This window comes from Caulobacter sp. GW821-FHT12F03 (assembly GCF_058806855.1).
Genome location: NZ_JBXAQC010000001.1, coordinates 164,754 through 219,091, shown reverse-complemented (window position 1 = coordinate 219,091; position 54,338 = coordinate 164,754). Strand labels below are relative to the sequence as shown.

Annotated in this window: 60 protein-coding genes (2 of these 60 cut by a window edge); 27 read left to right on the top strand and 33 right to left on the bottom strand. The window is 70.1% G+C overall.

Features of this window, described 5'->3' with window-relative positions; genetic code table 11:
* The 3 genes from AC1RN0_RS01085 to AC1RN0_RS01075 form a co-directional block, all read right to left on the bottom strand.
* A protein-coding gene (locus AC1RN0_RS01085; RefSeq protein ID WP_492785576.1) for a TonB-dependent receptor crosses the window boundary here: on the bottom strand, window positions 1-1,935 show its 5' portion. The gene continues 486 nt to the left of window position 1, outside the view; only the first 1,935 of its 2,421 coding nucleotides appear in the window; the start codon lies at window positions 1,933-1,935; the stop codon falls past the left edge of the window.
* Between the two features lie 17 nt (window positions 1,936-1,952).
* Window positions 1,953-2,948: a FecR family protein gene (locus AC1RN0_RS01080; protein ID WP_492785575.1), complete on the bottom strand. Its 996-nt coding sequence runs from the start codon at window positions 2,946-2,948 to the stop codon at window positions 1,953-1,955.
* Window positions 2,949-3,048: 100 nt separating this feature from the next.
* On the bottom strand, window positions 3,049-3,570 hold the full coding sequence (locus tag AC1RN0_RS01075) for an RNA polymerase sigma factor (protein ID WP_492785574.1): 522 nt from the start codon (window positions 3,568-3,570) through the stop codon (window positions 3,049-3,051).
* Window positions 3,571-3,763: 193 nt separating this feature from the next.
* On the opposite strand from AC1RN0_RS01075, the gene AC1RN0_RS01070 reads away from it, so the two are divergent.
* The 10 genes from AC1RN0_RS01070 (at window position 3,764) to AC1RN0_RS01025 (ending at window position 11,781) form a co-directional block, all read left to right on the top strand.
* The gene (locus tag AC1RN0_RS01070) at window positions 3,764-4,480 is read left to right on the top strand and encodes a thermostable hemolysin (RefSeq protein WP_492786407.1); all 717 of its coding nucleotides are present in this window, start codon (window positions 3,764-3,766) and stop codon (window positions 4,478-4,480) included.
* Window positions 4,477-5,943 (top strand): AMP-binding protein, encoded by a 1,467-nt coding sequence (locus AC1RN0_RS01065; RefSeq protein WP_492785573.1) that lies wholly within the window; start codon window positions 4,477-4,479, stop codon window positions 5,941-5,943. The genes AC1RN0_RS01070 and AC1RN0_RS01065 overlap by 4 nt, the downstream gene beginning before the upstream one ends.
* Window positions 5,940-6,611 carry an iron-containing redox enzyme family protein gene (locus tag AC1RN0_RS01060; RefSeq protein WP_492785572.1) on the top strand — a complete coding sequence of 224 codons (672 nt, stop codon included), beginning with the start codon at window positions 5,940-5,942 and terminating at the stop codon, window positions 6,609-6,611. The genes AC1RN0_RS01065 and AC1RN0_RS01060 overlap by 4 nt, the downstream gene beginning before the upstream one ends.
* Window positions 6,601-7,356 carry an SDR family oxidoreductase gene (locus AC1RN0_RS01055; RefSeq protein WP_492785571.1) on the top strand — a complete coding sequence of 252 codons (756 nt, stop codon included), beginning with the start codon at window positions 6,601-6,603 and terminating at the stop codon, window positions 7,354-7,356. Before AC1RN0_RS01060 ends, AC1RN0_RS01055 begins: the two co-directional genes overlap by 11 nt.
* A gap of 17 nt (window positions 7,357-7,373) precedes the next feature.
* Window positions 7,374-8,030 carry a tetratricopeptide repeat protein gene (locus AC1RN0_RS01050; RefSeq protein ID WP_492785570.1) on the top strand — a complete coding sequence of 219 codons (657 nt, stop codon included), beginning with the start codon at window positions 7,374-7,376 and terminating at the stop codon, window positions 8,028-8,030.
* 241 nt (window positions 8,031-8,271) lie between these two features.
* Window positions 8,272-9,084: an MlaA family lipoprotein gene (locus AC1RN0_RS01045; RefSeq protein ID WP_492785569.1), complete on the top strand. Its 813-nt coding sequence runs from the start codon at window positions 8,272-8,274 to the stop codon at window positions 9,082-9,084.
* Window positions 9,081-9,707: an MlaC/ttg2D family ABC transporter substrate-binding protein gene (locus AC1RN0_RS01040; protein WP_492785568.1), complete on the top strand. Its 627-nt coding sequence runs from the start codon at window positions 9,081-9,083 to the stop codon at window positions 9,705-9,707. Before AC1RN0_RS01045 ends, AC1RN0_RS01040 begins: the two co-directional genes overlap by 4 nt.
* A 19-nt stretch (window positions 9,708-9,726) precedes the next feature.
* Window positions 9,727-10,209: an outer membrane lipid asymmetry maintenance protein MlaD gene (mlaD, locus tag AC1RN0_RS01035; RefSeq protein ID WP_492786406.1), complete on the top strand. Its 483-nt coding sequence runs from the start codon at window positions 9,727-9,729 to the stop codon at window positions 10,207-10,209.
* Window position 10,210: 1 nt separating this feature from the next.
* Entirely contained in the window at window positions 10,211-11,011 is an 801-nt protein-coding gene (locus AC1RN0_RS01030; protein WP_492785567.1) for an MlaE family ABC transporter permease, read from the top strand.
* Entirely contained in the window at window positions 11,008-11,781 is a 774-nt protein-coding gene (locus tag AC1RN0_RS01025; protein WP_492785566.1) for an ABC transporter ATP-binding protein, read from the top strand. The genes AC1RN0_RS01030 and AC1RN0_RS01025 overlap by 4 nt, the downstream gene beginning before the upstream one ends.
* On the opposite strand, the gene AC1RN0_RS01020 is transcribed toward AC1RN0_RS01025, so the two are convergent.
* The 16 genes from AC1RN0_RS01020 to selD all read right to left on the bottom strand — a co-directional run bounded on the left by AC1RN0_RS01020 (window position 11,778) and on the right by selD (window position 26,111).
* Entirely contained in the window at window positions 11,778-12,260 is a 483-nt protein-coding gene (locus AC1RN0_RS01020; RefSeq protein ID WP_492785565.1) for a chemotaxis protein CheE, read from the bottom strand. The genes AC1RN0_RS01025 and AC1RN0_RS01020 overlap by 4 nt on opposite strands.
* Window positions 12,257-12,865: a response regulator gene (locus tag AC1RN0_RS01015; RefSeq protein WP_492785564.1), complete on the bottom strand. Its 609-nt coding sequence runs from the start codon at window positions 12,863-12,865 to the stop codon at window positions 12,257-12,259. Before AC1RN0_RS01015 ends, AC1RN0_RS01020 begins: the two co-directional genes overlap by 4 nt.
* A gap of 4 nt (window positions 12,866-12,869) precedes the next feature.
* Entirely contained in the window at window positions 12,870-13,226 is a 357-nt protein-coding gene (locus tag AC1RN0_RS01010; RefSeq protein WP_492785563.1) for a DUF8776 family protein, read from the bottom strand.
* A 1-nt stretch (window position 13,227) separates the two neighbouring features.
* On the bottom strand, window positions 13,228-13,767 hold the full coding sequence (locus AC1RN0_RS01005; RefSeq protein ID WP_492785562.1) for a chemotaxis protein CheD: 540 nt from the start codon (window positions 13,765-13,767) through the stop codon (window positions 13,228-13,230).
* Window positions 13,764-14,153, bottom strand: a complete 390-nt coding sequence (locus AC1RN0_RS01000) for a response regulator (RefSeq protein ID WP_492785561.1) — start codon at window positions 14,151-14,153, stop codon at window positions 13,764-13,766. Before AC1RN0_RS01000 ends, AC1RN0_RS01005 begins: the two co-directional genes overlap by 4 nt.
* Window position 14,154: 1 nt before the next feature.
* Window positions 14,155-15,183 (bottom strand): protein-glutamate methylesterase/protein-glutamine glutaminase, encoded by a 1,029-nt coding sequence (locus AC1RN0_RS00995; protein ID WP_492785560.1) that lies wholly within the window; start codon window positions 15,181-15,183, stop codon window positions 14,155-14,157.
* The gene (locus tag AC1RN0_RS00990) at window positions 15,180-16,055 is read right to left on the bottom strand and encodes a CheR family methyltransferase (protein ID WP_492785559.1); all 876 of its coding nucleotides are present in this window, start codon (window positions 16,053-16,055) and stop codon (window positions 15,180-15,182) included. The genes AC1RN0_RS00995 and AC1RN0_RS00990 overlap by 4 nt, the downstream gene beginning before the upstream one ends.
* Window positions 16,052-16,519, bottom strand: a complete 468-nt coding sequence (locus AC1RN0_RS00985) for a chemotaxis protein CheW (protein ID WP_492785558.1) — start codon at window positions 16,517-16,519, stop codon at window positions 16,052-16,054. Before AC1RN0_RS00985 ends, AC1RN0_RS00990 begins: the two co-directional genes overlap by 4 nt.
* Window positions 16,520-16,524: 5 nt before the next feature.
* Complete coding sequence (locus AC1RN0_RS00980) at window positions 16,525-18,753, bottom strand: chemotaxis protein CheA (protein ID WP_492785557.1); 2,229 nt, start codon at window positions 18,751-18,753, stop codon at window positions 16,525-16,527.
* Between the two features lie 12 nt (window positions 18,754-18,765).
* On the bottom strand, window positions 18,766-19,131 hold the full coding sequence (locus AC1RN0_RS00975) for a response regulator (protein WP_492785556.1): 366 nt from the start codon (window positions 19,129-19,131) through the stop codon (window positions 18,766-18,768).
* Window positions 19,128-19,415 (bottom strand): STAS domain-containing protein, encoded by a 288-nt coding sequence (locus AC1RN0_RS00970; protein WP_492785555.1) that lies wholly within the window; start codon window positions 19,413-19,415, stop codon window positions 19,128-19,130. Before AC1RN0_RS00970 ends, AC1RN0_RS00975 begins: the two co-directional genes overlap by 4 nt.
* Window positions 19,415-21,109, bottom strand: a complete 1,695-nt coding sequence (locus AC1RN0_RS00965; RefSeq protein WP_492785554.1) for a globin-coupled sensor protein — start codon at window positions 21,107-21,109, stop codon at window positions 19,415-19,417. Before AC1RN0_RS00965 ends, AC1RN0_RS00970 begins: the two co-directional genes overlap by 1 nt.
* A 389-nt stretch (window positions 21,110-21,498) precedes the next feature.
* Window positions 21,499-21,993: a hypothetical protein gene (locus AC1RN0_RS00960; protein ID WP_492785553.1), complete on the bottom strand. Its 495-nt coding sequence runs from the start codon at window positions 21,991-21,993 to the stop codon at window positions 21,499-21,501.
* Between the two features lie 363 nt (window positions 21,994-22,356).
* Window positions 22,357-22,878 carry a hypothetical protein gene (locus AC1RN0_RS00955; protein ID WP_492785552.1) on the bottom strand — a complete coding sequence of 174 codons (522 nt, stop codon included), beginning with the start codon at window positions 22,876-22,878 and terminating at the stop codon, window positions 22,357-22,359.
* A 277-nt stretch (window positions 22,879-23,155) separates the two neighbouring features.
* On the bottom strand, window positions 23,156-24,985 hold the full coding sequence (locus AC1RN0_RS00950) for a DUF885 domain-containing protein (protein WP_492785551.1): 1,830 nt from the start codon (window positions 24,983-24,985) through the stop codon (window positions 23,156-23,158).
* Between the two features lie 76 nt (window positions 24,986-25,061).
* On the bottom strand, window positions 25,062-26,111 hold the full coding sequence (selD, locus tag AC1RN0_RS00945; protein ID WP_492785550.1) for a selenide, water dikinase SelD: 1,050 nt from the start codon (window positions 26,109-26,111) through the stop codon (window positions 25,062-25,064).
* 93 nt (window positions 26,112-26,204) lie between these two features.
* On the opposite strand from selD, the gene mnmH reads away from it, so the two are divergent.
* Entirely contained in the window at window positions 26,205-27,278 is a 1,074-nt protein-coding gene (gene mnmH, locus AC1RN0_RS00940) for a tRNA 2-selenouridine(34) synthase MnmH (protein ID WP_492785549.1), read from the top strand.
* Here mnmH and AC1RN0_RS00935 read toward each other — a convergent pair.
* The 3 genes from AC1RN0_RS00935 to AC1RN0_RS00925 form a co-directional block, all read right to left on the bottom strand.
* Window positions 27,275-28,510, bottom strand: a complete 1,236-nt coding sequence (locus tag AC1RN0_RS00935; RefSeq protein ID WP_492785548.1) for an acyl-CoA dehydrogenase family protein — start codon at window positions 28,508-28,510, stop codon at window positions 27,275-27,277. The two genes, mnmH and AC1RN0_RS00935, sit on opposite strands and share 4 nt — an antisense overlap.
* A gap of 36 nt (window positions 28,511-28,546) precedes the next feature.
* Window positions 28,547-29,353 (bottom strand): SDR family oxidoreductase, encoded by an 807-nt coding sequence (locus AC1RN0_RS00930; RefSeq protein ID WP_492785547.1) that lies wholly within the window; start codon window positions 29,351-29,353, stop codon window positions 28,547-28,549.
* 162 nt (window positions 29,354-29,515) lie between these two features.
* Window positions 29,516-30,664 carry a glutathione S-transferase family protein gene (locus AC1RN0_RS00925; RefSeq protein ID WP_492785546.1) on the bottom strand — a complete coding sequence of 383 codons (1,149 nt, stop codon included), beginning with the start codon at window positions 30,662-30,664 and terminating at the stop codon, window positions 29,516-29,518.
* 136 nt (window positions 30,665-30,800) lie between these two features.
* On the opposite strand from AC1RN0_RS00925, the gene AC1RN0_RS00920 reads away from it, so the two are divergent.
* Complete coding sequence (locus AC1RN0_RS00920) at window positions 30,801-32,228, top strand: aldehyde dehydrogenase family protein (protein ID WP_492785545.1); 1,428 nt, start codon at window positions 30,801-30,803, stop codon at window positions 32,226-32,228.
* On the top strand, window positions 32,228-32,977 hold the full coding sequence (locus AC1RN0_RS00915) for an enoyl-CoA hydratase/isomerase family protein (RefSeq protein WP_492785544.1): 750 nt from the start codon (window positions 32,228-32,230) through the stop codon (window positions 32,975-32,977). Before AC1RN0_RS00920 ends, AC1RN0_RS00915 begins: the two co-directional genes overlap by 1 nt.
* Window positions 32,978-32,979: 2 nt before the next feature.
* Here AC1RN0_RS00915 and AC1RN0_RS00910 read toward each other — a convergent pair whose 3' ends face one another.
* On the bottom strand, window positions 32,980-33,393 hold the full coding sequence (locus AC1RN0_RS00910) for a DUF1801 domain-containing protein (RefSeq protein ID WP_492785543.1): 414 nt from the start codon (window positions 33,391-33,393) through the stop codon (window positions 32,980-32,982).
* 62 nt (window positions 33,394-33,455) lie between these two features.
* On the opposite strand from AC1RN0_RS00910, the gene AC1RN0_RS00905 reads away from it, so the two are divergent.
* Entirely contained in the window at window positions 33,456-33,854 is a 399-nt protein-coding gene (locus AC1RN0_RS00905) for a DUF1801 domain-containing protein (RefSeq protein ID WP_492785542.1), read from the top strand.
* A gap of 17 nt (window positions 33,855-33,871) precedes the next feature.
* Here AC1RN0_RS00905 and AC1RN0_RS00900 read toward each other — a convergent pair whose 3' ends face one another.
* The 7 genes from AC1RN0_RS00900 to AC1RN0_RS00870 form a co-directional block, all read right to left on the bottom strand.
* The gene (locus AC1RN0_RS00900) at window positions 33,872-34,279 is read right to left on the bottom strand and encodes a DUF1801 domain-containing protein (protein ID WP_492785541.1); all 408 of its coding nucleotides are present in this window, start codon (window positions 34,277-34,279) and stop codon (window positions 33,872-33,874) included.
* Complete coding sequence (locus tag AC1RN0_RS00895; RefSeq protein WP_492785540.1) at window positions 34,276-34,494, bottom strand: hypothetical protein; 219 nt, start codon at window positions 34,492-34,494, stop codon at window positions 34,276-34,278. Before AC1RN0_RS00895 ends, AC1RN0_RS00900 begins: the two co-directional genes overlap by 4 nt.
* Window positions 34,495-34,506: 12 nt before the next feature.
* Window positions 34,507-34,935 (bottom strand): SRPBCC family protein, encoded by a 429-nt coding sequence (locus tag AC1RN0_RS00890; protein WP_492785539.1) that lies wholly within the window; start codon window positions 34,933-34,935, stop codon window positions 34,507-34,509.
* Window positions 34,932-35,255, bottom strand: coding sequence for an ArsR/SmtB family transcription factor (locus tag AC1RN0_RS00885; protein ID WP_492785538.1), 324 nt, complete (start codon window positions 35,253-35,255; stop codon window positions 34,932-34,934). Before AC1RN0_RS00885 ends, AC1RN0_RS00890 begins: the two co-directional genes overlap by 4 nt.
* Window positions 35,256-35,325: 70 nt before the next feature.
* Complete coding sequence (locus AC1RN0_RS00880) at window positions 35,326-36,663, bottom strand: MFS transporter (protein ID WP_492785537.1); 1,338 nt, start codon at window positions 36,661-36,663, stop codon at window positions 35,326-35,328.
* Between the two features lie 89 nt (window positions 36,664-36,752).
* Window positions 36,753-39,122, bottom strand: coding sequence for a TonB-dependent receptor (locus AC1RN0_RS00875; protein ID WP_492785536.1), 2,370 nt, complete (start codon window positions 39,120-39,122; stop codon window positions 36,753-36,755).
* 133 nt (window positions 39,123-39,255) lie between these two features.
* The gene (locus tag AC1RN0_RS00870; RefSeq protein ID WP_492785535.1) at window positions 39,256-41,265 is read right to left on the bottom strand and encodes a tetratricopeptide repeat-containing sulfotransferase family protein; all 2,010 of its coding nucleotides are present in this window, start codon (window positions 41,263-41,265) and stop codon (window positions 39,256-39,258) included.
* Window positions 41,266-41,401: 136 nt separating this feature from the next.
* Here AC1RN0_RS00870 and AC1RN0_RS00865 point away from each other — a divergent pair, with 136 nt between their 5' ends.
* The 9 genes from AC1RN0_RS00865 to AC1RN0_RS00825 all read left to right on the top strand — a co-directional run bounded on the left by AC1RN0_RS00865 (window position 41,402) and on the right by AC1RN0_RS00825 (window position 46,974).
* A complete protein-coding gene (locus tag AC1RN0_RS00865) occupies window positions 41,402-42,250 on the top strand; it encodes an urease accessory protein UreD (RefSeq protein ID WP_492785534.1) in 849 nt (282 codons plus the stop codon).
* Window positions 42,250-42,552: an urease subunit gamma gene (locus tag AC1RN0_RS00860; RefSeq protein WP_488899418.1), complete on the top strand. Its 303-nt coding sequence runs from the start codon at window positions 42,250-42,252 to the stop codon at window positions 42,550-42,552. The genes AC1RN0_RS00865 and AC1RN0_RS00860 overlap by 1 nt, the downstream gene beginning before the upstream one ends.
* Before the next feature lie 8 nt (window positions 42,553-42,560).
* Complete coding sequence (locus AC1RN0_RS00855) at window positions 42,561-42,776, top strand: hypothetical protein (RefSeq protein ID WP_492785533.1); 216 nt, start codon at window positions 42,561-42,563, stop codon at window positions 42,774-42,776.
* Window positions 42,773-43,078, top strand: a complete 306-nt coding sequence (locus AC1RN0_RS00850) for an urease subunit beta (RefSeq protein WP_492785532.1) — start codon at window positions 42,773-42,775, stop codon at window positions 43,076-43,078. Before AC1RN0_RS00855 ends, AC1RN0_RS00850 begins: the two co-directional genes overlap by 4 nt.
* On the top strand, window positions 43,078-44,784 hold the full coding sequence (gene ureC, locus AC1RN0_RS00845; RefSeq protein ID WP_492785531.1) for an urease subunit alpha: 1,707 nt from the start codon (window positions 43,078-43,080) through the stop codon (window positions 44,782-44,784). Before AC1RN0_RS00850 ends, ureC begins: the two co-directional genes overlap by 1 nt.
* Before the next feature lie 10 nt (window positions 44,785-44,794).
* Window positions 44,795-45,286 carry an urease accessory protein UreE gene (locus AC1RN0_RS00840; protein ID WP_492785530.1) on the top strand — a complete coding sequence of 164 codons (492 nt, stop codon included), beginning with the start codon at window positions 44,795-44,797 and terminating at the stop codon, window positions 45,284-45,286.
* Window positions 45,252-45,935 (top strand): urease accessory protein UreF, encoded by a 684-nt coding sequence (locus AC1RN0_RS00835; RefSeq protein ID WP_492785529.1) that lies wholly within the window; start codon window positions 45,252-45,254, stop codon window positions 45,933-45,935. Before AC1RN0_RS00840 ends, AC1RN0_RS00835 begins: the two co-directional genes overlap by 35 nt.
* Window positions 45,932-46,555, top strand: coding sequence for an urease accessory protein UreG (ureG, locus tag AC1RN0_RS00830; RefSeq protein ID WP_492785528.1), 624 nt, complete (start codon window positions 45,932-45,934; stop codon window positions 46,553-46,555). The genes AC1RN0_RS00835 and ureG overlap by 4 nt, the downstream gene beginning before the upstream one ends.
* 74 nt (window positions 46,556-46,629) lie before the next feature.
* Window positions 46,630-46,974: a hypothetical protein gene (locus AC1RN0_RS00825; protein ID WP_492785527.1), complete on the top strand. Its 345-nt coding sequence runs from the start codon at window positions 46,630-46,632 to the stop codon at window positions 46,972-46,974.
* A 175-nt stretch (window positions 46,975-47,149) separates the two neighbouring features.
* On the opposite strand, the gene alc is transcribed toward AC1RN0_RS00825, so the two are convergent.
* Genes alc through puuE form a run of 3 tightly spaced genes read right to left on the bottom strand, consistent with a single transcriptional unit; the run spans window position 47,150 to window position 49,516 of the window.
* A complete protein-coding gene (gene alc, locus AC1RN0_RS00820) occupies window positions 47,150-48,139 on the bottom strand; it encodes an allantoicase (RefSeq protein WP_492785526.1) in 990 nt (329 codons plus the stop codon).
* Entirely contained in the window at window positions 48,136-48,618 is a 483-nt protein-coding gene (uraD, locus tag AC1RN0_RS00815) for a 2-oxo-4-hydroxy-4-carboxy-5-ureidoimidazoline decarboxylase (RefSeq protein ID WP_492785525.1), read from the bottom strand. The genes alc and uraD overlap by 4 nt, the downstream gene beginning before the upstream one ends.
* Window positions 48,608-49,516: an allantoinase PuuE gene (gene puuE, locus AC1RN0_RS00810; protein WP_492785524.1), complete on the bottom strand. Its 909-nt coding sequence runs from the start codon at window positions 49,514-49,516 to the stop codon at window positions 48,608-48,610. Before puuE ends, uraD begins: the two co-directional genes overlap by 11 nt.
* Window positions 49,517-49,651: 135 nt before the next feature.
* Here puuE and uraH point away from each other — a divergent pair, with 135 nt between their 5' ends.
* The 4 genes in view from uraH to AC1RN0_RS00790 are tightly spaced (at most 2 nt apart) and all read left to right on the top strand, a layout consistent with a single transcriptional unit that may run on beyond the window.
* On the top strand, window positions 49,652-49,993 hold the full coding sequence (gene uraH / locus AC1RN0_RS00805; protein ID WP_492785523.1) for a hydroxyisourate hydrolase: 342 nt from the start codon (window positions 49,652-49,654) through the stop codon (window positions 49,991-49,993).
* 2 nt (window positions 49,994-49,995) lie between these two features.
* Complete coding sequence (gene xdhA, locus AC1RN0_RS00800; RefSeq protein WP_492785522.1) at window positions 49,996-51,408, top strand: xanthine dehydrogenase small subunit; 1,413 nt, start codon at window positions 49,996-49,998, stop codon at window positions 51,406-51,408.
* Window positions 51,401-53,704 carry a xanthine dehydrogenase molybdopterin binding subunit gene (gene xdhB / locus AC1RN0_RS00795; RefSeq protein ID WP_492785521.1) on the top strand — a complete coding sequence of 768 codons (2,304 nt, stop codon included), beginning with the start codon at window positions 51,401-51,403 and terminating at the stop codon, window positions 53,702-53,704. The genes xdhA and xdhB overlap by 8 nt, the downstream gene beginning before the upstream one ends.
* Window positions 53,701-54,338: the 5' portion of an XdhC family protein gene (locus AC1RN0_RS00790; protein ID WP_492785520.1), read on the top strand. Its footprint extends 487 nt past the window's final position; 638 of the gene's 1,125 nt are visible here — the first part of the coding sequence; it begins with the start codon at window positions 53,701-53,703; its stop codon lies off the right edge, out of view. Before xdhB ends, AC1RN0_RS00790 begins: the two co-directional genes overlap by 4 nt.

The following is a 54,338-nucleotide window of genomic DNA, read 5'->3' as shown; positions in this document are numbered from 1 at the left end:
GGCCGTGAACGGCAGGCCGTTGGGCAGCAGCTGGTCGCTCTGGATATTGGACCAGTGGGCCTCGAAGGCCGCGAGGCGCAGCTGCAGCCGGCCGTCCAGCCCCTGCCAGCGGCCGCCGGCCTCCAGGCTCCACAGCTCGTCGCCGCCGTAGCGACGCCAGGGCTGCGCCCCGCCGGTCGCCGTGAACGTCTGTCCGGGAACGCCGGTGGTGTTGATGCCGCCCGCCCGATAGCCCTCCGCCGCCTCGACATAGACCATGGTGGTCGACGAGCGGCGCCAGGCCAGCAGCAGCTTCGGCGCGAAGCCGTTCTGGCGGTCCGACCCGTCGTAGGCCGACGCGGTTCCCGCCAGCGGCGCGGTGATCCGGCTGGACACCGAGCCGGTGACGCTGAACAGCCGACCGCCCAGGGTCAGGTCGAGCCGCTCGGCCAGCGGCAGCGTCAGCTCGCCGAACAGGGCCGTCTCGTCGAGCCGGTCATGGCGGTCCTCGCTGAAGCCGACAACGGCGGCCGGGCCCGGACGGGACAGCTCCAGGGCGATGTCCTGCCGCGAGCGGGCGTAGAAGGCCCCGACCAGCCAGCGGATCCTCGCCGCGTCCGGGGAGGTCAGGGTCGCTTCGGTGACCAGGCTGCTGATATCGTTCTCGTCGTCGAACGCGACCGGCCCGGCCGGCATGGCGACGGGCGGCGCCGCGGTCGCGTCGTAACGGCTCGCCACCTGGTGTTCGACAAAGGCGGTCGACCAGCGCAGCCGCGCCCAGCCGAGATCTCCGGCCAGGCCGAGGTTGGCCTCGGCGAAGTCATTGTCGTGCGGCTCGCGCAGGCTGTTGTCGCGGGTGTAGGGCGCGGCGTCGGCGAAGGCGTACTGGGTGTCGGATGCGTCGATGGCCTGGGCGATCAGGCCGGTCGACAGCGTCCAGCGGTCGCCGAGCGACAACGACGCGGCCAGCCGTCCGCCGAAGCGGATGGTCCGGTTGACGTTGCTCAGCCCCAGGCCCGCATCGTCAATGTAGCCGCCGGTCTGCTCGCGCCAGCCGACCGCGCGCACCGCGCCGCGTCCGCCGAGCACCGGCAGGTTGACCATGCCCTCGACCGTCGCGGACGGATCGCCGCCGCGCGTCGCCGCGACGCCCCCCGAGACCCAGCCGCTGAAGCCGGACGGATCGGGTTTCGCGGTGACGAGGTGCAGTACGCCGCCGAGCGAACCGGCCCCGTAGAGCGCGCCCTGCGGCCCGCGCAGCACCACCGCCTGGTCCATGTCGGTCAGCCGCAGGTCGGGATCGGGCGCGTTGTAGGTGACCCGCACATCGTCGACATAGATGCCGACCATCGACTGGGTGCGTCCGGTCAACGGTCCGTCGGACAGGCCCCGCAGCAGGATCTTGTTGCGGCCGGCGCCGAGGTTGGTGACCGTCATCGACGGCGAGAGACGGGCGATGTCGCCGGCGTCATTGACGCCCTGGCTGGTCAGGGTCGCGGCTCCGAGCGCCGTCACCGGATAGGCCAGCTGGTCGATGGCGGTCGGCCGACGGGTGGCGACGACCACCACGGCCTCCAGGTCGGTCGAGGTCGGGGCCGTCGCGGGGGGCGGCGGACGCGGCGGGGCGGCGGGCGGCCTGGGCAGCGGCGACACCTCGACCGCGCGGCCGTCGACGAAGCGGAAGCCGCAGCCCGTGCCGGCCAGGATCCGTGTCAGTCCCGCCCGCACGGTATAGCGCCCGACCAGGGCCCGGCCGGTCGGGGCGCAGGCCGCGAGGTTGCGGGTGCTGATCGAGATGTCGGCCTGGACGGCGAAGTCGACGAGCTCGGCGCCCAGCCCCCGGGCGGGAACGTTGAACGCCACCGTCGCCGGCGCGGCCACGGCGGCGCCCGCGCTGGTCGCGGCCAGGGCCAGGCCGGTCAGGAGCGCCCTGTACGGGCGTGGGGCGTTGGACAAGGACGGCGTCTCGCGGTTCAGCGCAGGAGAACAGTCCCTTCCCTACGCTCGACAGTGAGCGAAAGGTAGTCCGCCAGACGCCGGACGACTTGATCCTGATCATCCAGCGTCAGGACGCCGGAAAATCGCTTGCGACCCGCCGCCGCCGAGACCTCGATCCGGCCGCCGTAGCGCCGGTTGAGGTCGCCGACGATCTCCGACAGCGGACGGTCCTCGCAGATCAGCCGCCCCTCGGTCCAGGCGAAGGCCACGGCCGGATCGACCCGCGTCTGGCGCGAGGTCGGCGCGCCGACCCGGTGGCTGAGTTGCTGGCCGACCGTCAGCCGGGCGACCGGCGCGGCGCCGAGGGCGGGCTGGCGCACCTCGACGATGCCGCGCCGCACGGTGACGACCACCTGGTCGTCGTAGTGGCGGATGTTGAACTCCGTGCCGACGACCTTCACCTGCTGGTCGCCGACGGAGATGAGGAAAGGCTTCTTCGGATCGTGGGCGACGTCGAAGGTCGCCTCGGCGCTGTCCATCGAGACCCGCCGGGCGCGCCAGCCGATCCGGGCGGTCAGCGCCGAGGCGGCGGCCAGGCGGATATGGCTGCCGTCGGACAGGGTGACATCGCGGGTCTCGCCGGGCGCGGTGCTGTAGGTGACGGGCGTCCCGAGCGCGCTCTGCCAGACCACCGGGCCGGCCATCAGCACGAGGCTGGCGGCGATCAGCCCGCCCCAGACCTGGCGCGGGATGCGCCGGGACGGCGGCCGGGCCCGGCGCGGCTCGAACGCGATCACCTGGCCCATCGGCTCGGCGGTCCAGCGCGCGAGGTCGGCGGCGTCCCGTTCGATCCGGTCGGACAGCGCCTCGACGGCGTCGAAGGCCTCCTGCCGTTCCTCCGAGCCTTCCAGCCAGTCGGCCAGCGCGATCCAGTCCTCGGCGGTCGAGGCGTCGGACTGGACGCGCACGAGCCAGGCGACCGCTTCGTCGCGCAAGGCTTCCGCATGGGATTCCGGGGGCTGGCCGCTCATCGCGGAAGAGGTCTCCTGTTCGTCAGGTCTTCGGGTCCTGCCCAAATGACGCCACAAACGCCCAGGCGCCTCCAACATTTCTTTGGGGGGGTCCGGACGATCATCGACCGACCTTCGCGAGAATGCGTTTGAGGCTGGCCATGATGTGCTTTTCAACGCTCGACCTGGAGATTCCCATCGCCTGCGCCGTCTCGGCGTGGGTCAGGCCTTCCAGCTTGTGCAGACGGAACGCCTCCTGGACCTGCGGCGGCAGGTCGCCGACGGTCGCGATGATCTGGTCCAGACGCTGGCGGGCGGCCAGGGCTTCGTCGGCCGGCGGGGCCTGGGCGACGTCCTCGCCGCCGGCGGTGACCGTCTCCGCGTCGCGCCAGTCGGCGTCGCGGCGCTCCGACCGCCTCTGCTGCTTGATGCGGTCGAGCATCAGGTTGGTGCCCAGCCGGTAGAGGTAGGCGGCCGGGTTGCCGATATCCTCCGCCGGCAGGCCCGCGATCTTCAAATAGATGTCCTGCACCAGATCCTCGGCGGCGGCTTCAGAGCGCAGGCGGATGCGGAAATAGCGCACCAGCTCGGCGCGGCGCGCGAGATAGACGGCGATCAGGGGATGGCTGTCGCGCTCGTCCAAGGCCGGGACCGGACCTCCCGCGGCTGACGCGCCGCCGACCGCTCCGGCGATCCGGAGACCTCCCGATTTCCCCCATGCCGGCCGGTCGCGCAATCGCCAATGTCGATTCCTGTGAGGGGGTCTCCCGACGACGTCGTCATTCCGGTCAGAGGGCGCCGGTGGGACGCGAGAACGGAGACGAGCCTTGCTGGAAGTGATGATGGTCGATGACGGCGCCGTCCGGGGAAGTCTCCGGTTCGACGCCGACCGCGTGCGCCGGTTCACGGCGGTGGAGCCTGGACGGATCAGCATCCACCACAGCGGGCGGCCCGACCGCCTGCGGGTGGAGGCCTATCTTGAAGCCGCCTACGCCCGGGCCTTCGACGGCCACATCCGCAGCCACTTCCCGACCCTGATCAGCGTCCAGGACAACGACGGCGTGATCCACGCCGCCGCCGGCTTCCGCTTCGCCGCCGACGCGCCGCTGTATCTCGAGCACTATCTCGACGGCCCCGTCGAGACCGCCATCGCCGACGGCCTGGGCGACCGGCCCCGCCGCGACCAGATCGCCGAGATCGGCAACCTGGCCTCGGAGAGCCCCGGCGCCTCGCTGTTCCTGTTCCTCGCCCTCGCCGCCCACCTCGACCGGCAGGGCTGCACGCACGCCGTCGCGACGGCCACGAAGCAGCTGCGCCGCAGCTTCGCCCGGGTCGGGTTCGCCACCCGGGGCCTGACCCGCGCGCAGGCCGAGCGCCTGCCCGACGGCGGGGCGGACTGGGGCGCCTACTACGCCCGTGACCCGGAAGTGCTGGTCGGCGCCATCGCCCCGGCCCTGCCGGCGCTGGCCAGCCTGCTGCTGGCCGATCCGATCCTCGACACCGACGTCACCCCCCGCCTGCATCCGGCCCTGCCGGGGAGCGGCGTCCAGTGAGCCGCGTCCTCGACGCGCTGACGCGCCACGCCGCCGCCACGCCCGCCGCCATCGCCCTGAGCGACGCAAAACGGACCTGGACCTACGCCGAGCTGGCAGAGGCGGTGGATGAAACGGCCGGCCAGCTGGAACGATTGACCTCGCGCTTCCGGGCCGGGGCGCCCGTGGCCGTGGTGCTGGACAACAGCCCGGCCTGGGTCGTGCTCGACCTCGCCCTGGTCAGGCTGGGCTGGCCCAGCCTGCCGATCCCGGCCTTCTTCACGCAGGCCCAGCGCAGCCATGTGCTGGCCGACGCGGGCGCGGGCCTGCTGATCGCGCCGGGCGAGGATGACGCCTGGATCGACGCCGCCGGCGCCCGGCTGGGCGTCGCCCTGCTGGCCACCGCCCCGACGGGGCTTCCCGAGGGCACGGCCAAGATCACCTACACCTCCGGCTCGACCGGCCAGCCCAAGGGCGTCTGCCTGTCGCAGGACCAGATGGAGGCGGTCGCCGCCTCGCTGGTCGAGGTGATCGGCGCCGACTACGCCGGCAAGCACCTGCCGCTGCTGCCGCTGTCGATCCTGCTGGAGAACGTCGCCGGCCTCTACACCACCCTGCTCGCGGGCGGCCGTTATCATGTGCTGCCAGCGGCCGACCTCGGCCTCGACAACCCCTTCCGGCCGGACCTCGCCAAACTGGCGGCCACCATCGCCGGCGAGAAGGCCACGAGCCTGATCCTCGTGCCTGAACTGCTGCGGGCGCTGCTGATGGTCATGTCGTTCGCGGGCGCGCGCTTCCCGGACCTCAGCCTCGTCGCCGTCGGCGGCGCCAAGGTGTCGCCCAAGCTGCTCGACCATGCCGCCGCGCTCGGCCTGCCGGTCTACGAGGGGTACGGCCTCAGCGAGTGCGCCTCGGTGGTCGCGTTGAACACGCCGGGCGCGCACCGCGCCGGCAGCGTCGGCAGGCCGCTGCCGCACCTGGACGTGACCCTGTCGGCCGACGGCGAGATCCTCGTCGGACCCCGTCCCTTCCTCGGCTACGCCGGCGGCGCGCTCAACACGGGCGTGGTCGCCACCGGCGACATCGGCGGGCAGGACGCCGACGGCTTCCTGTCGATCGCCGGCCGGCGCGGCAACACCATCATCAACGCCTACGGCCGCAACATCGCGCCCGAATGGGTCGAGAGCGAACTGCTGGCCCAGCCCGAGATCCGCCAGGCGATCGTCTTTGGCGAGGCCCAGCCCGAGCTCGGCGCCCTGATCGTGCCGCTGATGCCCGACCTCGACGCGGCGACGCTCGCGCGGGCGGTTGAGCGGGCCAACGCCAACCTGCCGCCCTACGCCCGGGTCGCGCGCTGGCGGATTCGCCCGCCGCTCGACCCCGAGGCCGGGGAACTGACCGGCAACGGCCGTCCGCGCCGCGCCGTCATCCTCGCCAACCACCGCCCCTTCATCGAAGCCACCGAACAGGAGACCCAGCCGTGACCTTCTTTCAGCGACTGATCACCGAAACCGCCCCCGGCCAGCAGACCCTGGCCTCCGTGCCGCAGATCCAGGACGGCCTGACCGGCGCGATCTCGCTTGAGACCTACATCGCCTACCTGACCGAGGCCTATCACCACGTGAAGCACACCGTGCCGCTGATGCAGGCGGCCAAGGCCGGGCTGGACGACGCCCACCAGCGCTTCCGCGACGCCCTCGACGAGTACATCGCCGAGGAGACGGGCCACGAGGAATGGATCCTCAACGACATCCGCAACTGCGGCGGCGACCCGGAGGCCGTGCGCAACGGCACGCCCCGCGCCGCGACCCAGGCGATGGTCGACTACGCCTACGACTACATCCGGCGGGTCAATCCGATGGGCTTCTTCGGCATGGTGCTGGTGCTCGAGGGGACCAGCGTGCGGCTGGCGACCCAGGGCGCGGAGGCGGTGGCGAAGAACCTCGGCCTCGGCCCGCAGTGCTTCAGCTACCTGACCTCGCACGGCGCGCTCGACAAGGAGCATCTGGTGTTCTTCCAGAACCTGATGGGCGAGGTCGACGACCCCGCCGACCAGGCCGCGATCATCGAGGTCGCCGGCGGGGTGTTCAACCTGTTCGCCGGCGTGTTTGCCGCCATCCCCCACAATCGCGAGGCGGCCCATGTCGTTTAAGGACAAGGACATCCTAATCACCGGCGGCTCCGGCGGCCTCGGCGCCCTGATCTGCCGGCAGCTGGCGGCAGAGGGCGCGCGGGTCACGGTGCTCGATCGCATCGACTCCGACGTCGCCGGCCAGACTTTGAAGCACGACCTCGGCTCCGCGGCCGGGCTCGAGGCGGCGGCGGCCGACATCGGCCGGCGTCACTGGGACATTCTGATCAACCTGGCCGGCATCCAGCACTTCGGGCCGTTCGAGCGCCAGTCGCCGGAGCATCTGGTGACCAGCTACATGGTCAACCTGGTCGCGCCGGTGCGGCTGACCCAGGCGGTGCTGCCGCGGATGAAGGCCGAGGGACGGGGCCAGATCGTCAACATCGGCTCGATCTTCGGCTCGATCAACTTCGCTCATTTCGTCAGCTATTCCAGCGCCAAGGCCGGCCTGCGCGGCTTCAGCCAGGCCCTGCGACGCGAGCTGACGGGAACCGGCATCGACGTGACCTATGTCGCGCCGCGCGCCGTGCGGACACCGCTCAACACCCCGGCGGTGATGGAGTTCGCAAAGCTCACCCACATGAACATGGACGAGCCCCAGGCCATCGCCCGGCGCATCGTCGCCGCCGTCCGCGCGCGCCGCCGGGACGTCTACTTCGGCTTCCCCGAAAGCCTGTTCGTCCGCATCAACGCCCTGCTTCCGGGCCTCGTCGACCGCGCCCTGTCGGCCAACGACCGCAAGGCCGTGGCGATGTTCGCCCGCTGATCCCAAGGATAGATCCCATGAAACTCGCCCCGATCCTGCTCGCCCTGGCGCTGGGCTTCGGCGCCGCCGCGCCGACCCTCGCCCGTGACGCCGCCTTTGACGCCCGTGTCGACGGCCTGGCCCACGGCTGGGACCACGTGAACTTCGAGATTCACGACAAGCCGGCCCAGGCCGCCGCCGCCGCGAAGCTGGCCGCGCAGGCCGACGCCCTGGCCCACCAGTTCCCCGCCCGCGCCGAACCCCTGGTCTGGGAGGCCATCGCCCTGTCGACGGAGGCGGGCGCCAAGGGCGGCCTTGGCGGTCTCGCCCTGGCCAGGGAGGCCAAGGCCCTGCTTGAGCGCGCCGAACACATCAACCCGGCCGCCCTCGGCGACGGCTCGGTCTACACCAGCCTCGGCTCGCTCTACGCCCAGGTGCCCGGCTTCCCGGTCGGCTTCGGCGACCCGGCCCGGGCCCGCGCCTATCTGCTCAAGGGCGTCGCCGCCAACCCGAACGGCCTCGACAGCAACTACTTCTACGCCGACTACCTGGTCCGCCAGGGACAGTACGCCGGCGCGGTCAAGGCGCTGGAGAAGGCCCTCGCCGCCCCGGCCCGTCCCGGACGCGAGATCGCCGATCGCGGGCGTCGCGCGGAAGTCCAGGCGCTGCTGGCCCGGGCGAGGCAGAAGTTGTAGCCGAACCCCGCCTCCAGGGTGGCCAGAACGCCACAGCCGTCGATTGAAATCCGGTCATCCCCCCCCAAACTGGGGATAGAGATATCACTGGTATCGGTTGAATCGGATTGTCTCCTGTCAACGGCCCGCTAGGGGTCGAGGGGGGAGAGGCGGAACACACCACAGCATGGCTGACGTGCGACCCTTGAGTGCGGGCCGGTCAAACCGGTCGGGACGCCGAAAGGCTGCCCGCGCGGGGCTCGTGGGCTTCGCCGCCCTGGTCGGTTGCGGCCTGGTCGCGGCGACGCCGGGCGTCAGCCGCTCGGGCGACCCGGAGAGCCTGACGCTGGCCGGCGCGCCGGCCGGCCGCGAGGACCCGCTGCGCCGCTTCAACCGGCGCAGCTTCGCCTTCAACACGGTCCTCGACAGGGTCCTGATCGGTCCGGCGGCGCGGGGCTACCGGCGCGTCGTGCCGGCCCCCGTGCGGCGCGGACTGGGCAATGTCGTCGGCAACCTGCGCGAACCGGCCACGGTGGTGAACGCGCTGCTGCAAGGACGGCCAAAGGTCGCGACGCGCGCCACGGCGCGTTTCGTCGGCAACTCCACGGTCGGCCTGCTCGGGGTGTTCGACGTGGCCGGCCGCAGCGGCCTGGAACGCCAGCCGGCGGACTTCGGCCAGACGCTCGGCCGCTACGGCGTCAAGCCGGGCCCCTACATCTATCTGCCGGTCATCGGTCCGACGACGGCGCGGGACGGGGCCGGGTCCATCGTCACCCTGCTCGGCGACCCGGTCAGCCAGGCGACGGGCGGCCCGCGCACCGACTTCGCGCTTGGCCGGACGGTCGTCCGCGGCCTCGAGGCGCGGTCCGAGGGCGACGCCACCCTGAAGGCCGTCATGGAGGACTCCACCGACCCCTACGCCACGATCCGCTCCGCCTATCTCCAGTCCCGCGCCGCCGCGGTCCGCGAGGCGGCCGGCGAGGAGGAAGCCCTGCCCGAGTTCGACGCCCCGGCGCCCGAGGCGGACACCGCCGCGCCGGCTCCGACCCCAGACCCCGCAAGCCCCCCCTCATGATCACAGCTCCCTTCAACCGACGGCGCGCGCTCGCCGCCTTCGCCGCCGCCGTGTTCGCGCCCGCCGTCGCCCTGGCCCGCGTCGCCCGCAACGCCGCGGCCGAGCAGTTCGTGCTCAGCGAAGGGCAGAAAGTCCTCTCGGTGGTCACCAACCGGGGCCTGTCGGCGACCGCCCGCGACGCGGCCTTCCGCGACATGATCGACCAGCTGGCCGACTTCCAGCGCATCTCCGGCTTCGTGCTGGGCAAGTACGCGCGGGTCATCACGCCGGCGCAGCGGCAGCGCTTCAACGCGGTGTTCAAGGGCTACGCCCAGCGGCTGTTCCAGACCCACCTGACGGGCTTCAAGGGCAACCAGCTGCAGATCACAGGCTCGGTCGTGCGCGGCCCGACGGACACGGTGGTCAACACCGTGGTCAGCGGCGATCCCAAGGCCGGGCCCCTGCCCGTGTCATGGCGTGTGCTCGGCGGCCCGGGGTCGTTCAAGGCCGTCGACGTGCAGACGCGCGGCGTCTGGCTGGCCATCACCCTGCAACAGGACTTCGTGTCCACCATCGACAACGCGGGCGGCAACGTGGACGCGCTGATCACCCGGCTCGAAGCCGACAGCGCCCGCCACGGATGACCGCCATGCCCGGGAGACCCTGACGATGCGCGAGAACTGGGCCGAGACGATCGTCGGCGCCCTGGTGCTGATCGGCGCCGGCGGCTTTCTCGGCTACCTGATGCTCACCGGCGACGTCGGGGCCCCGTCCGGCGGCTATCCGGTCAAGGCCCGCTTCGGGCAGGTCGGTTCGCTCAAGGAGGGCGACGACGTGCGCGTGGCCGGGGTGAAAGTCGGCCAGGTCAGCCGCGTGACGCTGGATTCGAAGACCTATTTCGCGGCCACCGAGCTGACCATCGACCACGGCGTCAACCTGCCGTCCGACTCGACCGCCAAGGTGACCAGCGACGGCCTGCTGGGCGGGGCGCACATCTCGATCGAGCCGGGCGCCGCCGAGGACATGCTCAAGCCCGGCGGCGAGATCGAGAACACCCAGGGCGCGGTCGACCTGTTCGGCCTGATCGGCCAGGTCATCAAGCCCCAGCCGGCCGCGGCGCCCGCTCCGGCGACGGAGCCGCAATAGCATGGCCGCCGCCGCGCGCCTGACGCCGCTGGCGCCGGTGGCCGCCGTGGGTCGCCTGACCCTCGGCCTGACGCGGCTGACCGGCGCCCTGACCCTGTTCGCGTTGCGCGGCCTGCTGGCCTGCCTGTCGCTGCCGTTCTACGGCCGGCAGCTGCTGCAGCAGGGCGTGGCCATCGGTTTCATGTCCCTGCCGGTCATCGGGCTGACGGCGATCTTCACCGGCGCGGCCCTGGCGCTGAACATCTACACCGGCGGCGGACGGTTCAACGCCGAGCAGATCGTGCCGCAGATCGTCGCCCTGGGCATCACGCGCGAGCTGGCCCCGGTGCTGGCCGCCCTGATGCTCGCCGGCCGCGTCGCCGCGACCATCGCCGCCGAGATCGGAGCGATGCGGGCGACCGAGCAGATCGACGCCATGCGCACCCTGTCGACCGATCCGTTCCGCTATCTCGTCGCGCCGCGCCTGCTGGCCGGGATCGTCACCCTGCCGATCCTGACCGGCGTGGCGGACATCATCGGCATCGCCGGCGGCTGGCTCGTCTCGACCCTGACGCTGGACTTCAGCCCGGCCGTCTATGCCCGCGCCACGGTCGACTTCGTCGAGGCCTGGGACGTGCAGTCAGGCCTGATCAAGGCCGCCGTGTTCGGCTTCATCGTCACCCTGATGGGCTGCTACCACGGCTACACGGCCATCGGCGGCGCGCGCGGCGTCGGCCGGGCGGCGACCCGCGCGATGGTCTGGTCGGGCGTGCTGATCTTCGCCACCGACTATGTCCTGACAACCCTGTTCACCCGGGGATGACCGTGACGACGCCGATCCTCGAATGGCGCGCGGTCCGCAAGCGCTTCGGCGGCAAGACGGTGCTGGACGGACTCGACCTGGCGGTCGACGCCGGCCGCTCGCTGGTCATCATGGGCGGCTCGGGCCAGGGCAAGTCGGTGACGCTGAAGCTGGCGCTGGGGCTGATGCAGGCCGACGCCGGCGAGGTGCTGTTCGAGGGCCGCGCCCTGCCCGGCGGCCTGGGGCGACATCAGCAGCGGCTGTACCGGGCGTCCGGCGTGCTGTTCCAGGGCGCGGCGCTGTTCGACAGCCTGACCGTCTGGGAGAACGTCGCCTTCCGCCTGATCAACGCCGACGGCCGGGGCCGCAAGCCCGCCCGCGCGGCGGCCCTGGAGGCGCTGGAGCAGGTCCGGCTGGAGACCTCGGTCGCCGACCTCTATCCCTCGGAGCTGTCCGGCGGCATGCAGAAACGCGTCGGCCTGGCCCGCGCCATCGTCGGCAAGCCCCGCATCCTGTTCTTCGACGAGCCGACCACGGGCCTGGACCCGATGACCGCCGAGGCCATCAACCTCCTCATCGTCGATCTGGTGAAGCGGCTGGGCTGCACGGCCGTGTCGATCACCCACGACATGGTTTCCGCGCGCACCATCGCCGACGACATCGCCATGCTCGACAGGGGCAAGGTGGTCTGGCGCGGCCCGGTGAAGGACCTGGACCAGGCGCGCGACGCGGTCGTTCAGCGCTTCATCAGCAGCAGCGCCGGTCCGCCGCCGGACGCGAAGGCGGTCTAGGAGGGGTCGGAGGCCTGCGTGCTGCGGTGGTTGCGTAACCGCGCCAGCCCCGACACCAGCTTCAGCCGGTCGGCCTCACTCAGGGTGGTGTCGACGCTGAGGCACTGCAGGGCGGCGATGTGGACGTCCACGGCGGGCCAGTCCCAGGCGCCCGTATCGGTGCAGTAGTCCAGCAGGTCGCAGAAGCTGGAGCAGGCCTCCGGCAGGCCGCGCAGGGCCGAACTATCGGAGACATCGATGATCTTCAGCACCAGGGCGTACAGATCCATCGGCACGGTGGCGTCACGGTCGGCCGCTCCGGGGCCCCAGGTCTTGCTGATCGTGGCGACTGTCTCGCGGATCGTCGCCTCGCAGGCCGGCGCCAGCGCGCTCAGTTCGGCCTGGGCGTCGGCGATCGCGTGGCCGACGAGCTTTCCGCCGCCGTCGAACAGGGCCGCCTGAAGGCGGTTGCGGACCTTGAACTTGCGGGCGGCCGTCACAGGGCCACCTTGGTCGGCTTCATCATTGCGTTGATCTGGTCCTGGGACAGATTGGGCGACGTCGCCTCGCCGAGATGGGCGGAAAGGTCTTCGGCCCGACGACCGTCGATCCCCGCGGGAGGGCCCTCGCGCCGGAAACGGCGATCAGGGCCCGCATAGCTGTCGACCTCGATGAACATGCGGTCTTCCCTGGCGATCCAGTAGATGCGCTCCAGCACGGTCTTGGGGCGGATCGGCTTGGTGATCGCGTAGTTGGCGCCGCAATCGCGAGCCTTTGTCACGTGGGACTTCCGCGTATGCGACGTGATCAGGATGACGGGCACAAAGCGGTTCTGCCCCGGCGCTTCACGACGGATCCAGCTGGTCAGGGCGTAGCCGTCCAGATCGGGCATCTGCGCGTCGGTGATCACAAGGTCATACTGGCCCTTGGTCAGCTGGGTGCGGGCGTCCTCGCCGCCGGGGCTGCGAACGATGCTGCGCACGCCGAAGCCGGTGACCACCTGCGCCATGATGTCGAGCGCCTGCGGATTGTCGTCGACCAGCAGGACGACGAGCTTTTCCAGGTTGATCCTGGCGGTTGGGAGCATGGTGGCGCGGGGCGACATCTGGCTAGAACATCTCAAGGTCGCCGGCGGGCTGCGACTGCACCGAGTCAACACCCGCCAGGGTGCAGGCCAGCGCTCGCAGTCCGACGGACGAGAGGACGGAGTCGAGATCAACGGTCACGTCCGGCGATACGCGCGCGGCGGTCTTGCCGAGCACACAGGTCAGGTCGTGCAGGGTCTGGCTGAGCAGATCGAGCTGCTGCAGCCGGTGATGGTCATGGGTGATCGGCGCGCCGCCATCGACCAGCTCGCCGACGTAGCGCTGGCAGTCGTCGGACAGCACCGCGGCGGCGCTGACGGCGTTGCCAATGCGGGTGAGCAGATGGCGCAGGGGCGCGTCGGCGTTAACGGGCAGATGCATCTCAGAACAACTCCACATCGCCGATCGGCGCGGCCTTGGGACGGGGGAGAACGGCGGGTTCGACGGGCGTCGCCGCGGCGTGGCGCACCCTCGCCCGGCCGGTGGCGGGCCAGAACTCGACGCGGCGCGCGGTGACCCCGCCGAGACTTTCGCTGAGCAGCGGGATGCCTTCGACCTCGAGAAAGCGGCGGATGAAGCGGGCGTTGTCGGCGCCGACGTCCGACAGCCCGTCGAACATGCGCGCGCCGCCGAACACCTTGGCCTGCAGACGGCCGCGCGCGGCGCCCTTCTTCAGCAGGCTGTTGATCAGCACTTCCATCGCATAGGCGCCGTAGCGCACCGCTTCGGCGTCGCCGCGTTCTCCGGCGTCGGCCAGCAGGAAGTGGTTCATGCCGCCGAGGCCGGCGACCGGGTCGTGCAGGCAGGCCGAAACGCAGGATCCCAGCACGGTGGTGAACATCGCGTCGGGATGATCCGAGACGTAGTGCTCGCCCTGGATGACATGGGTCTTGCTGCCCGCGCGCATGAGGACTTCGCTCATGTCAGCGCCCCGAAGACCTGTTCGATCTTGTCCTTGAGGGTCGCGACGGTGAACGGCTTGACGAGGTAGTTGTTGACCCCGAACTGCGCCGCGCGGCGCACCAGCTCGTCGTCGGCGCGGCCGGTCAGCATGATGAAGGCCACCTGCCGGGTCGGCTCGTGCGACCGCAGCGCCCGCAGAAGGCTCAGCCCGTCCAGCTTGGGCATGTTGAAGTCAGAGATGATCAGGTTCACGGGACGCTGCAGCACCTTGCGAAACGCGTCCTCGCCGTCGACGGCTTCCTCGATCTGGGAAAAGCCGATCTGGTTCAGTCCGGCGCGGACGAGGGACCGCATTGTCAGCTGGTCGTCGACGACAAGGGTCTTGATGGCGGAGGCGGCCGGCATGTCAGCCTCCCGCCCGGCAGAGGTCGAGCACCGCGTCGCCGATGCGACCGAGACTCAACTGTCGCTCGACGGCGCCCATTTCGAAGGCGACGCGCGGCATGCCGTAGACCACGCTGCTGTCAGCGTCCTGGCCGAGCGTGCGGGCGCCGGCTTCGCGCATCTGGCGCAGGCCGACGGCGCCGTCCTTGCCCATGCCGGTGAGGATCACCCCCACGGCCCGTGCGCCCGCGGTCGCCGCCACCGAGGAGAACAGCACGTCGACAGAGGGGCGGTGGCCGTTGACCAGGTCGGCCTGGCGAAGGCGGCAGCGAAGCGTGCTGGACCCGGTGACCTCGAGATGGGTGGCTCCGCCGGGCGCCAACCAGATGTGGCCGGGTTCGAGCGGGGCGCCGTCCCGGGCTTCGGCGACGCTGGCCTCGGTGCAGCGGTCGAGCCGCGCGGCGAAACTGGGGGTGAAGGTCGGCGGCATGTGCTGTGTGATGACGGTGGGCGGACAGGTCTTCGGAAAGGCCGAGATCACCGTGAGCAGGGCCTCGACCCCGCCAGTCGATGATCCGATGGCGACGATGTCGCCGTTGGGCCGGTAGCTCTGCGACGGCGGCCGCGTGGCCGCGGGCTGGCCGACAGGCCGGACCCGGGCGCCGGCGGCGGCCTTGACCCGCATCGCCAGCTCGCCGAGGGCGTCGCCGCCCTGCGCCGGACCGGCCGGCTTGGCGATGCAGTCGACGGCGCCCAGTTCGAGCGCGCGCAGGGTCGCGTCGGCGCCCGCCAGCGTCAGGGTCGACAGCATGACCACCGGCATCGGCCGCAGGCGCATGATCTTCTCGAGAAATTCGAGGCCGTTCATGTTCGGCATCTCGATATCGAGGGTGATGACGTCGGGATTCAGCGCCTTGATCGCGGCGCGGGCCTCGTGCGGGTCGGCGGCGAAGCCGACCACCTCGATGCCGGGGTCGCGCCGCAGGGTGGCCCCGATCAGACCCCGCATGGTCGCGGAATCGTCGACGACAAGAACGCGAACGGCGGTCATGACAGCGTCCCCGGGGCCTTGTAGGTGGTCAGGCCGTCGGTGGTGAGGCTCGAGCCGGGGTAGCTGGCCCGCTCCGAGTGCCCGACGTAGAGCCGGCCGCCGGGCGCCAGCAGCGGCGCGAACCGGCTCCACATGCGCTCCTGGGTCGGTTCGTCGAAGTAGATCACCACGTTGCGGCAGAAGATGGCGTCGAACGGCCCCTTCATCGGCCACGGCTGCATCAGGTTCAGCACCTTGGCCGTGACCAGGCCGCGGACCGTGTCATTGACCGCCCACTCGCCGCCCGGACGGCGGTCCAGCCAGCGGTTGCGCAGCGCCGTCGGCACGCCCTCGATCAAGTCGTCGGCATAGACGCCCTCGCGCGCGGTGGCGATGACGTTGGGATCAATGTCGGTGGCGAGGATCTTCACGTCGAGCCGCGCGGCCTCGGGCAGCACGTCGAGCAGGGTCAGGGCGATGGTGTAGGGCTCCTGGCCCGTCGAACAGCCGGCTGACCAGATGCGGACACGCCGGCCCGCCCTGGCGGCGGCGGCCAGCGGCTGCAACACGTTGGTGCGCAGATGGTCGAAGTGATGCGGCTCACGGAAGAAGCGCGTGACGTTGGTCGTCAGCGCGGCGAGCATCGCCTGCTTTTCGTCGGCGCCCCGGTCGCTGGCGACCAGATCGCAGTAGTCCTTGAAGCTCTCGAGATGCAGGGCGCGGAGCCGCTTCGCCAGCCGCGAATAGACCAGCGTCGCCTTGCTGTCGGGCAAGGTGATCCCGGCCATGCCGTGGAGCAGGGCGGCGACCGTCCTGAAGTCGGTCTGGGTGAACGGGAACTCCCCGGTGACCAGGACTTCGCTGCGGTCCGCACGGGCGACGGCGGCGTTCATGCGGCGATCGCCTCCACATCCGGCAGGATGCGCTCGACGGCGATCTGGCTGATCATCCGGCCGTCGAGCGACATCAGGCCGCGGACGAAGTTGCGGACGCGGTCGCAGGCCACGTCGGGCGTCGGCTGGATGGCGTCGCGCGACACGCTGAGGATGTCCGACACGGCGTCGACCAGCAGCCCGACCAGGCGATTGTCGGCGGCGATGACGATGATCACGCTGCGCGCCGAAGGTTCAGTGGCCGGAAGCTCGAGCCGAACGGCCAGATCGAGGATCGGCAGCACCGCGCCGCGCAGGTTGATGACTCCGCGCATGTAGGGCGGCGTCTGCGGCAGCGGGGTGGCCGGGGCCCAGCCGCGGATCTCGCGCACGGCCATGATGTCCACGCAGAACTCCTGCTCGCCGATGCGGAAGGAGACCAGTTCGATCTGGTCATGGCTGGTCTGGGCGACGAGGTCGGTCATGGCGGTCACTCCGCGGCGATAAGGGTGGGGTCGAGGGGCCGACCGGCCGCGGCTCGACGCATGGAGACGACGGCGTCGACATCCAGGATCAGGGCCACGCGGCCGTCGCCGAGAATGGTCGCCGCCGCGATGCCCGGCACCTGCCGGTAGTTGGCTTCCAGGCTCTTGATGACGACCTGGCGCTGACCCTGGATGGCGTCGGCGACGAGGGCCGCACGGGCGCCGTCCTCGGTCTCGATCAGCAGCACGACGCGTTCATGCGGCGGCGGCGGCATGGTGCGGAAGCCGAGCACGCAGCCGATGTCGATCAGCGGCACATGGTCGTCGCGCACCGCCAGCACCGTGCCCGTTGGTCCCAGCGGGCGGACCTCCTCGGCCCGGGGCCGCAGGCTTTCAACGATCGCCGTCAGCGGCACGACCAGCGTGTGACCGGCGACGTCGACGACCATGCCGTCGAGCACGGCGAGGGTCAGCGGCAGACTGAGGGTGAAGGTCGAGCCTTCGCCGGGGCGCGAGGTGATCGAGATGCGGCCGCCGAGCGCCTGGATGCTGCGCCGGACCACGTCCATGCCGACGCCGCGGCCGGACACGTCGGACACCTTGTCGGCCGTCGAGAAGCCCGGCAGGAAGATCAGGTTGTCGATCTCCTCGTCGGTCAGCTGGGCGTCGGCAGCGACCAGTTCCTTCTGCATGGCGATGGCCAGAACGCGCTTGCGGTTGATGCCGGCCCCGTCGTCGCTGACCTCGATGACGATACGCCCGCCGCGGTGCAGGGCCGCCAGCCGCACATGCCCCTCGGCCGGCTTGCCGGCGGCGATCCGCGCCTCGGGCATCTCCAGGCCATGGTCGATGGCGTTGCGGATCATGTGGGTGATCGGATCGGCGAGCCGCTCGATGACCGTCTTGTCGACCTCGGTGTTTTCGCCGTCGGTGGTCAGGCGGACCTGCTTGCCGGTCATGGTCGCCGTCTCGCGGACCAGGCGGGGCATGCGCTGGAACACCGACTTCACGGGCTGGGCCCGGATGGCCATGACGCTTTCCTGGATTTCCCGGGTCAGCTGCTCAAGGTCGTCGAGGCCGACCGACACGGCGCTGGACGGCGGCAGGCCGCATTCCGAGACCCGCTGGGCCAGCATCGCCTGGTTGATCACCAGCTCGCCGACCAGGTCGATCAGGCGGTCGATGCGTTCGGGGTCGACCCGGATGGTGGCCTGCGGCGCGAACCCGTGGGCGTCGCCGCGATCGGCCGGCGGCGCCGCGGGCGCGGCGGCGGGCGAGGCAGGGGCCGGGGGCGCGGAGGCCGGCGCGACGACCGCCTGCACGACGATCGGAGCGGGAGCGGGCGCGCGCGCGGGATCGGGCGGCGAGACCGGAACGGGCTCGGACTGGATCGCCGCCAGCAGGGCGGCCACGTCAAAAGCCGGCTCAGCCTCCGGCGCATCGGCGGAAATGATCAGCTCGCAGTCGCCGTCGACGAATTCGAAGACCTCGCGAATGGCCGCCTCGTCCTGGTCGGTCGTCAGCGCGATGCGCCAGGTCAGGAAGGAGTCGTCCGGGTTCAGCGCCTCAAGGTCGGGCAGGGCCGAGTCGTCGAGGGTCACGCTCATGTCGCCCAGCCGGCCAAGCTCGCGCAGCAGCAGCGCCGGCTCGTTGGCGTTGGCGTAGAGCCCGGCGCGCGGACTGAAGGTGACGGTCCAGACCGTCGCGGCGGGCGGCGGCGGCGTCTCGTCGAAGACCACCGCGGCGAGCGGGCGGAAGCCGAAATCGGGTTCGTCGGCGACGACCGGCCCGGGCTCGGCGACGGCGACCGGCGCGGCGGCGATCGCCGCCGGCGCGGGCGCGCCCTGGCCGGCGATCAGCTGCTCGAGTTCGGCGGCCATGTCGTGGGTTCGGGGGTCCTCGCCCTCGCCTCCGCCGCTGCGCGCGGCCTCGACGAGATCGGCCAGGATGTCGGCGGCCCGCAACAGAGCCGAGATCAGGGTCGGGGTCTGGACGATTTTCGACGAGCGGACGCCATCCAGCAGCGTCTCGAAGACATGCGCGAAGCGCACCAGCCCCTCGAACCCGAAGGCGCCGGCGCCCCCCTTGATCGAGTGCACGGCGCGGAACACGGCATTGACCGTATCCTCGCCTGGCGTGCCGCCCTGCAGGGCCAGCAGACCGTTCTCCAGATCGGCGAGAAGTTCCTCGCACTCCTGGAAGAAGGTCGCCTTGATGGCTTCCATCTCGTCCACGCCGAAGGTCCCCTAGGCGGCGACGCGACGGATCGCGTGCACCAGTTTGTCGGGGCTGAACGGCTTGACGATCCAGCCGGTCGCTCCGGCCTCGCGGGCCCGCAGCTTCTTCTCCGGATCGCTTTCGGTGGTCAGCACCAGGATCGGCGTGCCCTTCCAGGCCGCGTCGCTGCGCACCGCCTCGATGAAGCCGAAGCCGTCGAGGTTGGGCATGTTGATGTCGGTGATGATGACGTCGGGCGTCTCGCCGGCCAGCACCTGCAGCCCGTCGACGCCGTCAATCGCCTCGATGACGCGGAACCCCGCCGTCACCAGCGCCAGGCGCAGCATGTCGCGCATGGTGCGGGAATCGTCGACCGTGAGGACCGTTTTCGTCATTGCGTGGCAGCTCCGTCGGCGGCCGTCAGGGCGACAGTCGCGCCCAGCTGCCTCAAGCCCTGTTCAAGGGCGGGTGAAGGGTCGGTGAGTTCGAAGGCGAAGGCGTCCTCGGTCCAGGTCCGCGCGCCGGCCAGCAGGACCTGCAGGCCCAGCGCGCCGAAGCGGGTGACCGCCGCGCCGTCCAGCGCCACCGGGCCGCCGCGGGCGGCCAGCAGCGCGGTCCGCAACGCCGCGGCCGAGGCGCCGTCAAGCTGTGGCGGCAGGGGGATGATCGTCGGGCCCATCAGAACTCCTCCCAGCCGTCGGTGTCGGCCTTGAGCGCCGCGGAGCCGCCGCTCGCCGGCGTCGACAGGAAGGCGTCCAGCCGCTGCCGCGCAGCCAGTACGGCCGGCTTGGGCGCCGACGCCGAGCTCATCGGCGCAACGACGGCGACCGGCGACGAACGGGGCGCCGGCGCGGGGGTCGGGGCCGGCCGTGAGGGCGCGACGTAGGTCGGGGCCAGAGCCTGCCGGCCGCCGTTGGCGTCGATCGTGAACTGCGCGATCAGCCGCGACAGTTCCGCGGTCTCGGACTTCAGCGAGTGCGTCGCGGCCGTGGCCTGCTCGACCATGGCGGCGTTCTGCTGGGTCACCTGGTCCATCTGGTTGACGGCCGTGTTGACCTCATTCAGCCCCGTGGCCTGTTCGGCGGAGGAGGCGGCGATTTCCGAGACGAGCGCATCGATCTCGCCGACACGCTCGACGATCCGGCCGAGCGCCTGGCCTGTTTCCCCGACCAGTTTGACCCCTTCGCCGACCTGGGTGGTGCTGGCCGAGATCAGCGCCTTGATCTCCTTGGCGGCCTCGGCCGAACGCTGGGCCAGGGCGCGGACTTCCTGGGCGACGACCGCGAAGCCGCGACCGGCGTCGCCGGCCCGGGCCGCCTCGACCCCGGCGTTGAGCGCCAGCAGGTTGGTCTGGAAGGCGATCTCGTCGATCACGCCGATGATCTGGGCGATCTGGTCGGACGACTTCTCGATCTGGCCCATGGCGGCGACGGCGTCGCGCACCACGACGCCGGAGTGTTCCGCCTCGCCGCGGGCCGTGGTCACCAGGTCCGACGCCAGCCGCGCGCCGTCGGCGGACTTGCGCACCGTAGCGGTCAGCTGGTCCAGCGCCGCCGCCGTCTGCTCGAGACTGGCGGCCTGCTGTTCGGTGCGCCGCGACAGGTCGTCCGACGCCTGCGCGATCTCATCGGTTCCGCTGCGAATGCCCTCGGTCGAACCCACCACCGCCTGCAGCGTCTGCTGCAGGAGGCTGACCGCGACATTGTAGTTGTCCTTGAGGGCCTGGAACTGGGGCGAGACGTCCTCGTCCAGGCGAGCCGTCATGTCGCCCGACGCCAGGGTCGCCACCGCGGCGCTCATCGCCACGACCAGACTGGCCTGCTCCCGCTCCGCCTTCAGCCGGATGGCCTCTTCTTCCTGGCGGCGGGCCTCAAGCGATTCGATGTAGATCGAAATGGCGAAATCCATGTCGACCAGCACGGCCTTGACCAGGCTGGCGACCAGATGTCCGGCCTCCTCGGCCGTGGTCTGCCTGCCCAGATGGAAGGCCTTGGGCCACACATCCTTGATGACCGCCTTGATCAGGTGTTCGCTGAGCAGCGCGTAGCCGCCGATATACCAACGGGGTTCGAGGCCGATCCGGGCATGCACCTGACCGATCGCGCGCACGCCGCTGACATAGGACTCGCCGTACTCCGCCGCGGCGATCTTGTCCCAGTGCTGCTGCTGCCGATCGGCGGCGCCCGAGATGTGACTCTCGCTGGAGAAGAACTTCCGCGTGTCCGGGAACTTGCGGACCTGGGCGTAGAAGGCCTCGAGCCCGGGCCGGATTTCCTTCTGGATCAGGGGTCGAAGCGTCCGCAACGCGTCGCGCGCCGCCGGATCCATCTTCACGAAGTCGAGTCGTTCGCTGAGTGCGTAGTCGTTTGCCATGTCGGCCCCTTCCCCGATCGCGTCGTGGATTTCCACGTTCACGCTCCAAATCGGCGGCCTAGGTTTATTGGCCCTGCTTCGCTGTGATGAAGCTAAGGCCACGTGTTCCAACGCCGGAAACCGATCCGATGGCCTGTTTTGGGACAATCATTTGCAAACAATACTTACCGCCCGCCACAGCCTGTGCAGGTTGTACTCAATGTGAGGCGTGGCGACATGACGCGTCCTGGCGCCCCGCCCGACCCTGATTCCGATGCGCGACTACCGCCTCGTTCCGGGGTTCCCGGGACGACCGGAGACGGTCCATGGCCGGACCGTGTTTCGCCGGGGACCGACGCCTCAGGGCGCGGCGTTGGGTCGGGACGACGGGGATCGATCGGGAGTCCGGCCTATGCCGGGGCGGCACGCTCACGGCCGATGCTGTCCAGCGCGGCCAGAAGCTGATCTAGATTTTCAAGGTTCCTGGCGACCATCGCCTCCCCGGCGTCGCTGGCCAGCACGGACCGGGGGATCACCAGTCCGCCCCGCCCGCCGAAGCGGATGCACTGGCCCCGCTCGATCAGCTTCGTGACGTGCCGCCGCGTGGTTTCGTAGGACAGTCCCAGGATGCGCGACAGGACATAGACGCTGACCGGCAGCCGCATCTCGTCCGGCGGCAGCTCATGTCCGGACGAGAAGGCCGACGGATTGACGTCCATCTTGCGGATCATCCGCGTGTTCTCGTTGACGATCGCCAGGAAGATGACCCCCGTCAGCAGGTCGCCTTGCCAGGTTTCCGAGACCAGCTGGACCCAGCGCAGGAAATAGTCGCGCGACGCCCGGGTCCGGGCGAGACGAACCGCCTGCCGGGCGTCCGGGGCGGCAAGCGGGACGAGCGTGGTCATCGACGTCACTCCCTAGTACGGGGCCATTCGGCCCATCGTCGCCACCCCCGGGCCAGATCCCGTCGGTGACGCTTACGCCTGGGTGGGGGCACACGCCGAATGCCCCCGGAACTTGCACAACGCTCTTGGCGGCGCTGACGGAAATTCAGGTCATGGGGGAATCGTGCCCGCGCGGGCCGAAGGCCCGCAAGCCGCCGTTCGGGGGCAGTGCGCCCATCGTGGGTATAACCAAGGGTCTATGTCGCCCCGATACTCAGTATGGGTGACGAATTTCGCGGAATAGTCAGGGTACGGACGATTGGCGCGCACCGGCGCCGGCCGTGGACTCGCCAAGGCGAACGGGAATCGCGTCGTCGACCCGGACTACTGGACGGTGAACTGGTTCACCATGCCGACGAACTTCATGATGTGGGCGTAGTGGCGAGAAGACAGGGCCGCCATGCGTGGCGTGCTCAGCACGCTGCTGGGGGCGATGATCCCGCCGGGCACCTTGACGCACAGCCCTTCCTCGATGAGCCGCGCCACATAGCGCCGGGTCGTCTCGTAAGGCATGCCCAGACCCTTCGCGAGGGCGTAGACGCTGACCGGTTGACGCATCTCGTCCGGCGGCGTGCCTTCGGCCGTCGCGAAGGCGTGGGAGCTGTTATCCATACGCCGGATGATCTCGGTGTTGGCGTGGACGATGCTGATGAACAGGATGCTCTTGATGATGTCGCCGCCGGTCACCTCCGACAGCAGCTTCACCAGCTGGACGAAATAGCCTTGTGAGGCGCGGATCGCGGCGTCGCGTCCGGGCGCGAGCGAAGTCGGATTCGGGGGGGTAGAAATGGCGAGACCCTGGGGCAAACGCTGACGCTTTCCTGCTGTGCCGTCAAAGAAATCCATCGGCTATGCTTAATACCTATCCGGCTAATACATTTGGACTTTGATTTGTCGCAAAACGGGATGGGTAATGGATACTCAACTTGAGACTGCGGCAGAATGACGCGAATACAGAAGGTTACCCGTCAGTTCGCACGGCTTCCTTCCCCAATTGGGGGGGATGGGGTGGCGCGAACGGACCCGAACACGCGGCCACGGCCACCCCCGCCGCCGGCGGAGGGCCGTGTCGCCGTCAATGGATGGGCCGTCGGTTCCGACGATGAGTAGAGGGAAGGCCTGATCAGGCCCGCTGGGTCGTGATGTAGCGGTCGATCACCGAGGCCAGCACGCTGATCGGCACGCCGCCGGTCCCGACCACCGCGTCGTTGAAGTCGCGGATATCGAACTTCGCGCCCAGCGCCGCCCTGGCCGTCTCGCGAAGGCGCACGATCTCGGTGTGGCCGACCTTGTAGCCGCAGGCCTGGCCAGGGCTGGCGCAGTAGCGATCGACCTCGCTGGTGACGGCCCCGTTCGACCGGCCCGTGGCCCCGGTCATCCAGGCGATGGCCTTTTCACGGCTCCAGCGCTTGGAATGAAGGCCCGTATCGACCACGAGGCGCGCCGCCCGGAAGCGCTGCGCCTGCAGGTAGCCCAGCCGCCCCATGGGATCGTCGGCGTACATGCCGACCTCGTCGGCCATCTGTTCCGCATACAGCGCCCAGCCCTCCACGAAGGCGTTGAAGCCCATCAGGGACGCGATGGCCGGCACCCGGTCGCGCCGCTCGGCCAGATAGGCGCCTTGCCAGGCATGGCCGGGAATCGCCTCGTGCATGGTCAGGCTGCACAGGGTGTAGCGCGGCCAGTTCCCGGTATCCTGCAGGTTGACGTAGTAGATCGCCGGCCGGGAACCATCGAGGGCCGCGAAGTTCATGTAGCCGAGCGCGGCCCCGGCCTCGATCTCCTTCGGCACCGGCCGCACCTCGACCTCGGCCTTCAGGCCCAGCTTCGACAGCTTGGCCATCTGCGGCCGGATCGCCGCGATGCGGCCGTTCAGATAGGCGATCAGCTCGGCCTTGCCGGCTTCTGTGTTGGGGTAGAGGAACTGCGGGTCGCGGGTCAGGGCGCTCATACGCTCGCCGACCGTGCCCTGGGAGAAGCCCTGCGACTTGAGCAGCGCGTCCATCTGGGCGTCGATCGCCGCGCCCTGCTCGAGACCCATCTGGTGGATGTCGTCGGCGCTGCGCTCGGTGGTCGTGCCGAGGCGCAGGGCCCAGGCGTAGTAGGCCTCGCCGTCCGGCAGTCGCCAGACACCGCCGTCCGGACCGGCCTTGGCCTGCAGCGCCGTCAGGGCGGCGATCTGGCCGTCGAGCGCGGGGAAGATCTTCTGGTCGACGATCGCCGTGGCCTGGCCCGCGTAGTCGCCGGCGATGCCCCTGGCCTTCGCCCGTTCGACCAGAGAGCCGACCAGACGGGTGTCCGCGGCCTTGACCGCGCGCATGCCCTTCAGCTGCCCGATCGCGTTGGCGAGGATGAAGTCCGGCGGCGAGACGCCGGCCGCCGCGTCGGCCTGGATGCGCGCCGTCTCCTGCCCGATGACCGTGGCCAGGGCCTCGAGCCGCGCGACATAGGCGTCGGCGTCCGGCTTCGTGGCGATCATGTGCTGGGAGTTGAGAAACTCCGGCGTGGTCAGCGCCGCGCCGTTCTGCTGGCTGACGATGTAGGGGTTGGCGTAGTCGAGGCCGTAGCTGAACTTGCCGCCCTCGGCGCCGAGGCCCTGGGCGTAGTCGACAGTGTCGTAGATGGTCACGTCGGATGGCGACAGGGTCGCGCGGTCGATGGCCCTAAGCCGCGTGCGGCGGCTCTCGAAGGCCGCGACGGCCGCCTTGCGGTCAGCGGCGGACGCGCCGCTAAGACGGCTCTTGAGGCCGGCGTTCGCCCCGTTGTCGAGGCCCAGCGACGTCGCCGTCTCCGGCGAGTCGACCAGCATTTCCTGCACGAACACGTCGAGCAGCGCGGCCATCCTGGCATTGGCCACGGGACCGGCGGGCGCGGCCCAGGTCAGCCCCGGCGCGGCGACGGCGACACCGGCGGCCGCGGCCCCGAACAGAAGTTGGCGACGATCGACGGCCATGACGGATACTCGCGAAAGACGAAAAGGAGGGGCGGACCTTATCCCCCTGCCGGCCACACGCAAGCCGACGCTCCGGTCAGCCCGCCGCGACCCGCACCTCCGGCGCGCCCTCGACCAGCCGGCCGACGATGCGCGAGGCCGCGAAGCCGGCGGCTGTCACATGCTTCAGCACGGCGTCCGCCTGGTCCGGGGCCACGGCGATCAGCAGGCCGCCGCTGGTCTGGGGATCGCAGAGGATGTCGCGCCGCCAGTCGGCGAAGCCGTCCGGCAACCGCACGGCCTCACCAAAGCTGGCCCAGTTGCGCGTCGAGGCGCCCGTGCGGACGCCGCCGCTGGCCAGGGCCTCGACGCCGGTCAGCAGCGCCGGGGCGTCGGGGTCGACCTCCGCCGCTAGGCCCGCGCCGCGGCACATTTCCAGCAGATGGCCGAGCAGGCCGAAGCCGGTGACGTCGGTCACTGCGTGCACCCCCGGCACATCGCCCAGGCCCGCGCCCACGGTGTTCAGCTGGGTGGTCGAGGCGATCATCGCGTCGTAGCCGCCCGCCGGCATCTTCTCCTGCTTGAAGGCGGCGCTGAGAATGCCGACGCCGAGCGCCTTGGTCAGGATCAGCACGTCCCCGGCCCGCGCGCCGCGGTTGGTCAGCACCCTGTCCGGATGCACCAGGCCCAGGGCCACCAGACCGTAGATCGGCTCGACGCCGTCGATTGAATGGCCGCCGGCGATCGGCACGCCCGCCGCCGCGCAGACCGAGGCCCCGCCGGCGAGGATCTGCTGGATCGTCTCGACCGGCAGCCGGTCGACCGGCATGCCCACCAGCGCCAGGGCGAAGATCGGCGTCGCGCCCATGGCGTAGACGTCGGACAGGGCGTTGGTCGCGGCGATGCGGCCGAAGTCGAACGGGTCATCAACCACCGGCATGAAGAAGTCCGTCGTCGCCACCAGCGCCTGCTGGTCGTTGAGCCGCCAGACGGCCGCGTCGTCCGAGGTTTCGGTCCCGACCATCAGGTTGGGGAACACCGCCGCCGCGGGGGTTTTGGCGAGAATCTCGCGCAGCACCGCCGGCGCCAGCTTGCAGCCACAGCCGCCGCCATGGGCCAGGGACGTCAGTCTTACGGGATCGGACACGGGCAATTCTCCAGGGCGCGGGGCCGCTACATATTGAATGACGGGCGCGAAGTCCCCTACAGCGGACGGACCACGGGCGGGAACGGGTACTTCATGTCGCGCATCCAGCTGCTGCAGACCGCCGACTCCGCGACGCTCGCGACCTTCGAGACGATCATCGACGTGCGCAGTCCGGGCGAGTTCGCGCTCGACCACATCCCTGGCGCCATCAACCTGCCGGTGTTGACCGACGCGGAGCGGGCCGAGGTCGGGACGATCTACGTCCAGGAGTCGCGCCTGCGGGCCAACCGCATCGGCGCGGCCCATGTCGCCCGCAACATCGCCCGTTACCTCGAGAACGAGCTCGCCGACCGGCCGCAGACCTTCGCGCCGCTGGTCTACTGCTGGCGCGGCGGGTCGCGATCGGAGTCGATGGCCACCATCCTGTCGCGCGTCGGCTGGCGGACCAGCCTGTTGCAGGGCGGCTACAAGACCTATCGCCGGCAGGTTCAGGCGCGGCTCTACGACGAGACCTGGCCGCTGAACCTCGTGCTGCTCGACGGCGATACGGGCACCGGCAAGACCGAAATCCTGACCGCGCTGGCGGCGCGCGGCGTGCAGACCCTCGACCTGGAAGGCATGGCCGGCCATCGCGGCTCGCTGTTCGGCGGGCTGCCAGGCCGGCCGCAACCGAACCAGAAGGGCTTCGAGTCGACCCTGCTGCAGGCCATGCAAGCGCTCGATCCGACGCGGCTGACGGTCGTCGAGGCCGAGTCGAGCCGCATCGGCGACCTGATGGTCCCGCCGGCGCTCTGGGCGCGGATGCTGGCCGCGCCCCGCATCGAGGTGACCGCCCCGCGCGACGAACGGGCCCGCTATCTGGTGCGCGCCTACAGCGACATCGTCGCCAATCACGATCTGATCGAGGCGGTGCTGGCCCGGCTGCCGGTGCATCCCAGCCAGAAGCGGCTCGAAGGCTGGCGCGCCCTGCTGGCGGCCGGCGACTACGCGGCCCTGGCCGAGGCGCTGATGGAGTTGCACTACGACCCCGCCTACCTGCGCGGCCGCCGCAAGGACGGCCGCGCGGCGACGGGGGTCATCGCGCTGGATAGCCTGGACGGGCCGAGCCTGGACCGGGCGGCGGACGAGATCGCCCGACAGGTCCAGGCCCTGACCTCCGAAGGCTAGAGCAGGTCCCCGCCGCAGGCGCCGGCGGTGGTGCCCGTCGCCTGGAAAGCCTTGATGATGTTGCGGCCGGTGGTCCAGCGGTGGACCTCGTCGGGCCCGTCGACCAGCCGCTGGCTGCGGATGTGGGTGTACCAGCGGGCGAGCGGCGTATCGGTCGAATAGCCGAGCGCGCCGTGCAGCTGGATCGCCGTATCGACCACCCGGTGGACCATGTTGGCCAGGTAGACCTTGGCGATGCCGTTCTCCTGGCGCAGGTCCATGCCCTTTTCCGCCTTGTAGGCGATGTGCAGCAGCATCAGCCGGGCGATGTAGATGTCCTGCGCACAGTCGGCGAGCATGAACTGGACGCCCTGGCGCTCGCTGAGCTTCTTGCCGAAGGTCTCGCGGCTGGTGACGTGAGCCACGGCCAGGTCGAGCGCCCGCTGGGCCATCGAGACGTTGTGCATGCCGTGGCGCAGGCGGCCGTAGGCCAGGCGGTGCTGGCCCATGTTGAAGCCGTTGCCCTCGCCGCCGAGCAGGTTCTCGGCCGGAACAACCAGATCCTTGATCTCGACCTCGGAGTGGCCGCCGCCGAGCACGTGCGACAGCGGGCCTTCGGCGGCCATCGTCTCGATGTCGCGCACGATGCGGTAGCCGGGGTTGGGCAGCTCGACGATGAAGGTCGAGAACTGCTGGTGACGCGGCGCGTCCGGATCGGTCTTGGCCATCACCAGGGCGATGTCGGCGACGCTGGCGGCCGAGGAGAACCACTTCTCGCCGTTGAGGATGTAGTTCTCGTTGCCGTCCTTGACCGCGCGCGTCTGCATGCCCGTAGCGTCGGCGCCGGCGGCCTTTTCGGTCATCGAGTAGCAGATGCGCTTCTCGCCGTTCAGCAGCGGCTTGAGGAACTTTTCCTTCTGGTAGTCGGTGCCGTACGCCAGCAGCGTCATCATGGTGGCGTCGTCGGGACCCTGGGTGTTCATCGACAGGGCGCCGAGATAGCTCTCACCGAGCTCCATCTGCACCAGGGCGTTGGCCAGCGGGCCGAGACCCATGCCGCCATGCTCCTTGGGGATGAAGGGGCACCACAGGCCCTGGGCGCGGGCCTTGGTCCGCAGCTCGGCGAGGATGGTCTTGTAGTCGCCGCCGGCGATCAGCGCCTTTTCAGCCGGCCGGCACTCGTCGTTGACCCACTGGCGCACCCGCTCGCGGATCGCCTTGGCTTCCGGCGGAATCTCGAAGTCGATGGACATGTCTGATCTCCCTGAATGTTCTGTTTTTTTATTGACTTAGGCGTAGGACGCCGCGCCGAAATTGCCCAGCGCGTCACCCGCGCCGTCGCCGCAGCCCGAGCCGCCGTCGACCGGGATGATCGCGCCGTTGACGTAGGCGGCCGCGGGCGAGCTGAGGAACAGCGCCATGTTTCCGATCTCGTCCTTGGTCCCGTAACGGCGCATCGGCACCCGGCCCTTCACGCGGGCCTCGGCTTCCGGCGTCGGCGCCAGGCGCGCCATGCCCTCGGTGTCGGCGATCGGGCCCGGCGAGATGGCGTTGACTCGCACCCCGGCGGGACCCCACTCCAGCGCCAGGCACTGGGTCAGCATGTTGATGCCCGCCTTGGCGGCGCAGACGTGGGCCTGGAACATCGAGGCGCGCGTGGCCTGGCCGGCGGTGATCGAGATCAGCGAGGCGCCCGGCTTGCGCAGGAACTCGAACGAGGCCCGCAGCACGTTGAAGGTGCCGATCAGGTCGATGTCGACGACCGTCTTGAAGCCGTTGGCCGACATGCCCAGCGCCGGGGCGACGAAGTTGCCTGCCGCGCCGGAGATGACCGTGTCGATGTCGCCGAACTTCTCGTGCGTGGCGCGCAGCGCGGCCTCGACGGCGGCGTAGTCGCGCACATCGGCGGCGATGCCGAGGGCCCGGCCGCCGTTGATCTCGCCGATCTCGGCCGCGGCGGCGGCGATCTTCTCCGGACTGCGGCTGATCAGGGCGACATTGGCCCCTTCGGCGGCGAAGCAGCGGGCGATGCCCAGATTGATGCCGCTCGATCCCCCGGCGACGAACAGCGTCTTGCCGGCCTGACTCGTACCCATGCGTCTTCTCCCTTGGTTGCCCCGATGATGGAGGGGCGCCCTATGGGAAGACAAGCGCGAGGGCCGCAAGACTGTCGGACGGGACGGATTCGCCCTTCCGGGGCCCGGGTGTCCCGGCGAAGGGCCGGGACCCGGTTGCGGGACGAGTCCTCGCCGATCAGATCAACGGACCGGTCCCCAGACCTCGAGCTGGTCGATGCGCTCGACGCGGCGCGTGGTGCGAAGGGTGACGAGGTCGCCCAGACCGGTTTCCGACAACAATGCATTTAATGCAGCATCGTCGACATGGGCGTCGGCCGCGTCCTGGACTTTCTGCAACAGCCACAGGCGGTAGGGCATGACGCCGACGGAGATCTCGACGCCGCGCCAGTCGAACGTCGCCCGGCCGATGACCCGCTCGCTGGTCCGCGCCAGGCCGCTGGTCCCGGCCTCCAGATCGGGCCGCTCGGCCAGCCAGCCGTTGCTGAAGTCCACGTAGGCCCGCACTTCCGGCAGGTAGTCCTCGGCGATGAAGCGCAGCAGCGCCTTCAGCGTGTCGGGTACGCCGTCGTCGGCGAACAGCTCCGGCGCCGGATAGCCGTACTCGCCGGAATCAAGGTCGGCGGCGTTCATCCGCTCGACCCAGCGCCAGACGCGGTGGGCCTTCCGCTTCATCAGGTCGGCCGGATACGGGTCGCGACCCAGGTGGGCGTAGAGCGGCGCGATCAGGCCGTAGTCGCCGATCGTGGGCCGCCCGCCGAGCAGGTAGGGCGAGTGCGCCAGATGCGCGTCGAACAGGGCGAGGAATTCCTCGTACGACGCCTCGACCAGCGGGATGGAGGCCTCCGAGACGCCGAAGCTGCTCATCGCCTTGCGCATGCGCTGCGCCGCGAACTGGAACACCGCCGCGCCCTCGGACGGATCTGCGCCGGGCGTCGCCAGGCCGGCGGCGAAATCGAGGCCGACGAACGGCTGGTTCACCGCGTCGAAGTTCCAGCGGTAGTGCATCGCCGGCCGCAGCAGACCCTCCCCGCCGAACAGCTCGAAGATCTGGCCGATCAGGCGATGGCGCGGCGTGGTCGGGAAGGTCGGCCAACGGGCCAGGCCATCGGCCTCCAGCCGCTCGATGATCGCCGAGCCGTCCTGCAGCAGTTCGCCGTCGGCGGTCTCCACCACCGGGATGATCCAGCGGCCGATCTTCGGCACGATCTCCTCGCGGAAGCGCGGCTCGCCCGCCGCGCGGTTCTCGAACGCCGCGCCGTTCTTGATCAGCCAGGACCGGGCCTTGGCCGTGTAGAGCGACCCGGGCGTGCCGTAGAGTTTGAAGGTCATCGCCGAAGCTCCCCGCGAAACATCGAATGTATCTGCATTGGCAATGCCAATTGATCAAGGGCGCCGGGCGCGCTCGGCGCTTGGCTGACCGAGCGTCACGGAGTCATTGTGCCGCCAAAGAACAAGGGAGCGAGCCATGTCCAGCGAGACAACCACCTACACCATGACCATCGGCGGCAAGGCCGTCGCCGGCGCCGGCCGGTTCGACGTGCTGAACCCGGCCAACGAACAGGTCATCGGCCAGGCGCCGGACTGCTCGCGCGAACAACTCGACCAGGCCGTGGCCGCCGCCCGCGCCGCTTTCCCGGCCTGGCGCGCCACGCCGATCGCCAAACGCCGCGAAGCCCTGCTGGCCATCGCCGGAACGCTGGCCGGCAACGTCGAGGAGCTCAAGCGCCTGCTGACGGCCGAACAGGGCAAGCCGCACGCCGACGCCATGGGCGACATCCTCGGCGGCGCCTACTGGTGCCAGGCGACCTCCAGCCTCGACCTGCCGGTGACGGTGGTCGAGGACACCGACGAGCGCCGCGGCGAGACCCGCCATGTGCCGATCGGCGTCGTCGGCGCCATCGCGCCGTGGAACTTCCCGATCATCCTGGCGATGTTCAAGGTCGCCCCTGCCCTGCTGGCCGGCAACACGGTAATCCTCAAGCCCTCGCCGTTCACGCCGCTGACCACCCTGCGCATCGGCGAGCTGCTGCGCGGCGTGCTGCCGGACGGCGTGCTGAACATCGTCACCGGCGGCGACGACCTGGGCCCGTGGATCACCAGCCACCCGGGCATCGACAAGGTCAGCTTCACCGGCTCGACCCAGACCGGCCGCAAGGTCATGCAGTCGGCCGCCGCGACCCTGAAGCGCATCACGCTCGAGCTGGGCGGCAACGACGCGGCCATCGTCATGCCCGACGTCGACGTCGAGAAGGTCGCCGAGCAGCTGTTCTGGGCCGCCTTCAAGAACACCGGCCAGATCTGCATCGCGACCAAGCGGATGTATGTGCACAAGGACGTCTACGAGCCGCTCAAGGACGCCCTCGTCGCCTATGCGAAGACCGTGAAGATGGGCGACGGCGCCGACCAGGGCACCCAGATGGGTCCGATCCAGAACAAGCTGCAGTACCAGCGCGTGCTCGACCTGATCGAGGACGCCAGGGCCAACGGCTACAAGTTCCTCATCGGCGGCGAAAAGTCCGAGGCGCCCGGCTACTTCGTGCCGGTGACGATCATCGACAATCCGCCGGAGAATTCGCGCATCGTCCAGGAAGAACAGTTCGGCCCGGTGCTGCCGCTGCTGAAGTGGGACGACCTGGACGACGTGGTCGGCAAGGCCAACGCCACCGAATACGGCCTCGGCGGCTCGATCTGGTCCTCGGACGAACAGAAGGCGCTCGACATCGCCGAACGCCTGGCCACCGGCACCGTCTGGATCAACGAGAGCCAGCACCTGTCGCCGCTTGCGGCCTTCGGCGGCCAGAAGCAGTCGGGCCTCGGCGTCGAGGGCGCGCTGGAAGGCCTGCTCGAATACACCAACACCCAGACGGTGTTCCTGAAGAAGGCGGCCGCCTGATGAGCGAGCTGGTCCTGCGCGAGGATCGCGGCGCCGCCGCGATCCTGACCCTCAACCGGCCGGACAAGCTCAACTCGCTCAATGTGCCGGTGTTCGAGGCGCTGGAGGGCCACGTCGCGGCGCTGGAGGACGATCCCGGTTCGGCGTCGGTGGTCGTCATCCGCGGCGCGGGCCGCTGCTTCTCGGCCGGCCATGACCTCGGCGACATCGCCACTGGCGAGAAACTGCCCCGGCCCAACTACCAGTCCCATGTCATCGAGCGGCTGGCCAACCTGCCGATGCCGGTGATCAGCGCCGTCCATGGCCACTGCTACACGGGCGCGCTGGAGCTGGCCCTGGCCGGCGACATCATCCTGGCCGCCGAGAGCGCCAAGTTCGCCGACACCCACGCCCGCTGGGCGCTGACGCCGGTCTGGGGCCTGAGCCAGCGCCTGCCGCGCCGGGTCGGAACCTACAAGGCGCGGGAGATGATGTTCACCTGCCGCACCTATTCCGGCCGCGAGGCCGAGGCCATGGGCCTGGCCAACGCCTGTGTCGCCGACCAGGACTTCGAGGCGGCCATCGACGCCTGGGTCGCCGAGATCGCCGCCAACTCGCCGTTCAGCCATGCGGCCAACAAGCGGCTGGTGACCGAGACGGACGGCCTGCCGATCGCGTCCGGCCTGGCGCACGAGGTCTATCACGGCGAGGGCGTCGGTCCGGACATGCGCGACCGCATCGCGGCCTTCGCGGCCCGGGCGAAGAAGTAGCCTCAGCCCTTCTTCGGCTTGTTCTTTTTCGAGGCGTTCAGGGCCACCGCCGCGCGGACCAGGGCCTTGAACGCGGTCGCGTCGAGCGTCTCGCCCTCATGGATGTCGACGGCCCGGCGCAGGTTGCCCTCGAGGCTGGCGTTGAACAGGTCCGTCGGGTCGGGCAGCGACGCGCCCTTGGCGAAGGTCAGCTTCACGGCCGCCTTGTAGGTCTCGCCCGTGGTCAGAATGCCATTGTGCTCCCACACCGGCACCCGGCCCCATTTGACCGTCTCGACCACATCGGGCACGGCCTCGTGGATCAGGGCGCGAACATGCGCCAGCGCCTTGCCGCGCCAGTCGCCCAGCGCCGCGATCTTCGCGTCGATCTGCTCGGACTCCGTACCTTCGGCGGGGGTGTCGTCGCTCGTCTTCATGGCGTCTTCCTCTACGGGGCGGATGGCTCGACGCGGCCGGGCGCGGCGGGCATCATCGCCGGATGGACGATCTACTGCGGTTCAACGGCGCGGTCCCGGACGATCCGGAGGTCGAGGCCTGGTTCTTCGGCGCGACGGACCCGCTTCGCCTGATGGTGCGCCCCTGGTTTGAACGCCTGAAGGGCTGCGGCGATGACGTGCTGGAACTCCGCGCCGACGGCTGTCCCGTCGCCTGCGTCGGCGATGCGCCGTTCGGCTACGTCAACGCCTTCAAGGCCCATGCGGCGGTCGGCTTCTTCCAGGGCGCGGCGCTGCCCGACCCCGCCGGCCTGCTCGAAGGGTCCGGCAAACACATGCGGCACGTGAAGCTGCGGCCCGGCGTTCCGGTGGACGAGCCGGCGCTCACGGCGCTGATCTCGGCCGCCTACGCGGACATCCGCCGACGTCTTTCCGCCCGATAGGCCCGCCCGTCGGCCCGTCACATCCGTTCCCCCGGAAGCCGGCTCGCCTGCCGGATCCAGTCCGCCAGCCGCGCGTCATCGAGCGCCTCGCCCTCGTGGATATCGAGATAGCGGACGTCCTTCTGTCGCGACGTTCCAGGCGGGACCGGCGTGAGCGCGGCGCCGCGGAAGAAGGTCACCTTCACGTAGCGGGTGAAGCAGTGAAAGCTGAGAAACCAGCCCTGCCCCTCCATGCCGTAGAGGGGCGAATTCCACTTCACCGCCTTCCGCACCCCGGGGACGGTCGCCTCAACGAGCGCGTCGAGACGTTCGCCCACCGCCCGCTTCCAGCCGGGCATCGCGGCGATGTAGGCCTGCACCGGCCCGTCGCCCTCGCCCTTCGGGATCTGCGGATTGCCGCCGGACAGGAGCCTCGGCCCGGTCACCGGCCCGGGCCATTCCGCCGCCACGCCACGGCGTAGGGCAGCACGAAGAGGTAGAGCCCCGTCGCCAGCAGCAGGATCAGCGGGACCAGCGCGAACAGTCCGAGCCAGGCCGGCGGCGTCCCCCTGGTCATGGCGATGATGTAGGTGACCACGCCGGCGGTGAAGGCGATGGAGATCCAGCGGTGCGCCTGGCGGATCAGGGTGTTCGCGGTCATCAGCGTCTCCTCTCAGTCGATCGTCGTCACAAGCTGCTCCAGCTTCGCCAGGAAGCCGGTCCAGCCTTGCAGCGCCCCGCTGAGGGCCTGCTTCTGGGTCGGCCGGAAGCCCGACTGTTCCATCCGCAAACGGGTGCCGGCGGCCGTCGGCGTCAGGGTGAAGGTCACCACGCTGCGCAGGTCGAACGCGGGATCCTCGTGGCTGTGGTTCCAGCTGTAGGACAGCCTATGCGGCGGTTCGAGCGCCAGAACCTCGCAATCCAGCACCCCGCCCCACTCGCCCCGCAGGGTGAAACGGTGACCGACGGCGGGCTGGAAGTCGTTGTTCATCAGCCACTCGGCGATCAGGTGCGGCTGGGTGAGCGCGCGCCAGAGCTTTTCCGGCGGATGGGCGATATCGCGTTCGACGACGACCGAACGCGTCTGCGAGGGGGCGGTCATTGGTCCATCCTGTTGAGCAGGTCCTCGAAGCGGTCGAGGCGGGCCTCCCAGAAGGCGCCCATCTCGCGCGCCCAGTCATTCAGCGGCGCAAGCGCCTCGACCCGGGCGCTGTAGTGGGTCTGGCGTCCCTCATGCCGATCGCGCACCAGCCCGGCCTGCTTCAGCAGACCGAGGTGCTTCGAGACGGCGGGCTGGGAGACGCCGGCGCGGGCTGTCAGGCCGCCGACGGTCTGCTCGCCCTCGCGGCACAGCCGTTCGAACAGCGCCCGCCGCGTCGGGTCGGCGAGGGTTCTGAAAAGGAGGTCGGACGCGTCTTCCATGGCACACATATAACCCGTGAGCTATGAGTAATCCATAACCCCGTGATTATGAGATAGTCAACCCGCGCGGTCAGTCGCGCAGCTTGACGTTCCACAGGCTGGTCGCCAGCAGCAGCGAGACGACCGACGCCCCGACCCAGAACAGGATCGCCGGCCCGAAATCGTAGGTCCGCACGCCGGCGACGGTGGTCATGCCCGCCTGGATCAGCCTGCCGCTGACGTTTTCCTGGATGGCCGCGCCCATGTAGCTGAAGATGCCGACCATCCCGAGCGCCGCGCCGGCCACCCGCTTGGGGCAGATGTCGGTGGCGAACAGGCCGCCGACCGAGGTCACCAGGCCCGTCAGGCCCAGCCCGAACAGGCCCATGCCGACGCACAGCACAGGCGTGCTGGTCGGGCCGAAGAAGATGATCAGCAGGCCGGCCACCTCGCAAAGGCCGAAGATCAGGTTCACCGGCGGGCGGCGGGCCTTGAACCAGCGGTCGGAGATGAAGCCGAAGGCCACCGCGCCGATCATGCCGCCGACGGTGTTGAGGGTCAGGATACCGGTCGCCTCGGCCAGCGAGAAGCCGCGCGCCTCCTGCAGGTACAGCACGCCCCAGCTGTTGATGGCGTAGCGCGTCACGTACATCAGGGCGCTGGACAGGGCGAGCACCCAGACCGCCGGGATCGCGAACACCGACAACTGCGTCCGCAGCAGGCTGGCGGTCGGCGGCGGGGGCGGCGGCTCGCCGCGCCAGGCCGCCACATGCGGCAGGCCGAGCGTCTGCGGCCGATCCTTCATCATCAACAGCACCGCGGCGGCGACCCCGAGGCACAGCACGCCCGGCCCCCAGAACCCGGTGCGCCACCCCAGCGCACCGACCAGCGCGCCGGTGACGAGAAACGTCAGTCCCTCGCCGAGACCGTGCGAGATGCTCCACACCCCGTAGTAGAAGCCCCGCTCGCGGTTGGAGAACCAGCGGGTCATCGAGACCACGCTGGCCGGGCCGCCGAAGCTCTGGAACCAGCCGTTGAGGCCCCAGAGCGCCATCGCCACACCGGTCACGGTCGTGAAGCCCATGCCGAGATTGCACAGGGCCGACAGCAGGATGCCGAGCGCGAGGAACTTTCGCGGGCTGACGTGGTCGGCGAGGAAGCCGCTGCCCAGCTTGCCGATGGCGTAGCAGTAGAAGAAGGCCGACCCGATCAGGCCCAGCTGCTCGGGCGTGAAGATCCCCGCGTCGATCAGCGGCTTCTTCACCACCCCCAGCGCCAGCCGGCAGGTGTAGGCCAGGCCGTAGCCGCCGGTGACGGCGATCATGATCATCAGCCGGTTGCGCCGGAACAGCGCGTCGATCCGCCCGCTGTCAGCCAGCGGCGGCGCGTCCGCGCCGGGCGCGAGCGATCTGATGATGGCGCCCAGCATGCGCGCGGCCCTCCCGCGGGCTCACCGGCCCGCCCCCGTGGCGATCAGACCACGGAGGGCGGAACGATGCTACCGCGGGCTCGCGGCCGTCAGAACTTGTGGCCGAGCCTCAGCCCGATGGTCCGGGGCTGGTTGGGCACGGTGTAGACGGCGGCGCCGCAGACCGTTTCGCGGCACTGGGTGTAGCGATAGAGGCTCGCGCGCTCGTCGGTGAGGTTCTGGACAAAGAACTCCATGGTCCAGTCCTGCCGCTCCACACCCGCGGTCATGTCGAAGGCGGTCCAGCCCGACTGCTCGCCGAGGATGCCGCGCTCCTGGGAGCGCAGATCAGCCCAGCTGCTGGTCTGGGTGACCATCGACCCCTGCAGGTGGGCGTCATAGTCGCCGACCGTGAACTCATAGCGCGCCGTCAGGTTGGCCTTGAACTTCGGCGTGACCGGCAGGGCCTGCCCGGACGGCGCCTGGGGCGGATCCGGATAGGCGACGCTCGGGCAGTCCGTCACCGCGTGGCCGGACGGGTCAGTCACGCCGCAATAGGTCTCGCTCAGCTGGGCGTCGGTATAGGCCGCGCCGCCGCTGAAGGTCAGACCCGGCGTCGCCCGCCAGATGAAGTCGGTCTCGACGCCGAAGATCTCGGCCTGCGGCGCGTTCCGGATTTCGGTCAGGCCGCTGGCGCCGAGCACGGAGAACTGGAAGTCCTCCCACTGCTCCATGTAGACGGCGCCGTTCCAGCGCAGGGACCGGTCGAACCAGGTGGTCTTCCACCCCATCTCGTAGTTGGTCAGGAAGTCCGACTTGTACGGCGGCAGCGTGCCACGACGGTTGATCCCGCCCGGCCGGTAGCCCGTCGACCAGGTCGCGTAGACCATGTGGTCGTCATCGAAATTGTAGGTCAGGTTGACCCGGTGGGTGCTGCCGGTCTCTTCGGTTTCCTTGTCGACGTTGGTGCAGGGCGCGCCCGCCACCACGGCCGGTCCGAAGCACAGGTTCTCGCCCGGATTCACGAAGGGGTTGCCCGCCGCGTAGCCGAAGAAGCCCTTCAGACCGTTGACGGCCTTGAAGAACCGGACCCCGCCGGTCAGCGTCCAGCTGTCGTTGATGTCCCAGGTGACGTCGGCGAAGGCGGCGTAGTCCGTGTCGGTGCGCATCTCCTCGGTGAGCCAGATCGTGTCCGGCCAGCCGGACACGGAAATGGCGCTGCCGATGCCGTCGATCAGGTAGCGCTCCTGAATGCGGTGCGTCTGGTTCTGGTAGAACAGCCCGGCGACCGCATGCACGGGCAGATCGCCCGGGGTGGACAGCCGGAACTCGTGGCTCTCCTTGGTGTAGCGTCCGCGCGACTGGGTGTACTGGGTCGGATCCACCGGGTTGGAAAGATCGTCCACCCAGTAGGCGCCGTAGCCGGCGAGCGTGTCGTAGAAGAACGAGTAGTCCGAATAGTCGGAATCGGCGTCGACGCTGCGCTTCATGTAGGCGCCGGCATAGATGAGATCGAGGCTGCCGAGCTTGCCCTCGACCGTCAGGGCCGCCTGGTACCATTTGTCCGTCGACCATTCCGGCCGGTAGCGGGAAATCTTCAGGTCACCCAGGTTGGGGTCGAACGAGAAGTTGCCGTGGGTCTTCTCGTTTTGCCCCATCAACGTCGGCGTGACGGTCCAGGTGTCGTTCAGGTCGATCTTCAGCGCCATCCGGCCGCCGATGGTCGTGACGTCGTTGTAGTTGTCCTCGACGTAGGCGTTGTTGTTGATCGTGCCGCCCCAGGTCGGATAGGTCCGCGTCCCCGGAATGTTGTCGATGTAGCCGCCGTCGTGCTGGTACCAGCCGACCACGCGCAGGGCCGCGTTTTCGGACAGCGGCAGGTTCACGTAGCCCTCGGCGCCGTAGCCCATATCGCCGCCGGCGATGCTGTTGACCTCGGTGTCGATGGCGCCGCTGAAGTCGTTGAGGTCGGGCTTCTTGGTGATCAGGCGAATGGTGCCGGCCTGCGAGCTCGCGCCGTACAGCGTGCCCTGCGGACCGGCGAGCGCCTCGACACGCTCCATGTCGTAGACGTGGACGTCGAGCGCGCCCTGGATGGTCGTGATCGGCTGCTCGTCGAGATAGATGCCGACACTGGGCAGCGAGCCGGAGTGGTTGCCGTCGCCGCCGCTGGCCACGCCGCGCATGTAGACGCTGGAGAAGCCCGGCGAGGTCGACTGGAACGACACGCTCGGAAGGAACTTCACGTAGTCATTGAAGTCGGAGATGACGAGGGCTTCGAGCTTCTCGCTGCCGATCGCCTGGATGCTCACCGGCACGTCCTGCAGGTCCTCGGACCGCTTCTGGGCGGTGACGATGACCTCGCCGACGGTGGTGTCCTGCGCGAACGCGGCCGACACGCCGGTCAACATGGTGCTGGCCAGCAGCACCGACGACAGCACCGTCGCGCGCCGACTCGCCAGCTTCGAAATCAATGACATGGAACCCCTCCCCAACAGTCGCGGAGAAGTCACGCCCCGGAGGGTTTCGCTGTCAAGCGACACGGTCGGAAATCGGCGTTCCGGGACATCGGCGCCGCGATCTGTGGCGGCGATGCCTCAGGCCCGCAACGGATCAGGTCTTCCAGGTCTGGAGCGCCGGCCCCAGCGCCGCCTTGAGCGGACCCAGCCAGGGCTCGTAGGCGCGCCACTGATCGACGCCGTCGGCGAAGATCGGCCGCCTGACCTGCTCGGAGCTGGCGGTGCGCACCGCACGGTCATTTTCGTAGAAGCGCAGGCACCCTGATTCGAACGGCAGGCCGCAGTGGTCCAGCAGGCGGCGCACCTCCGCCTCGGTGTCGGCGATCATGTCCTCGTAGATCACCCGGTGGACCGCCCCCGGCATCGCCGAGTCCCAATGCGCCATCAGGGCCACGTAGTCGGCGTAGTACCGGCCGAGGTCGGTGAGGTCGTAGGAGAAGCCCTGTCCCCGCGCGAAATGCTGCTTGAACGCGGAGAAGCAGCAGCCCAGCGGGTGGCGCCGGGCATCGATGATCCTCGCCCGCGGCAGGATCAGCCGGATCAGACCGACATGGGCGAAGTTGTTCGGCATCTTGTCGATGAAGAACGGCCGTCCGAGCTTGCGCTGGATGCGCGTGCGTTCGAGGTACTCCTCGCCCAGCGCCCGGCAGGCGTCGGCGTCGAGCGTCTCGAGCACCTCGGGATAGGCCGACGGCTGGTCCCGCTTCAGCCGCCCGCCCAGCCGGCGGGCGATGGAGATTATGTCGGGCAGCTCCATGGTCCCCTCGACAGCCGAGTGGCTGGAGAGAATCTGCTCGATCAGGGTCGATCCCGAACGGGGAAGCCCGACGACGAAGATCGGATCGGGAGCGTCGCAGCCCCAACCCTCGCGCGCGGCGAAGAAGGCCGGCGTGAGCACCGCCATCGAGCGGGCGAGGTGGGCGCTGGTGCGGTCGGCGTCATAGTCGATGCCCTGGCGGCGCAACGCCGCGCCGTCGCGATAGTGCAGAAACGACGCCTCGTGGCGTCCGGCGTCTTCGAGCGCCTTGCCCAGCGCGAACTGCAGGTGGAACCGGTCCTCGTCGCCGATGTCGTCGCGCGCCAGCTGGGCCTCCATCGCCGCGACGTCCTCATCGGCGAAACGCACCGTCTTCAGGTTGGCCAGACTCCACCAGGCCTCCCCAAGCGAGGGCGACAGCGCGATGGCCCGGCGGTAGGCGGCGATGCTGTCGGCCTGCCGCCCCACGGTCTTCAGCGCATGGCCATAGCTCATCCAGGCCTTGGGCTGGTGGGGATAGGCCTTCAGCAGCTCGTCATAGAGGGCGATCGCGCGCTCGTAGTCGCCGACCCGGCCAAGCGCGGCGGCCTTGAGGTTGCGATAGCCGGGATGGCCGGGGCTGCGCGCCAGCAGGTGATCCAGCTCCGCCAGCGCCTCCTCGGACCGGTTCAGGCGGTAGAGAACCGTGGCGTGGTTGTGCCGCGCCTCGGCGAAGCCCGGCGCCAGTTCGACGGCGCGGGCCAGCAGCGCCTCGGCGTCTTCCAGCCGGCCGAGCCGCGCGGCGACCTCGGCCAGCATGCGGATGGCGGCGGCGTTGGTCGGATGACGCTTGAGATAGGGCTTGAGCAGATGTTCGGCGACGGCCAGCCGGTTGTCGCACAGGGCCATGGCCGCTTCGAGCAACTCGGGGTCCGAAGTCGAGGCGCGAATCTGCTGGGCGCGGGCCTTCTCGGCGCCGGCCTCGTCGCCGGCCAGCAGCAGCTGGTCGGCCAGCGCGCCCCAGGCCGTCGTCAGTTTCGGGTCCAGCGCCACGGCCCGGCTCAGGGCGACGACCGCCGGCCGCGCCAGGCCGAGATCGGCCAGCGCGAGGCCGGCTTCCTGATGCACCGGCGGCCAGTTCGGCTGGCCGCGGATGACCGGCTCGAGCACCGACAGCGTCGCCTCGGCCTTGCCCTGGCGACGCAGCGCCCCGCCCAGCAGCAGCAGCGCTTCGGGGTGATCGGGGACCGCGCGCAGGATCTCGATGGCCTGGGCCTCGGCCAGGGCCGGGTCCTGGGTCAGCAGTTGGGCGGCGTGGGCCAGGGCCGTGCCAAGCGTGCCGGTGGTGGTGGCGGTGTCCTGCGTCATCGGCCGCCAGACCTGCACAGGTTGGCGCCGTCTGTCGACTCGATCTTGCTGCCTGAAAAAGAGGCGCCGCCCGGGGAACGGCACGGCGGACGGCGGACGGCTTGCGCTTCGGGGGCCGCGCCCGGACAGTCGCCGCATGGCCCTTGCCGCCGTCATTCCGTTTCCGGTCCCGCCGGAGTCCGCCCCGCCCGCGCCGCAACGGGCGCGCGGTCGCGGCCGACTGACCGTGCGCCGCGCGGACGGCCGCACGCGGCTCGTCGAACTGTTCCAGGAGGGCTCGGCGAAGCTGCGCCTGCCGACCGTGCGCGACGACGCCCTGCAGGCGGTGATGATCAATTCCGGCGGCGGCATGACCGGCGGCGACCGCTTCCGCTGGGACGTCGACGTCGGCGACGGCGCAGCGGCCATCCTGACCACCCAGGCCTGCGAGAAGGTCTACCGCGCCGACGCCGGCCAGGCCGAGGTGGCCGCGCGGCTGACGATCGGCGCCGGGGCCCGGCTCGACTGGCTGCCGCAGGAGACCATCCTGTTCGAGCGCTCGGCGCTGCACCGGACCATCGACGCGGAGGTCGCCGCCGACGGGCGGCTGCTGCTGGCCGAGTCCGTGGTGCTCGGCCGCCGGGCGATGGGCGAAACAGTCTCGCGCACGGACTTTCATGACCGCTGGCGAATCCGTCGGGACGGGCGGCTGCTGTTCGCCGACGACCTCAGGCTGGCCGGGGACATTCAGGCCCTGACCCACTCGGGCCCGCTGCTGGCCGGCGCCGGCGCCTTCGCCACCCTGTTGCTGGTCGCGCCTGACGCCGCCGATGCGCTCGCGGCGGTGCGCGCGGCGGTCGGGCCGATCGGCGGAGCCAGCGCCTTCGACGGCCGGCTGGTCTGTCGCATCGCCGCGCCCGACGGCCTGGCCCTGCGCCGCGCCCTGCTGCCCGCCCTCGCCGTTCTCAGCGGCGGCCGCCCCGCTCCCAGCGTCTGGACCCTCTGATGAACCTGACCCCGCGCGAGAAGGACAAGCTGCTGATCGCCATGGCCGCCGTGGTGGCGCGCCGGCGGCTCGAGCGCGGGGTGAAGCTGAACCATCCCGAAGCCATCGCCCTGATCACCGACTTCGTCGTCGAGGGGGCCCGCGACGGCCGTTCGGTCGCCGAGTTGATGGAGGCCGGCGCCCATGTCGTCCGCCGCGACCAGGTGATGGAGGGCATCGCCGAGATGATCCACGACATCCAGGTCGAGGCCACCTTTCCCGACGGGACCAAGCTGGTCACCGTTCACCACCCGATCCGTTGAGGTTCGCCATGCAAAAGCTCTCACTGCCCTTCTTCGCCCTGGCCGCCCTGGCCGCGTCGCCCGCCCTGGCCCACGACGAGGACCACCATGGCCTGCCGGGCCTCCTGCATCCGTTGAGCGCTGACCACGAGGGCTGGATCCTGCTGGCCGGCGCGGTGCTGCTGGTCGGGTTCTTCCTGGCCCGGCCGGTGCTGCGGGCGTTGAAGGTGCGGAGCCGCCGATGATCCCCGGCGAGGTCATCCCGGCCCCCGGCGAGATCGCGCTCAACGCCGGCGCCCTGACGGTCACGCTCGCGGTGGCCAACACCGGCGACCGGCCGATCCAGGTCGGCAGCCACTACCACTTCTTCGAGACCAATCCGGCGCTGGCCTTCGACCGCGAGGCGGCGCGCGGCCACAGGCTGGACATCGCGGCCGGCACGGCGGTGCGCTTCGAGCCCGGCCAGACCCGCGAGGTTACGCTCACGCCGCTGCTCGGCGCGCGCCGCGTCTACGGCTTCCGGCAGGCCGTGATGGGAGACCTCTGATGGCCCTCATCAGCCGCGCCCTCTATGCCGACATGTTCGGTCCGACCACCGGCGACCGGGTGCGGCTGGCCGACACCGAGCTGTTCGTCGAGGTCGAGAAGGACTTCACCACCTATGGCGAGGAGGTGAAGTTCGGCGGCGGCAAGGTGATCCGCGACGGCATGGGCCAGAGCCAAGCGACGCGGGCCCAGGGCGCGGTCGACACGGTGATCACCAATGTCCTGATCATCGACCACTGGGGCATCGTGAAGGCCGACGTCGGCCTGAAGGACGGACGCATCGCCGGCATCGGCAAGGCCGGCAATCCCGACACCCAGCCCGGCGTGACCATCGTCATCGGCCCGGGCACCGAGGCCATCGCCGGCGAGGGCAGGATTCTCACCGCCGGCGGGATGGACGCCCACATCCACTTCATCTGCCCGCAGCAGATCGAGGAGGCGCTGATGAGCGGCGTCACCACCATGCTGGGCGGCGGCACCGGCCCGGCGACCGGCACCAACGCCACCACCTGCACCCCCGGCCCCTGGCATCTGGAACGGATGATCCAGGCCGCCGACGGCTTTCCGATGAACCTCGCCTTCGCCGGCAAGGGCAACGCCTCCCTGCCCGGCGCGCTGGAGGAGCAGATTCTCGCCGGCGCCTGCGCGTTGAAACTGCACGAGGACTGGGGCACGACGCCCGCCGCCATCGACTGCTGCCTGTCGGTGGCCGACGCCCATGACGTGCAGGTGATGATCCACACCGACACGCTCAACGAGTCGGGCTTCGTCGAGGACACCATCGGCGCCTTCCGGGGCCGCACGATCCACGCCTTCCACACCGAGGGCGCCGGCGGCGGGCATGCGCCGGACATCATCAAGGTCTGCGGCCTGTCGAACGTGATCCCGTCCTCGACCAATCCGACGCGGCCCTACACGGTCAACACCATCGCCGAGCACCTCGACATGCTGATGGTCTGCCACCACCTCGACCCGTCGATCCCCGAGGACATCGCCTTCGCCGAGAGCCGCATCCGCAGGGAGACCATCGCGGCCGAGGACATCCTGCACGACATCGGAGCCTTCTCGATCATCAGCAGCGACAGCCAGGCCATGGGCCGGGTCGGCGAGGTGCTGATCCGCACATGGCAGACCGCCGACAAGATGAAGCGCCAGCGCGGCCCCCTGCCCGGCGACGGCGCGGCCGACAACAACCGGGTCAAGCGCTACATCGCCAAGTACACGATCAATCCGGCCATCGCCCAGGGCCTGAGTCGCCACATCGGCAGCGTCGAGGTCGGCAAGCGGGCGGACCTAGTGCTGTGGGACCCGGCCTTCTTCGGCGTGAAGCCGGCGCTGGTCCTGCTGGGCGGGACCATCGCCGCGGCCCCGATGGGCGACCCGAACGCCTCGATCCCGACGCCGCAGCCGGTGCACTACCGGCCAATGTTCGCGGCCTTCGGCAAGACGACGGCCCGCTCCTCGGTGACCTTTGTCTCGCGGGCGGCGGTCGACAACGCCCTGCGCGGGCGCATCGGCGTCGACAAGGACCTGCTGGCGGTCGAGAACACCCGCGGCGGCCTCTCCAAGGCCTCGATGATCCACAACAGCGCCCTGCCGCACATCGAGGTCGACCCGGAAACCTACGAGGTCCGGGCCGACGGCGAGCTGCTCACCTGCGAACCGGCGGAGGTCCTGCCGATGGCCCAGCGCTATTTCCTCTTCTAGGGCTGACCTCATGAGCAACACCTTCCGGGCCGTCGGCGTGAAGCGACGGGGACAGTACGACGGGGTCCCGTTCGATCTGGCGGTGCTGCCGCATGACCTGCGCCGCATCCGCCGCAAGCGGCTGACCTGCGTGCACGGCGACGCGGTGCTGGTCGACTTCGCCGAGACCACCGCGTTGGCCCATGGCGACGCGCTGGCGCTGGAAGACGGCCGGCTGGTGGAGATCATCGCCGCCGAGGAAGACCTGCTGGAGATCCAGGGACGCGATCCGAAGCACCTGCTGACGCTGGCCTGGCACATCGGCAACCGTCATCTGGCCGCCGAGATCCAGCCGGACCGCATCCTGATCCTGTACGACCATGTCATCGGCCACATGCTCGAGCACCTCGGCGCGCGGGTCAGCAGGGTCTCGCTGCCGTTCCATCCCGAGGGCGGGGCCTATGGCGGCGACCACCAGGCGCACGATCATGGCGACCACGGCCACCATCATCACCATGACTGACACCGCGGCCCTGCTGCGCCTGCTCACCTGGCTGTCGCCGGCGTTTCCGGTCGGCATGTTCGGCTGGTCGCACGGGCTGGAGCAGGCCATTTCCGACGGGGCGGTGCGGGATGGCGAGACACTGGTCGACTGGATCGACGGGCTGGTGACGGCGGGCTCGGGCTGGACCGACGCGGTGCTGTTCGCCGAGGCCTACGCCGCCGCCCGCGATCCTGACCGCCTTGCCGGGGTCGCCGACCTAGCGCGGGCGCTGGCTCCGTCGGCCGAGCGTCTGGCCGAGACGCTCGGTCAGGGCAACGCCTTCCTGAGGGCCGCCCGCGCCTGGCCGGACCACTGCCCGGCGCTCGACGATGCGCCCTGGCCCGTCGCGGTCGGTGCGGCCTGTGGCCTGGCCGGCATCCCGCTCCGGGACGCGCTGGTCGCGAGCCTGCACGCCTTCGCCGGCAATCTCGTTTCCGTTGCCTTGCGGCTTGTGCCGCTCGGCCAGACCGAGGGCGTGCGCAGCCTGGCCGCCGTCGAGGCCGTCATCCTCGAGACGGCCGCCCGCGCCGCCCACTCGACCCTGGACGACCTCGGCTCGGCCGCGCTGATGTCGGACATCGCCGCGATGCGGCACGAGACCCTTCAACCGAGACTGTTCCTGTCATGACCAGCAAACACGGCCCCCTGCGCGTCGGCATCGGCGGCCCGGTCGGGTCCGGCAAAACGACCCTGACCGAGAAGCTGTGCAAGGCGATGCGCGACCGCTGGAGCGTCGCGGTGGTGACCAACGACATCTACACCCGCGAGGACGCGCTGATCCTGGCCCGGCTGCAGGCGCTGCCCGAGGACCGCATCCTCGGCGTCGAGACCGGCGGCTGTCCGCACACGGCGATCCGCGAGGACGCCTCGATCAACCTGGCCGCCATCGCCACCATGAACGCCCGCTTCCCCGACCTCGACGTGATCTTCATCGAGAGCGGCGGCGACAACCTGGCGGCCACCTTCTCGCCGGACCTGGCCGACCTGACCCTGTATGTCGTCAGCGTCTGCCAGGGCGAGAAGATCCCCCGCAAGGGCGGCCCGGCGATCACCCGCTCCGACCTGCTGATCATCAACAAGACCGATCTCGCGCCCTACGTCGGGGCGGATCTGGCGGTGATGGAATCGGACGCGCGGGCCCAGCGCGGGGCCCGGCCGTTCGTGATGAGCGACCTGTCGCGGCTCAGGGGCGTGGACGAGATCGTCGATTTCATCGCGCGCGAGGGCGGCCTGTCGCTGGCCGCCTGAATTCATGACCAAGGTTTAAGCTGCTGTCGTCAGAGCGGCGTCCTATGGGACTCCGCGCTGTTCAGGAGATTGCCATGAAACGCCTCGCCGCCCTCGCCGCCGTCCTCGTTCTGGGCGCCGCCGCGCCCGCGCTCGCCGCCACTCCGACCGAGGCCGAGGCCACGCTGCGCTCGACCATCACCGCCATCCAGTCGGGCGCGCCCAACTACGACGCCATGATCCCCGAGCTGGCCGCCGCCGTGAAGCAGAACGCGTCGGCCCCGGCCCAGCTGGCCGCCCTCGGTCCGGTGACCGCCGTCACGGCGACCAGCCAGGCCGACCCCTACACCTACGATGTGACCTTCCAGAACGGCGCGGTCCTGCACTGGACCCTGTCGATCAACGCCGACGGCAAGATCCAGGGCCTGTTCGTCCAGTAGGGCGTTGGGGACATGCACTTCAGTGCGTGTCCCCGTTCCCCCCGTCATCCTCGGGCTTGTCCCGAGGACCCATGCGCGCGGACCTTGGTCGTCAAGGCGGCGATGGCGCGGACGTCCGGCTGTCACGGTGTTCATGGACCCTCGGGACAAGCCCGAGGATGACGGAGGAGGGACGTCACCCCCCGGCCAGTCGTCCCTTCAGCCGCAACCGGCTGACCCCGCCGTCGGGATAGATGTTCAGCCGCACGAACCGGATCGGCGCATGCGGGCGGATGCCGTCGGTGAACACGTGGACGTGGTCCATCTGCAGCTTCGTCTCGGGCAGCAGGACCGGCCAGCCTTCCGCCTGCATGGCGATCTCCGCCGGCGAGCCCGCCGCCTCGGCCGAGGCCTGGATTGAACAGCGGTCCGGGTAGTTGCCCTTGAAGTGGGCGGTGTCGACGATGATTTCCTCGATCGTTCCGGCGTGGCCGAGTTCGAGGATGGACCAGTCGTGGCCCGGCTCGCGGCGCCGGCGGGTTTCCCAGCCATCGCCCATGTCCTTGCCCCGGCCCGGCGCGGTCAGGTTCTCGACCCGACCGAAATGCTCGTCGTTGGCGATCAGCCCCCGGCCGCCGTTCTCCATCGCCAGCAGATCGAGCACCTCGCCCGGCGCGACCCGGCTCCAGTCCTTGTGGATCGTCCCGTAGACCCGCAGCCGCGCGACGCCGCCGTCCGGATAGATGCTCAGCCGCACATGGGTCCAGACGCCGCCGGGCTGCGCCTTCACCCAGCGCCGGTCGTTCCCGTTCAGGTCGATGACGGGAACCAGGGTCGTCCAGACGGCGTCCTCGGCGGGGATCGCCGCGTCCGAGACGCAGCCCTCGATCGAGGCCTTCGGCGGATAGTTGCCGGTGAAGTTGCGGGTGTCGATCTCGAAGCCGGCGATCTCGCCGGGCGCGCCCAGCCTGACGATCGCCCAGTCATGGCCGGGGACGCGCTTGCGGCGGCTTTCCCAGCCGTCCATCCACTTGCCGTTATCGTCGTACTTGCCGGGGATGAACACCGGCTCGGCCGGGTCGATCAGCCGGGCCTTGTCGGCGAAGAAGTCGTCGGTGGCGTAGACGACCTGGCCGCCCAGCCGTGGCTGGGCCAGATCGATCAGGCCGTTGAAGGGGTGACTCAAGACGCGTCCTCGAACAGGTCGGCCAGCCGGAAGGCGGCGATGCGGTGGATCTGGCGGAGGGCCTCGGCGAACTCGGTCTCGGGGTCGTTGTCGAGGCGGGCCGCGAAGGCGTCCAGGATGTCGCGGCGGGTCAGGCCCTTCACCGCGACGATGAACGGAAAGCCGAAGCGGTCGTTGTAGGCCGCGTTGAGCCGCTGGAAGTCGGCGAACTCCTGCGGCGAGCACTGGTCGAGGCCGGCGCCCGACTGTTCGCGCACCGAGGCGTCGGCCATGCGCGCGCGGCTGGCCAGCTGCGGGTGGGCGCGGATCAGGGCCAGCTTCTGCTCGCGCGAAGCGGAATCGACCACGGCGGCCATCGCGCCGGACAGCGCCTGGACCGAGCGCAGCGCGCCGGCCCCCGGCCAGACGGCCTCGGCGACCCAGGGACTGTCCTCGTAGACCGCCCCGTAGCGCTGGATGAACCCCTCCCTACCCGACATAGGGATGCCGCTTGCGCCAGTGACGGGCGATCTCGATGCGCCGGGCGAACCAGACGTCCTGGTGCGACAGCGCATGCTTCAGGAACCGCTCCAGTCCCGCCAGCTTGCCGGGCCGCCCGGCCAGCCGGCAGTGCAGCCCGATCGACAGCATGCGCGGCCGTTCCTCGCCCTCGGCGTAGAGCACGTCGAAGGCGTCGCGCAGGTAGCTGAAAAACTGCTCGCCGGTGTTCAGCCCCGTGCCAGAGAAGCGCATGTCGTTGGCTTCCAGGGTGTAGGGCACGATCAGGTGCGGCGTCGCCGTCTGGGTCGACCAGAACGGCAGGTCGTCGGAATAGTCGTCGGCGTCATAGAGAAAGCCGCCCTCCTCGGCCGCCAGCCGCCGCGTGTTGGGGCTGGTGCGGCCGGTGTACCAGCCCAGCGGCCGCTCACCGGTCAGGCGGGTGTGGATCTCGATGGCCCGGGCCATGTGCTCGCGTTCCACGGCCTCGGGCACGGCCTGGTAATTGGTCCAGCGGTAGCCGTGGCTGGCGATCTCGTGGCCGGCCTGTAGAAAGGCCTCCACGGCCACCGGATTGCGCGCCAGGGCCTGGGCCACGCCGAACACCGTCAGCGGCACGTCATACCGATCGAACAGGCGCAGCAGCCGCCAGACCCCGGCCCGCGCGCCATACTCGTAGATCGACTCCATGCTCATGTTCCGGCCGCCCTCGACGGGCCCGGGAAAGATCATGTCCGACAGGAAGGTCTCGGCCCCGGCGTCGCCGTGCAGCACGCTGTTCTCCGCCCCCTCCTCGTAGTTCAGCACGACCTGCACGGCGATGCGCGCGCCGCCCGGCCAGTCCGCATGCGGAGGATTTGGGCCGTAGCCGATCAGGTCTCTGGGATAACTGTCGCTCATGGGACGGACATAGCAGGCCCGCGATGCGTCCATCGTCAAGGTTTGCGAGGCCTTAACCGGCGGCGAAGGTTGCATTCGTCGCAATCGAGGGGGATTCTGGACGGCTCCCCGCATATCGCGGCCCCTGGAGCGAGCATGACCGGTCTGACGACGCACGTTCTGGACACCACCCACGGCCGCCCCGCCGCCGGGGTGACGCTGCGCCTGTCGCGGGACGGCGCGGTGCTGGTCGAGACCGTGACCAACGCCGACGGCCGCTGCGACGCGCCGTTGCTGTCGGGCGAGACGATCGAGGCCGGCGCCTATCGGCTGGAATTCGAGGTCGGGGCCTATTTCCGCGCGGCCGGTATAACCCTGCCCGACCCGGCCTTCCTCGAGACGGTGGTCATCGACTTCGGCGTCGCCGACACGGCCGCCCACTACCATGTGCCGCTGCTGGTCAGCCCGTTCGGCTACTCGACCTACCGGGGGAGCTGAGGGTGCGCGACGTCGTCCGCTTCGTGCTCGATGGGGAGATCCGCGAACTGCGGAACATCGACCCGACGACGACGGTGCTGAACCTGCTGCGCTACGACCTGCGCCGGACCGGGACCAAGGAGGGCTGCGCCGAGGGCGACTGCGGCGCCTGCACCGTGGCGCTGGGCGAACTTGACGGCGAGCGGGTGAAGTGGCGGGCGGTCAACGCCTGCATCCTGTTCGCGCCGATGCTCGACGGCAAGGCGCTGAAGACCGTCGAGAGCCTCGGCGGCGACCATCCGGTGCAGACGGCGCTGGTCGAGCATCACGGCTCGCAGTGCGGCTTCTGCACCCCGGGCTTCGTGATGTCGCTGTGGGCGCGCGGCCGCGAGGACAGCCCCCCGCCGGTGGCCGACAGCATCGCCGGCAACCTCTGCCGCTGCACCGGCTACGGCCCGATCCTGGCGGCGGGCGAAGCGGCGGGGATGCCGGCGGAAGATGATCCCGTCGCGGCGCTTCAGGCGCTGTCGCGCGACGAGGCGCTGGGCCTGAGCCACAACGGCCGCCGCTGGTTCGCCCCGAAGTCGCTCGGCGATCTGGCCGGTCTGGTCGAGACCCATCCGGACGCGGTCGTGCTGGCCGGGGCCACCGACGTCGGCCTGTGGGTCACCAAGCAGAACCGCGACCTGCCGGTGATCATCTCGATCAGCCAGGTCGCCGAGCTCAGGACAATCAGCGAGACGCCCGGCAGCGTGCGGATCGGCGCGGGCGTCCGCTACAGCGAGGCGCTGAAGACCCTCACGGGCCTGCATCCGTCGTTGGGTGAGATGATCCGCCGGCTGGGTTCGGTGCAGGTGCGCAACAACGGCACGATCGGCGGCAATATCGCCAACGGCTCGCCGATCGGCGACATGCCCCCGGCCCTGATCGCGCTCGGCGCGAGGCTGGTCCTGCGCCAGGGCGGGGCGACCCGCGAACTGCCGCTTGAGGACTACTTCCTCGCCTACGGAAAGCAGGACCGCCGGCCCGGCGAGTTCGTCGAGGCGGTGATCGTCCCCCGGCCCGAAGCGGCCGTGCTCTATCGCGTGTTCAAGCTGTCCAAGCGCTTCGATCAGGACATCTCCGCCGTCTGCGGCGGCTTCGCCCTGACCATAAAAGACGGCGTTGTTGAAAATGCCCGCGTCGCCTTCGGCGGCATGGCCGCGACGCCGAAACGGGCCGCCGGCTGCGAAGCCGCCCTGACCGACCGGCCGTGGAGTGACGCCACCGTCGACGCCGCCGCGGCCGCGCTGGCGAGCGACTTCCAGCCGATCGACGACATGCGCGCCTCGGCCGCCTATCGCCTGACCGCGGCGCGGAACCTGCTGCGCAGGCTGCTGGCGGAGTCGCGGGGCGAGGCCGTCAGCGTGCTGGACGCGGAGGCGGCGCATGGCTGACTCCGGCATCGTCCACACCGCGGTCAAACACGACAGCGCCGAGCGCCATGTCGCCGGCCGGGCGCTATACATCGACGACATCCCCGAGCCGCGCGACCTGCTGCACGTCGTCCTCGGCATGAGCCAGCGCGCCCACGCCCGCGTCGTCTCGCTGGACCTCGGCGCCGTCCGCGCCGCGCCGGGCGTGGTCGATGTGGTCTGCGCGAAGGACATCCCGGGGATCAACGACGTCAGCCCCGTGGCCGGCGATGATCCCCTCTTCGCCGACGGTCTGGTGCAGTACGTCGGCCAGTCGCTGTTCGCTGTCGCGGCCGGGACGCGCGACCAGGCGCTCGCCGCGTCGAAACTGGCGAAGGTCGCCTACGAGGACCTGCCGACCGTCCTGACGATCGCAGAGGCCCGCGCCGCCGGCAGCGTCATCGAGCCGGCCCAGACCATGCGCCTCGGCGACGCCCCCGGCGCCATCGCCGCCGCGCCGCACCGGCTGGACGGGAAACTCGCCATCGGCGGCCAGGACCACTTCTACCTCGAAGGCCAGATCGCCCTGGCCACCCCGCGCGAGGACGGCGACGTCCACGTCTGGTCCTCGACCCAGCACCCGACCGAGGTGCAGCACAACGTCGCCCGGGTGCTTGGGCTCCGCGACCACGCGGTGACCGTCGAGATCCGCCGCATGGGCGGGGGCTTCGGCGGCAAGGAGAGCCAGCCGGCCCTGTTCGCGGCGGCGGCGGCGCTGATCGCCGTGCGCACCGGCCGCCCGGCCAAGGTGCGCGTCGACCGCGACGACGACATGGCCATGACCGGCAAGCGGCACGACTTCGAAACGGCCTGGTCGGTCGGCTTCGACGACGACGGCAGACTGGCCGGCGCGGCCTTCGATCTGGCCAGCCGCTGCGGCTATTCGGCCGACCTGTCGATGGCCATCAACGACCGGGCGATGTTCCATTCGGACAATGCCTATGCGCTGCAGACGGCGGAGATCGTTTCGCACCGCTTCCGCACCCACACCGTGTCGAACACCGCCTTCCGCGGCTTCGGCGGGCCACAGGGGATGATGGCCGTCGAGCGGGCGATGGACGCCATGGCCCTGCACCTGGGCAAGGACCCGCTCGATGTGCGTAAGGCCAACCTCTACGGCGGGGCTGGCGACCAGACCCCCTACGGCCAGACGGTCGAGCACAGTCCCGCGCTGGCCCTGATCGAACAGCTGGAGGCCAGCAGCGACTACCGCGCCCGCCGCGCGGCCATACAGCGGTGGAACGCGCAGAACCGCTGGCTCAAGCGCGGCATCGCCCTGACGCCGGTCAAGTTCGGCATCAGCTTCACGGCCACCCACCTCAACCAGGCCGGGGCGCTGGTGCATGTCTACACCGACGGCAGCGTCATGCTGAATCACGGCGGCACGGAGATGGGCCAGGGCCTGTATGTGAAGGTCGCCCAGGTGGTCGCCGACGTGTTCGGCCTCGATCTCGACCGGGTGAAGATCACCGCGACCGCCACCGACAAGGTGCCCAACACCTCGGCCACCGCCGCCTCGTCCGGCTCGGACCTCAACGGCATGGCGGCGCTCGACGCGGCGACGCAGATCCGCGACCGGCTGGTCGAAGTGGCGGCCCGGGAACTGGGCGTGGCCGAAGGCCAGGTGACGTTCGCGGACAATGCCGTTCACGGCGGAGATCGCAGCCTGACCTTCGCCGAGCTGGCGAAGAAGGCCTGGTTCAACCGTATCTCGCTGTCGGCGGCGGGCTACTACCGCACGCCGAAGATCCACTACGACCGGGCCCGCCATCAGGGCCGGCCGTTCCTCTACTACGCCTGGGGCGCGGCGGTGTCGGAGGTGATCATCGACACCCTCACCGGCGAGAACCGCTGCCTGCGCACGGACATCCTGCACGACTGCGGCGCCTCGCTGAACCCGGCCATCGATCTGGGCCAGATCGAGGGCGGCTTCGTCCAGGGCATGGGCTGGCTGACCACCGAGGAGCTCGTCTTCGACAGCAAGGGCGTGCTGAAGACCCACGCCCCCTCGACCTACAAGATCCCGACGGCCTCCGATCGGCCGGGGGTGCTGAACATCGATTTCTGGCGCGAGCCGAACGCCGAGCCGACGATCCACCGGTCGAAGGCCGTCGGCGAGCCGCCGCTGATGCTGGCCATCTCGGTGTTCTCGGCCCTGACCCAGGCCGTGGCGGCGGCCGGCGACGACCGGGTCATGCCAGACCTCGACGCCCCGGCGACGCCCGAGCGCATCCTGATGGCCGTGGACGACGTCCGTCGCCGCGCGGGACTGGCATGAGCTGGGCCGCCCAGGCCCTGACCGCCGTGCGCCGTGGCGAGGCGCTGGCCATGGTCACGGTGGTCGCCGCCGAGGGCTCGACCCCGCGCGAGGCCGGCGCCCGCATGCTGGTCGGCGAACGCGGCCAGAGCGGCACCATCGGCGGCGGCGCGCTGGAACACCGCGCGACCGATCAGGCGCGGCGTATGCTCGCGTCCGGGCGAAGCTGGGCGCTGCAGGACTATCCGCTCGGCCCGTTCCTGCAGCAGTGCTGCGGCGGCCATGTGCGGCTGCTGCTGGAGCGGCTGGATGGTGGCAGCGCCGGTTGGCTCGGCGAAGCGGTGGCGCGCGAATCCGCCGGCGCACGCTACAGCCTGAAGGCCAGCGTCCGCGGCGACGCCCTCCATCGGTCGATCCTCCCCAACGCAGTTGGGGAGGGGGACCATGCGAAGCATGGTGGAGGGGGCAGCGCGAACGCCAGCGGCCCTATCCTGAATTCCGGCTCCTCCGGCTGCCCCGGCGCAGCCCCCTCCACCGCGCTCCGCGCGGTCCCCCTCCCCTCTGCGAGGGGAGGAATGGATCAATGGCCCGGCGCCCTCATCCGCATGGTCGACGCCAGCGGCCAGCCCCTCCCCGGCCGCCGGCCGAAGCTCGG

Excerpts from the sequence above, each read along its gene's own strand:
- AC1RN0_RS01080 (WP_492785575.1), bottom strand. The coding sequence starts at position 2,948 with ATGAGCGGCCAGCCCCCGGAATCCCATGCGGAAGCCTTGCGCGACGAA.
- AC1RN0_RS01055 (WP_492785571.1), top strand. The coding sequence starts at position 6,601 with ATGTCGTTTAAGGACAAGGACATCCTAATCACCGGCGGCTCCGGCGGC.
- AC1RN0_RS01050 (WP_492785570.1), top strand. The coding sequence starts at position 7,374 with ATGAAACTCGCCCCGATCCTGCTCGCCCTGGCGCTGGGCTTCGGCGCC.
- AC1RN0_RS01040 (WP_492785568.1), top strand. The coding sequence starts at position 9,081 with ATGATCACAGCTCCCTTCAACCGACGGCGCGCGCTCGCCGCCTTCGCC.
- AC1RN0_RS01030 (WP_492785567.1), top strand. The coding sequence starts at position 10,211 with ATGGCCGCCGCCGCGCGCCTGACGCCGCTGGCGCCGGTGGCCGCCGTG.
- AC1RN0_RS01025 (WP_492785566.1), top strand. The coding sequence starts at position 11,008 with ATGACCGTGACGACGCCGATCCTCGAATGGCGCGCGGTCCGCAAGCGC.
- AC1RN0_RS01015 (WP_492785564.1), bottom strand. The coding sequence starts at position 12,865 with ATGTCGCCCCGCGCCACCATGCTCCCAACCGCCAGGATCAACCTGGAA.
- AC1RN0_RS01010 (WP_492785563.1), bottom strand. The coding sequence starts at position 13,226 with ATGCATCTGCCCGTTAACGCCGACGCGCCCCTGCGCCATCTGCTCACC.
- AC1RN0_RS01005 (WP_492785562.1), bottom strand. The coding sequence starts at position 13,767 with ATGAGCGAAGTCCTCATGCGCGCGGGCAGCAAGACCCATGTCATCCAG.
- AC1RN0_RS01000 (WP_492785561.1), bottom strand. The coding sequence starts at position 14,153 with ATGCCGGCCGCCTCCGCCATCAAGACCCTTGTCGTCGACGACCAGCTG.
- AC1RN0_RS00995 (WP_492785560.1), bottom strand. The coding sequence starts at position 15,183 with ATGACCGCCGTTCGCGTTCTTGTCGTCGACGATTCCGCGACCATGCGG.
- AC1RN0_RS00990 (WP_492785559.1), bottom strand. The coding sequence starts at position 16,055 with ATGAACGCCGCCGTCGCCCGTGCGGACCGCAGCGAAGTCCTGGTCACC.
- AC1RN0_RS00985 (WP_492785558.1), bottom strand. The coding sequence starts at position 16,519 with ATGACCGACCTCGTCGCCCAGACCAGCCATGACCAGATCGAACTGGTC.
- AC1RN0_RS00975 (WP_492785556.1), bottom strand. The coding sequence starts at position 19,131 with ATGACGAAAACGGTCCTCACGGTCGACGATTCCCGCACCATGCGCGAC.
- AC1RN0_RS00970 (WP_492785555.1), bottom strand. The coding sequence starts at position 19,415 with ATGGGCCCGACGATCATCCCCCTGCCGCCACAGCTTGACGGCGCCTCG.
- AC1RN0_RS00965 (WP_492785554.1), bottom strand. The coding sequence starts at position 21,109 with ATGGCAAACGACTACGCACTCAGCGAACGACTCGACTTCGTGAAGATG.
- AC1RN0_RS00960 (WP_492785553.1), bottom strand. The coding sequence starts at position 21,993 with ATGACCACGCTCGTCCCGCTTGCCGCCCCGGACGCCCGGCAGGCGGTT.
- AC1RN0_RS00955 (WP_492785552.1), bottom strand. The coding sequence starts at position 22,878 with ATGGATTTCTTTGACGGCACAGCAGGAAAGCGTCAGCGTTTGCCCCAG.
- AC1RN0_RS00950 (WP_492785551.1), bottom strand. The coding sequence starts at position 24,985 with ATGGCCGTCGATCGTCGCCAACTTCTGTTCGGGGCCGCGGCCGCCGGT.
- mnmH (WP_492785549.1), top strand. The coding sequence starts at position 26,205 with ATGTCGCGCATCCAGCTGCTGCAGACCGCCGACTCCGCGACGCTCGCG.
- AC1RN0_RS00935 (WP_492785548.1), bottom strand. The coding sequence starts at position 28,510 with ATGTCCATCGACTTCGAGATTCCGCCGGAAGCCAAGGCGATCCGCGAG.
- AC1RN0_RS00930 (WP_492785547.1), bottom strand. The coding sequence starts at position 29,353 with ATGGGTACGAGTCAGGCCGGCAAGACGCTGTTCGTCGCCGGGGGATCG.
- AC1RN0_RS00925 (WP_492785546.1), bottom strand. The coding sequence starts at position 30,664 with ATGACCTTCAAACTCTACGGCACGCCCGGGTCGCTCTACACGGCCAAG.
- AC1RN0_RS00920 (WP_492785545.1), top strand. The coding sequence starts at position 30,801 with ATGTCCAGCGAGACAACCACCTACACCATGACCATCGGCGGCAAGGCC.
- AC1RN0_RS00915 (WP_492785544.1), top strand. The coding sequence starts at position 32,228 with ATGAGCGAGCTGGTCCTGCGCGAGGATCGCGGCGCCGCCGCGATCCTG.
- AC1RN0_RS00910 (WP_492785543.1), bottom strand. The coding sequence starts at position 33,393 with ATGAAGACGAGCGACGACACCCCCGCCGAAGGTACGGAGTCCGAGCAG.
- AC1RN0_RS00905 (WP_492785542.1), top strand. The coding sequence starts at position 33,456 with ATGGACGATCTACTGCGGTTCAACGGCGCGGTCCCGGACGATCCGGAG.
- AC1RN0_RS00895 (WP_492785540.1), bottom strand. The coding sequence starts at position 34,494 with ATGACCGCGAACACCCTGATCCGCCAGGCGCACCGCTGGATCTCCATC.
- AC1RN0_RS00890 (WP_492785539.1), bottom strand. The coding sequence starts at position 34,935 with ATGACCGCCCCCTCGCAGACGCGTTCGGTCGTCGTCGAACGCGATATC.
- AC1RN0_RS00885 (WP_492785538.1), bottom strand. The coding sequence starts at position 35,255 with ATGGAAGACGCGTCCGACCTCCTTTTCAGAACCCTCGCCGACCCGACG.
- AC1RN0_RS00880 (WP_492785537.1), bottom strand. The coding sequence starts at position 36,663 with ATGCTGGGCGCCATCATCAGATCGCTCGCGCCCGGCGCGGACGCGCCG.
- AC1RN0_RS00875 (WP_492785536.1), bottom strand. The coding sequence starts at position 39,122 with ATGTCATTGATTTCGAAGCTGGCGAGTCGGCGCGCGACGGTGCTGTCG.
- AC1RN0_RS00870 (WP_492785535.1), bottom strand. The coding sequence starts at position 41,265 with ATGACGCAGGACACCGCCACCACCACCGGCACGCTTGGCACGGCCCTG.
- AC1RN0_RS00865 (WP_492785534.1), top strand. The coding sequence starts at position 41,402 with ATGGCCCTTGCCGCCGTCATTCCGTTTCCGGTCCCGCCGGAGTCCGCC.
- AC1RN0_RS00860 (WP_488899418.1), top strand. The coding sequence starts at position 42,250 with ATGAACCTGACCCCGCGCGAGAAGGACAAGCTGCTGATCGCCATGGCC.
- AC1RN0_RS00855 (WP_492785533.1), top strand. The coding sequence starts at position 42,561 with ATGCAAAAGCTCTCACTGCCCTTCTTCGCCCTGGCCGCCCTGGCCGCG.
- AC1RN0_RS00850 (WP_492785532.1), top strand. The coding sequence starts at position 42,773 with ATGATCCCCGGCGAGGTCATCCCGGCCCCCGGCGAGATCGCGCTCAAC.
- ureC (WP_492785531.1), top strand. The coding sequence starts at position 43,078 with ATGGCCCTCATCAGCCGCGCCCTCTATGCCGACATGTTCGGTCCGACC.
- AC1RN0_RS00840 (WP_492785530.1), top strand. The coding sequence starts at position 44,795 with ATGAGCAACACCTTCCGGGCCGTCGGCGTGAAGCGACGGGGACAGTAC.
- AC1RN0_RS00835 (WP_492785529.1), top strand. The coding sequence starts at position 45,252 with ATGGCGACCACGGCCACCATCATCACCATGACTGACACCGCGGCCCTG.
- ureG (WP_492785528.1), top strand. The coding sequence starts at position 45,932 with ATGACCAGCAAACACGGCCCCCTGCGCGTCGGCATCGGCGGCCCGGTC.
- AC1RN0_RS00825 (WP_492785527.1), top strand. The coding sequence starts at position 46,630 with ATGAAACGCCTCGCCGCCCTCGCCGCCGTCCTCGTTCTGGGCGCCGCC.
- uraD (WP_492785525.1), bottom strand. The coding sequence starts at position 48,618 with ATGTCGGGTAGGGAGGGGTTCATCCAGCGCTACGGGGCGGTCTACGAG.
- puuE (WP_492785524.1), bottom strand. The coding sequence starts at position 49,516 with ATGAGCGACAGTTATCCCAGAGACCTGATCGGCTACGGCCCAAATCCT.
- uraH (WP_492785523.1), top strand. The coding sequence starts at position 49,652 with ATGACCGGTCTGACGACGCACGTTCTGGACACCACCCACGGCCGCCCC.
- xdhB (WP_492785521.1), top strand. The coding sequence starts at position 51,401 with ATGGCTGACTCCGGCATCGTCCACACCGCGGTCAAACACGACAGCGCC.